54 protein-coding genes and 1 riboswitch (1 of these 55 only partly in view) are annotated in these 55,194 nt (G+C 69.2%); of the genes, 16 read left to right on the top strand and 38 right to left on the bottom strand.

Translation table 11 applies throughout. The annotated features are described in order from the left end of the window. From JX613_RS20375 to JX613_RS07115, 5 genes are all read right to left on the bottom strand, one after another. On the bottom strand, nt 1-360 hold the 5' portion of the coding sequence (locus JX613_RS20375) for an ATP-binding cassette domain-containing protein (protein WP_419538823.1). 48 nt of this gene lie to the left of the window's left edge; only the first 360 of its 408 coding nucleotides appear in the window; the start codon lies at nt 358-360; the stop codon falls past the left edge of the window. Then, complete coding sequence (locus tag JX613_RS20370; RefSeq protein ID WP_419538822.1) at nt 273-545, bottom strand: ATP-binding cassette domain-containing protein; 273 nt, start codon at nt 543-545, stop codon at nt 273-275. Before JX613_RS20370 ends, JX613_RS20375 begins: the two co-directional genes overlap by 88 nt. A 155-nt stretch (nt 546-700) precedes the next feature. Further along, the gene (gene glcF, locus JX613_RS07125) at nt 701-2,011 is read right to left on the bottom strand and encodes a glycolate oxidase subunit GlcF (protein ID WP_207100766.1); all 1,311 of its coding nucleotides are present in this window, start codon (nt 2,009-2,011) and stop codon (nt 701-703) included. A gap of 1 nt (nt 2,012) precedes the next feature. Further along, nucleotides 2,013-3,107: an FAD-binding protein gene (locus JX613_RS07120; RefSeq protein ID WP_207100765.1), complete on the bottom strand. Its 1,095-nt coding sequence runs from the start codon at nt 3,105-3,107 to the stop codon at nt 2,013-2,015. After that, nucleotides 3,104-4,546 carry an FAD-linked oxidase C-terminal domain-containing protein gene (locus JX613_RS07115; RefSeq protein WP_207100841.1) on the bottom strand — a complete coding sequence of 481 codons (1,443 nt, stop codon included), beginning with the start codon at nt 4,544-4,546 and terminating at the stop codon, nt 3,104-3,106. The genes JX613_RS07120 and JX613_RS07115 overlap by 4 nt, the downstream gene beginning before the upstream one ends. A 95-nt stretch (nt 4,547-4,641) precedes the next feature. Between JX613_RS07115 and JX613_RS07110 the strand changes: the two genes are divergently transcribed. From JX613_RS07110 to JX613_RS07100, 3 genes are all read left to right on the top strand, one after another. Then, nucleotides 4,642-5,418 carry an FCD domain-containing protein gene (locus tag JX613_RS07110; protein WP_207100764.1) on the top strand — a complete coding sequence of 259 codons (777 nt, stop codon included), beginning with the start codon at nt 4,642-4,644 and terminating at the stop codon, nt 5,416-5,418. A gap of 5 nt (nt 5,419-5,423) precedes the next feature. After that, a complete protein-coding gene (locus JX613_RS07105; protein ID WP_207100763.1) occupies nt 5,424-6,671 on the top strand; it encodes a glycerate kinase type-2 family protein in 1,248 nt (415 codons plus the stop codon). 267 nt (nt 6,672-6,938) lie between these two features. Continuing rightward, a complete protein-coding gene (locus JX613_RS07100) occupies nt 6,939-7,610 on the top strand; it encodes a Crp/Fnr family transcriptional regulator (protein WP_207100762.1) in 672 nt (223 codons plus the stop codon). On the opposite strand, the gene JX613_RS07095 is transcribed toward JX613_RS07100, so the two are convergent. Genes JX613_RS07095 through JX613_RS07065 form a run of 7 tightly spaced genes read right to left on the bottom strand, consistent with a single transcriptional unit; the run spans nt 7,611 to nt 15,526 of the window. Then, complete coding sequence (locus JX613_RS07095) at nt 7,611-8,777, bottom strand: phenylacetate--CoA ligase family protein (protein ID WP_207100761.1); 1,167 nt, start codon at nt 8,775-8,777, stop codon at nt 7,611-7,613. 10 nt (nt 8,778-8,787) lie between these two features. After that, entirely contained in the window at nt 8,788-9,576 is a 789-nt protein-coding gene (locus JX613_RS07090; protein WP_207100760.1) for an ABC transporter ATP-binding protein, read from the bottom strand. A gap of 4 nt (nt 9,577-9,580) precedes the next feature. Further along, nucleotides 9,581-10,810, bottom strand: a complete 1,230-nt coding sequence (locus JX613_RS07085) for an ABC transporter substrate-binding protein (protein ID WP_207100759.1) — start codon at nt 10,808-10,810, stop codon at nt 9,581-9,583. A 37-nt stretch (nt 10,811-10,847) separates the two neighbouring features. After that, nucleotides 10,848-11,921 (bottom strand): branched-chain amino acid ABC transporter permease, encoded by a 1,074-nt coding sequence (locus JX613_RS07080; RefSeq protein WP_207100758.1) that lies wholly within the window; start codon nt 11,919-11,921, stop codon nt 10,848-10,850. 4 nt (nt 11,922-11,925) lie between these two features. Next, nucleotides 11,926-12,804 carry a branched-chain amino acid ABC transporter permease gene (locus JX613_RS07075; protein ID WP_207100757.1) on the bottom strand — a complete coding sequence of 293 codons (879 nt, stop codon included), beginning with the start codon at nt 12,802-12,804 and terminating at the stop codon, nt 11,926-11,928. After that, nucleotides 12,805-14,754: an AMP-dependent synthetase/ligase gene (locus tag JX613_RS07070; protein WP_237168415.1), complete on the bottom strand. Its 1,950-nt coding sequence runs from the start codon at nt 14,752-14,754 to the stop codon at nt 12,805-12,807. Then, complete coding sequence (locus JX613_RS07065; protein ID WP_207100756.1) at nt 14,744-15,526, bottom strand: ABC transporter ATP-binding protein; 783 nt, start codon at nt 15,524-15,526, stop codon at nt 14,744-14,746. Before JX613_RS07065 ends, JX613_RS07070 begins: the two co-directional genes overlap by 11 nt. 168 nt (nt 15,527-15,694) lie before the next feature. Here JX613_RS07065 and JX613_RS07060 point away from each other — a divergent pair, with 168 nt between their 5' ends. Continuing rightward, nucleotides 15,695-16,591 (top strand): LysR family transcriptional regulator, encoded by an 897-nt coding sequence (locus JX613_RS07060; RefSeq protein ID WP_207100755.1) that lies wholly within the window; start codon nt 15,695-15,697, stop codon nt 16,589-16,591. Here the strand turns inward: JX613_RS07060 and JX613_RS07055 are convergent. From JX613_RS07055 to JX613_RS07015, 9 genes are all read right to left on the bottom strand, one after another. Beyond that, nucleotides 16,588-17,367, bottom strand: a complete 780-nt coding sequence (locus JX613_RS07055; protein WP_207100754.1) for an SDR family NAD(P)-dependent oxidoreductase — start codon at nt 17,365-17,367, stop codon at nt 16,588-16,590. The genes JX613_RS07060 and JX613_RS07055 overlap by 4 nt on opposite strands. Beyond that, on the bottom strand, nt 17,364-18,167 hold the full coding sequence (locus JX613_RS07050; protein ID WP_207100753.1) for a PCC domain-containing protein: 804 nt from the start codon (nt 18,165-18,167) through the stop codon (nt 17,364-17,366). The genes JX613_RS07055 and JX613_RS07050 overlap by 4 nt, the downstream gene beginning before the upstream one ends. Nucleotides 18,168-18,175: 8 nt before the next feature. Next, the gene (locus JX613_RS07045) at nt 18,176-19,753 is read right to left on the bottom strand and encodes an acyl-CoA synthetase (protein ID WP_207100752.1); all 1,578 of its coding nucleotides are present in this window, start codon (nt 19,751-19,753) and stop codon (nt 18,176-18,178) included. After that, nucleotides 19,750-20,919, bottom strand: a complete 1,170-nt coding sequence (locus JX613_RS07040; RefSeq protein ID WP_207100751.1) for an acetyl-CoA acetyltransferase — start codon at nt 20,917-20,919, stop codon at nt 19,750-19,752. The genes JX613_RS07045 and JX613_RS07040 overlap by 4 nt, the downstream gene beginning before the upstream one ends. Next, entirely contained in the window at nt 20,916-21,701 is a 786-nt protein-coding gene (locus JX613_RS07035) for an IclR family transcriptional regulator (protein ID WP_207100750.1), read from the bottom strand. Before JX613_RS07035 ends, JX613_RS07040 begins: the two co-directional genes overlap by 4 nt. Next, nucleotides 21,701-22,717, bottom strand: coding sequence for a TRAP transporter substrate-binding protein (locus JX613_RS07030; protein ID WP_207100749.1), 1,017 nt, complete (start codon nt 22,715-22,717; stop codon nt 21,701-21,703). The genes JX613_RS07035 and JX613_RS07030 overlap by 1 nt, the downstream gene beginning before the upstream one ends. Nucleotides 22,718-22,749: 32 nt before the next feature. Continuing rightward, nucleotides 22,750-24,627 (bottom strand): TRAP transporter large permease, encoded by a 1,878-nt coding sequence (locus JX613_RS07025; RefSeq protein ID WP_207100748.1) that lies wholly within the window; start codon nt 24,625-24,627, stop codon nt 22,750-22,752. A 202-nt stretch (nt 24,628-24,829) separates the two neighbouring features. After that, entirely contained in the window at nt 24,830-26,410 is a 1,581-nt protein-coding gene (locus JX613_RS07020; protein ID WP_207100747.1) for a PAS-domain containing protein, read from the bottom strand. Between the two features lie 62 nt (nt 26,411-26,472). Further along, a complete protein-coding gene (locus JX613_RS07015; protein WP_207100746.1) occupies nt 26,473-27,798 on the bottom strand; it encodes an ActS/PrrB/RegB family redox-sensitive histidine kinase in 1,326 nt (441 codons plus the stop codon). Between the two features lie 90 nt (nt 27,799-27,888). Here JX613_RS07015 and JX613_RS07010 point away from each other — a divergent pair, with 90 nt between their 5' ends. The 3 genes from JX613_RS07010 (at nt 27,889) to JX613_RS07000 (ending at nt 29,527) form a co-directional block, all read left to right on the top strand. After that, entirely contained in the window at nt 27,889-28,515 is a 627-nt protein-coding gene (locus JX613_RS07010; protein WP_207100745.1) for an SCO family protein, read from the top strand. 64 nt (nt 28,516-28,579) lie between these two features. Continuing rightward, complete coding sequence (locus JX613_RS07005; protein ID WP_207100744.1) at nt 28,580-29,140, top strand: ActR/PrrA/RegA family redox response regulator transcription factor; 561 nt, start codon at nt 28,580-28,582, stop codon at nt 29,138-29,140. A 75-nt stretch (nt 29,141-29,215) separates the two neighbouring features. Then, on the top strand, nt 29,216-29,527 hold the full coding sequence (locus tag JX613_RS07000) for an H-NS histone family protein (RefSeq protein ID WP_207100839.1): 312 nt from the start codon (nt 29,216-29,218) through the stop codon (nt 29,525-29,527). A gap of 43 nt (nt 29,528-29,570) precedes the next feature. On the opposite strand, the gene JX613_RS06995 is transcribed toward JX613_RS07000, so the two are convergent. From JX613_RS06995 to JX613_RS06985, 3 genes are read right to left on the bottom strand one after another with little or no spacing between them, the layout of a single operon-like run. Next, a complete protein-coding gene (locus JX613_RS06995; protein ID WP_207100743.1) occupies nt 29,571-30,179 on the bottom strand; it encodes an HD domain-containing protein in 609 nt (202 codons plus the stop codon). A gap of 21 nt (nt 30,180-30,200) precedes the next feature. Beyond that, nucleotides 30,201-30,716 carry a protein-export chaperone SecB gene (gene secB / locus JX613_RS06990; RefSeq protein WP_207100742.1) on the bottom strand — a complete coding sequence of 172 codons (516 nt, stop codon included), beginning with the start codon at nt 30,714-30,716 and terminating at the stop codon, nt 30,201-30,203. A gap of 59 nt (nt 30,717-30,775) precedes the next feature. Then, nucleotides 30,776-31,303: an FxsA family protein gene (locus JX613_RS06985; RefSeq protein WP_207100741.1), complete on the bottom strand. Its 528-nt coding sequence runs from the start codon at nt 31,301-31,303 to the stop codon at nt 30,776-30,778. 104 nt (nt 31,304-31,407) lie between these two features. Here JX613_RS06985 and JX613_RS06980 point away from each other — a divergent pair, with 104 nt between their 5' ends. Continuing rightward, complete coding sequence (locus JX613_RS06980) at nt 31,408-32,064, top strand: Tim44/TimA family putative adaptor protein (RefSeq protein WP_207100740.1); 657 nt, start codon at nt 31,408-31,410, stop codon at nt 32,062-32,064. Then, on the top strand, nt 32,064-32,654 hold the full coding sequence (locus JX613_RS06975; protein ID WP_207100739.1) for a Smr/MutS family protein: 591 nt from the start codon (nt 32,064-32,066) through the stop codon (nt 32,652-32,654). Before JX613_RS06980 ends, JX613_RS06975 begins: the two co-directional genes overlap by 1 nt. Nucleotides 32,655-32,683: 29 nt before the next feature. Here the strand turns inward: JX613_RS06975 and JX613_RS06970 are convergent, their stop codons facing one another. The 5 genes from JX613_RS06970 to hslV form a co-directional block, all read right to left on the bottom strand. Then, nucleotides 32,684-33,751, bottom strand: a complete 1,068-nt coding sequence (locus JX613_RS06970; protein WP_237168414.1) for an alpha/beta hydrolase — start codon at nt 33,749-33,751, stop codon at nt 32,684-32,686. 68 nt (nt 33,752-33,819) lie between these two features. Next, on the bottom strand, nt 33,820-34,005 hold the full coding sequence (locus tag JX613_RS06965; RefSeq protein WP_207100738.1) for a PLD nuclease N-terminal domain-containing protein: 186 nt from the start codon (nt 34,003-34,005) through the stop codon (nt 33,820-33,822). Between the two features lie 52 nt (nt 34,006-34,057). Further along, nucleotides 34,058-35,365: an ATP-dependent protease ATPase subunit HslU gene (gene hslU / locus JX613_RS06960; RefSeq protein ID WP_207100737.1), complete on the bottom strand. Its 1,308-nt coding sequence runs from the start codon at nt 35,363-35,365 to the stop codon at nt 34,058-34,060. Nucleotides 35,366-35,467: 102 nt separating this feature from the next. Further along, nucleotides 35,468-36,007: a GNAT family N-acetyltransferase gene (locus JX613_RS06955; protein WP_237168413.1), complete on the bottom strand. Its 540-nt coding sequence runs from the start codon at nt 36,005-36,007 to the stop codon at nt 35,468-35,470. Next, nucleotides 35,997-36,554 carry an ATP-dependent protease subunit HslV gene (gene hslV, locus JX613_RS06950; protein ID WP_207100736.1) on the bottom strand — a complete coding sequence of 186 codons (558 nt, stop codon included), beginning with the start codon at nt 36,552-36,554 and terminating at the stop codon, nt 35,997-35,999. The genes JX613_RS06955 and hslV overlap by 11 nt, the downstream gene beginning before the upstream one ends. 87 nt (nt 36,555-36,641) lie before the next feature. Here hslV and JX613_RS06945 point away from each other — a divergent pair, with 87 nt between their 5' ends. Continuing rightward, nucleotides 36,642-37,544: a capsular polysaccharide export protein, LipB/KpsS family gene (locus JX613_RS06945; protein ID WP_207100735.1), complete on the top strand. Its 903-nt coding sequence runs from the start codon at nt 36,642-36,644 to the stop codon at nt 37,542-37,544. A 33-nt stretch (nt 37,545-37,577) separates the two neighbouring features. On the opposite strand, the gene trxA is transcribed toward JX613_RS06945, so the two are convergent. From trxA to tsaE, 5 genes are read right to left on the bottom strand one after another with little or no spacing between them, the layout of a single operon-like run. Beyond that, nucleotides 37,578-37,898, bottom strand: a complete 321-nt coding sequence (gene trxA, locus JX613_RS06940; RefSeq protein ID WP_207100734.1) for a thioredoxin — start codon at nt 37,896-37,898, stop codon at nt 37,578-37,580. 58 nt (nt 37,899-37,956) lie between these two features. Beyond that, the gene (gene addA, locus JX613_RS06935) at nt 37,957-41,328 is read right to left on the bottom strand and encodes a double-strand break repair helicase AddA (RefSeq protein WP_237168412.1); all 3,372 of its coding nucleotides are present in this window, start codon (nt 41,326-41,328) and stop codon (nt 37,957-37,959) included. After that, entirely contained in the window at nt 41,321-44,284 is a 2,964-nt protein-coding gene (gene addB / locus JX613_RS06930) for a double-strand break repair protein AddB (RefSeq protein ID WP_207100733.1), read from the bottom strand. The genes addA and addB overlap by 8 nt, the downstream gene beginning before the upstream one ends. Further along, nucleotides 44,277-44,945, bottom strand: coding sequence for a nucleotidyltransferase family protein (locus JX613_RS06925; protein ID WP_237168411.1), 669 nt, complete (start codon nt 44,943-44,945; stop codon nt 44,277-44,279). Before JX613_RS06925 ends, addB begins: the two co-directional genes overlap by 8 nt. Then, on the bottom strand, nt 44,933-46,330 hold the full coding sequence (tsaE, locus tag JX613_RS06920) for a tRNA (adenosine(37)-N6)-threonylcarbamoyltransferase complex ATPase subunit type 1 TsaE (protein WP_207100732.1): 1,398 nt from the start codon (nt 46,328-46,330) through the stop codon (nt 44,933-44,935). Before tsaE ends, JX613_RS06925 begins: the two co-directional genes overlap by 13 nt. Nucleotides 46,331-46,433: 103 nt before the next feature. On the opposite strand from tsaE, the gene JX613_RS06915 reads away from it, so the two are divergent. Further along, nucleotides 46,434-47,036, top strand: a complete 603-nt coding sequence (locus JX613_RS06915) for a COG3650 family protein (protein WP_207100731.1) — start codon at nt 46,434-46,436, stop codon at nt 47,034-47,036. Further along, nucleotides 47,033-47,302 (top strand): N-acetyltransferase, encoded by a 270-nt coding sequence (locus JX613_RS06910; RefSeq protein ID WP_207100730.1) that lies wholly within the window; start codon nt 47,033-47,035, stop codon nt 47,300-47,302. The genes JX613_RS06915 and JX613_RS06910 overlap by 4 nt, the downstream gene beginning before the upstream one ends. A 114-nt stretch (nt 47,303-47,416) precedes the next feature. Here the strand turns inward: JX613_RS06910 and dapB are convergent, their stop codons facing one another. Continuing rightward, the gene (gene dapB, locus JX613_RS06905) at nt 47,417-48,253 is read right to left on the bottom strand and encodes a 4-hydroxy-tetrahydrodipicolinate reductase (RefSeq protein WP_207100729.1); all 837 of its coding nucleotides are present in this window, start codon (nt 48,251-48,253) and stop codon (nt 47,417-47,419) included. Between the two features lie 70 nt (nt 48,254-48,323). Between dapB and rbfA the strand changes: the two genes are divergently transcribed. Genes rbfA through truB form a run of 3 tightly spaced genes read left to right on the top strand, consistent with a single transcriptional unit; the run spans nt 48,324 to nt 50,428 of the window. Next, the gene (gene rbfA / locus JX613_RS06900) at nt 48,324-48,737 is read left to right on the top strand and encodes a 30S ribosome-binding factor RbfA (RefSeq protein WP_207100728.1); all 414 of its coding nucleotides are present in this window, start codon (nt 48,324-48,326) and stop codon (nt 48,735-48,737) included. After that, entirely contained in the window at nt 48,727-49,482 is a 756-nt protein-coding gene (locus JX613_RS06895) for a phosphodiester glycosidase family protein (RefSeq protein WP_207100727.1), read from the top strand. The genes rbfA and JX613_RS06895 overlap by 11 nt, the downstream gene beginning before the upstream one ends. 52 nt (nt 49,483-49,534) lie before the next feature. Next, entirely contained in the window at nt 49,535-50,428 is an 894-nt protein-coding gene (gene truB / locus JX613_RS06890; protein WP_207100726.1) for a tRNA pseudouridine(55) synthase TruB, read from the top strand. 244 nt (nt 50,429-50,672) lie between these two features. Here the strand turns inward: truB and JX613_RS06885 are convergent, their stop codons facing one another. From JX613_RS06885 to JX613_RS06875, 3 genes are read right to left on the bottom strand one after another with little or no spacing between them, the layout of a single operon-like run. Continuing rightward, nucleotides 50,673-51,365, bottom strand: a complete 693-nt coding sequence (locus tag JX613_RS06885; protein ID WP_207100725.1) for a thiamine ABC transporter ATP-binding protein — start codon at nt 51,363-51,365, stop codon at nt 50,673-50,675. Further along, the gene (locus JX613_RS06880) at nt 51,358-52,905 is read right to left on the bottom strand and encodes a thiamine/thiamine pyrophosphate ABC transporter permease ThiP (RefSeq protein ID WP_207100724.1); all 1,548 of its coding nucleotides are present in this window, start codon (nt 52,903-52,905) and stop codon (nt 51,358-51,360) included. Before JX613_RS06880 ends, JX613_RS06885 begins: the two co-directional genes overlap by 8 nt. Further along, the gene (locus tag JX613_RS06875) at nt 52,881-53,861 is read right to left on the bottom strand and encodes a thiamine ABC transporter substrate-binding protein (RefSeq protein ID WP_207100723.1); all 981 of its coding nucleotides are present in this window, start codon (nt 53,859-53,861) and stop codon (nt 52,881-52,883) included. Before JX613_RS06875 ends, JX613_RS06880 begins: the two co-directional genes overlap by 25 nt. Nucleotides 53,862-53,892: 31 nt before the next feature. Next, a riboswitch (TPP riboswitch) is annotated at nt 53,893-53,990 on the bottom strand. Between the two features lie 47 nt (nt 53,991-54,037). On the opposite strand from JX613_RS06875, the gene JX613_RS06870 reads away from it, so the two are divergent. Continuing rightward, a partial coding sequence (locus JX613_RS06870; protein ID WP_473754218.1) for a MutS N-terminal domain-containing protein occupies nt 54,038-55,194 on the top strand: 1,157 nt, incomplete at its 3' end.

The following is a 55,194-nucleotide window of genomic DNA, read 5'->3' as shown; positions in this document are numbered from 1 at the left end:
CACCTGCATCGGCAGGCCATGGATCTGTTCCAGCGCGTGGGGCCGCATCAGGTCGGAAGGCCCGCCCTGCAAGGACAGCCGCCCGCCCTTCAGCGCGACCGCGTGGTCGCAGAATCGGGCGGCCATGTTGACCTCGTGCAACACGATCACGGCGCTGCGGCCCGCCTCATGGCACATGCGGCGGACAAGCGCCAGAACCTCGACCTGGTGGGCGATGCCGAACGCGCTGATCGGTTCGTCCGGCAGCAGGATGCCCGCCTGCCGGGCGACCATCATCGCCAGCCAGGCCCGCTGGCGTTCGCCGCCCGACAGGGTATCGACCAGGCGGTCCGCAAAGGGCGTGACGCCGCATTCCTCCATCGCGCGGGCGACGGTGCCGTGGTCCTGGGGCCTGAAGCGGCCAGGCGGCGGGCATAGTCGCGGGGGCACCAGTCGCCAAGCGCCCGGCCCTCGAAGGCGACGGCGCCGCTGGCCGTGACCTGCCGGGCCAGCACCTTGAGCAGCGTCGATTTGCCCGATCCGTTATGCCCGATCAGCGCGATCATCCGGCCCGGCGGCCGGGCACGTTCACGGTCAGGTCGCGGATGGAAAAGAGGCTCATCGCTGCGGTCTCATCATCAGCCAGATCAGCCAGGGCGCGCCGATCAGGGCCGCGCCGGTGACATGATCGTCGGGACGCGCGAGGCCCAGGCGGCTGCCTTTAACCTTGCTGCGGTATTTTCACGCCCTGCAAGGCGCGGGGGCGGGGACCGCCGGTGGCCCAGTCCAGCAGTTCCGCCGTGTGGACGACCGGCACGCCGGTGCCCGACCCGATCTGCATCATGCAGCCGATGTTTCCGGCGGCGATGACCTGGGGGCGGGTGGCCTCCAGCGTGGCGACCTTGCGAGCCTTCAGTTCGGCGCTGATGGCGGGCTGCATCAGGTTGTAGGTGCCCGCCGATCCGCAGCAGATGTGGCTGTCCTTGGGTTCAAGGACGGTGAAGCCCGCGTCGGTCAGCAGTTCCTTGGGCGTGGCCTTGATCCCCTGCCCGTGTTGCAACGAACAGGCGGCGTGATAGCCGACGCGCAGCGGCGCGGCGTGGGTGGCATCCGTCAGGCCCAGGTCGGCCATGACCTCGGTGATGTCGCGGGCCAGTTTGGCCACGCGGGCGGCGTCGGCCTCCAGCGGGTCGCCCGCGAACATATGGCCGTAATCCTTGACGGTCGTGCCGCAGCCCGAGGTGTTGATGACCACCGCGTCCAGCCCCGCGCCGTCGATTTCCGCCGCCAGCGCGCGGATGTTGGCTGCGGCCATCGCGTGGCTTTCGCCGGTGCGGCCCATGTGGTGGGTCAGCGCGCCGCAGCAGCCGAGGCCCTTCGGGATCACCACCTCGCAGCCGTGGCGGCGCAGCAGGCGGACCGTGGCGTCGTTGATGTCGGTGTTCAGCGCCCGTTGCGCGCAGCCCACCAGCAGCGCCACGCGCTTGCGGCGGGCGCCTTGGGCCGGGAAGACCTGCGGGCGGTCGTTGAGGCTGGGGGGCGCGATGTCCTGCGGGGCCATGTCCAGCATGGCGCGCAACCGGGGGTCGGGCATCAGGCGGCGCAGCGGGCGCGCCAGTTTCGCACCCCGCAGCGCCAGCCGAAAACGGCCGGGATAGGGCAGGATCTTCGCCAGAAGCCAGCGCAGCAGGCGATCAGACAGGGGGCGGCGATAGTGCGCCTCGATATACTCGCGGGCGTGATCGACCAGGTGCATGTAATGCACGCCCGACGGGCAGGTCGTCATGCAGGACAAACAGGACAAACAGCGGTCGATGTGCTGGACGGTCTTCGGATCCGGCACGCGGCTGTTTTCCAGCATGTCCTTGATCAGGTAGATGCGGCCCCGCGGGCTGTCGAGTTCATCGCCCAGAACCTTGTAGGTCGGGCAGGTGGCCGTGCAAAAGCCGCAATGGACGCAGGTGCGCAGGATTTCGTTCGAACGCGCGGTCAGCGGGTCGGCCAGTTGCTGGGCGGTGAAGGTGGTCTGCATCTTACGCGTCCATCAGGCCGGGGTTGAGGATGCCCGCCGGATCAAAGGTCCGCCGCAGTCCGTCCTGCAGCCGGGCAACCGCGCCGGTCAGCGGCGGAAAGGCAGGGCCTGCGGCGCCGTCGCGGCGGACCAGCGTGGCATGGGGGGCAAGGGCGCGCGGGTTTTCAACGCCGCGATACCAGATCAGTCCCCCGCCCCAATCCAGCGAGCAGTCCCCGCCCATCGCCCGCAGGCGGTCGCAGAGGCCCGGCGCGTCGGTCGGCTTGCAGAGGATCCGCCACAGCGGCCCACTGCCCGCGAAATGCGCCGCGTCGCGGATGGCGTTCCAGGGGGCGTCCTCCAGCACCTGCGGGTTCCAGTCGGCCAGCAGCGCCAGCAGCCGGTCGCGGCGATAGGCGAGCTGGCCTTCCAGCCCCTCGACCCGCAGGTAAGCGGTGCCGCCGACATGGGCCGCGCCCGAGACCTCGTAGGGGGTGGAGAGCGCGGCGGTGAAGATGCGCAGCGCCGTGGCTTCATTGATGCCGGGAAAGGCCAGCGTCGTGCGGGCGGGCAGCAGCGGCAGGGTCTTCAGCACCACCTCGGTCAGCACGGCCAGCGTGCCATGCGATCCGGCCAGCAGCTTGGACAGGTCAAGCCCGGTGACGTTCTTCATCACCCGCCCGCCGTTCTTCAGCACGCGCCCCCGGCCATCGACAAAGCGCACCCCCAGCAGGTGATCGCGGCAGGCCCCCGCCAGCACCCGGCGCGGGCCGGAGGCATTGGCGGCAACCACGCCCCCCAGGGTGGGCGTGCCGTTCCCGCCCAGGACGGCGCGCAGGTCGGGCGGCTCGAAGGCCAAGGCCTGGCCTTCGGCGTCCAGCATCTGCTGGATCTCGGGCAGGGGCGTGCCGGGGCGGGCGATCAGGGTCATCTCGCCCGGGGAATAGGTGACGACGCCGGACAGGCGCGACAGGGACAGGGTTTCGCCGGGGCCACGGTTTTCCACCCGTGTGCCGCCGCCTTTGATGCGCAGGGAGGTGCGGCGGGCGTGGCAGTCGGCGATGATCTCGCCGACCTCGGCCTCGGTCGTGGGGACCAGATCCAATGCCACGCTCATTCCGCCGCCCTCGCCCGGTGGGCGGCGCTGGCTTCCAGCGGAAAGACCTTGGCGGGGTTCAGCAGCCAGCCGGGGTCGAAGACATCCTTCACCTGCATCTGGATCGCCAGATCGTCGGGGCCATACTGGTCCCCCATCAGGTCGCGCTTTTCCACGCCCACGCCATGTTCGCCGGTCAGGCAGCCGCCGACCTCGACGCACAGGCGCAGGATGTCGGCCCCGAAAGCCTCGGCGCGGGCCAGGTCGCCGGGGGTGTTGGCGTCGAACAGGATCAGGGGGTGCATGTTGCCGTCGCCCGCATGAAAGACATTGGCGACCTCCAGCCCGTGCTGGCGCGACAGCTCGCCGATCCGGCGCAGGGTATAGGGCAGTTGCCCCACGGGCACGGTGCCGTCCAGGCAGATGTAGTCGCCCAGCCGGCCCATGGCGCCGAAGGCCGACTTGCGGCCCTTCCAGATCGCCAGCGCCTCGTCGGCGTTGCGGCTTTCGCGGAACTCGACCGGGTTCAGGGCACCCGCGATGGCGCGGATGCGGGCGATCTGGTCGTCGATCTCGGCGCGCGAACCCTCGACCTCGACGATCAGCACGGCGGGGCAGTCGGGATAGCCTGCCTTGGCGAAGGCCTCGACCGCGCGCAGGCAGGGTTCGTCCATGTATTCGATGGCGACCGGCAGGACGCCGGACCGGATGATCCGGGCCACGCATTCGCCCGCCGTTTCCGCCGAATCGAATCCGATCAGCACGGGCCGCGCGCCTTCGGGGCGGGGCAGGATGCGCAGGGTGGCCTCGGTCACGACGCCAAGCTGGCCTTCCGATCCGCAGAGGATGCCCAGCAGGTCCAGCCCCATCGGCCCCATCTCGGGTCCGCCCAGGTCCACGACCTCTCCGGTCGTCAGGACCACCGTCGCGCCCAGCAGGTTGTTGGTCGTCACCCCGTATTTCAGGCAATGCGCCCCGCCCGAGTTCATGGCGATATTGCCCGCGATGGTGCAGGCCAGTTGAGAGGACGGGTCGGGGGCATAGAAGAACCCGTAAGGTTCCAGTTCCGCGCTGACCGACAGGTTCGTCACGCCGGTCTGCACGCGGACGTATCGGTTGTCGGTGTCCACCTCCAGCACCTCGCGCAGGCGCATGGTGCCCAGGATCACGCAATCGGCGGTGGGCAGCGCGCCCCCGGCCAGCGATGTCCCCGCACCGCGCGGCACCACCGGCACGCCCATGCCGTCGCAGACGCGCATCACCGCCGCGACCTCTGCCGTCGTGCGCGGCAGCACGACGGCCAGCGGCGGACAGCGATAGGCGGTCAGCGCGTCGCATTCATAGGCGCGGGTTTCCTGCGGGTCGTCGATCACCGCATCCGGGGGCAGCACCGCGCGCAGGGCCGCGACGATCTGCGGCACGCGGGCGATGACGCCCGCATCGGGCGCGGGCATGGCGATGGACATGGCTCTGCCTCCCTGTTCGGGGTTTGGTAAAATAAATTGACCAAGCCTGTCAATTGCGATGAGATGGGCGCAAGCACAAGGGCCTTGCCATGACCGACTTTTCCATCCGCCCCGAACGCGCGGCCGAGGCCGTGGCCCGCCATGTCGAGACGCTGATCCTGGAAGGCGCGCTGGCCCCCGGCGAAGGGCTGCTGCCCGAACGGGATCTCGCGGCGCGGCTGAACGTTTCGCGCCCCACGCTGCGCGACGGCTTGAGGCTGTTGCAGGATCGCGGGCTGCTGGTGGGAGAAAAGGGGCGGGGCTTGCGCGTGGCGGCCCTGGGCCGGGCGGCGATCACCGATCCGCTGCTGGCGCTGCTGGCTGAACGCCCCGAGGTCGAGGACGATTACCTGGATTTCCGCGACGTGGTGGAAAGCCATGCCGCCGCCCTGGCCGCCGCCCGCGCCACGTCCCTGGACCGCGACCGCATCCGCGCCGCCCTGGACGCGATCGAGGCCGCGCACGCCGCCGCCAACCCCGATGACGAAGCCCTGGCCGACGCCGCCCTGCACCAGGCCATCTACGAGGCCAGCCACAACCTTGTGCTGTTGCAGATCATGCGCGCGCTGTCGGCCAACCTGCGCAGCAACGTGGCGGCCAATCGGGGGCGCATGTTCACGCGGCCCCAGGTCCGCGACCGTCTGCGCGACCAGCACCGGGCCATCGGGGGGGCGATCCTGTCCGGCGATGCGGATGCTGCCCGGACTGCGGCCCATGCGCATCTGGCCTATGTCCGCCAAGCCGCGCAGGATCTGGCCCGGGCCGAGGCCCATCACGAGACCGCCCGCCGCCGCCAGTCGGGCGGCGGCCTGGGGCAGCGGCGGTGAACCCCGTGACCGATCCCGCCGCCTTCCTGCGCGCCCTGTTCGACCGCGCGGTCGGGGCCGCCGACCCGATGCGGATGCTGGCCGCGCATCTGCCGCCAAAGCCTTCGGGCCGGGTGCTGGTGATCGGCGCGGGCAAGGCCAGCGCGCGGATGGCCGAGGCGGCCGAGGCCGCCTGGGACCCCTGCGACGGGCTGGTCATCACCCGCTATGGCCATGCCCGCCCCTGCCGGGGGGTTCAGATCGTCGAGGCCGCCCATCCCGTGCCCGACACCGCAGGCGCCGAGGCGACAGGGCGGATGCTGTCCCTGCTGGAGGGCCTGACGGATAAGGATTTCGTGCTGGCGCTGATCTCGGGCGGGGCATCGGCGCTTCTCTGCGCGCCGGTGCCGGGGGTGACGCTGGCGGAAAAGCAGGCGGTGAATGCGGCGCTTTTGGCCTCGGGCGCGCCGATCGGACAGATGAACACGGTGCGCAAGCACCTGTCCCGCGTGAAGGGCGGGCAACTGGCGGCGGCGGCCTGGCCCGCGCGGATGCTGTCCCTGATGATTTCCGACGTGCCGGGGGACGATCCGGCCTTTATCGGATCCGGGCCGACGGTGGGCGACGCCTCCACCCCCGCCGACGCGCTGGCGGTTCTGGACCGCTGGTCAATCCCGGTTCCCGCCAGCGTGACCCGCGCCCTGCAAGGGGCAAGCCGCGTGGTCCCGCCCAGCGATCCGCGCCTACTGCGGGTCGGGAACCGCGTCATCGCCGCCCCCGCGCAATCGCTGGCCGCCGCCGCCGAACTGGCCCGCGCGGCGGGCTGCACCGTCGAGACCCTGGGCGATTCCCTGGAAGGCGAGGCGCGCGAGGTCGCAGCCGACCACGCCCGGCTGGCCCTGGCGCGGCAGGCCGCCCGCCGCCCCGGCGATCCGCCGCTGCTGATTCTTTCGGGGGGCGAGCTGACCGTGACGCGCCGGGGGAACGGGATCGGCGGGCCGAATGCGGAATACTGCCTGGCGCTGGCCCTGGCGCTGAATGGCGCTGCGGGCATCCACGCGCTGGCCTGCGACACCGACGGCATCGACGGGGCGGCCCCTGTCGCGGGGGCGATGATCGGTCCCGGCACGCTGGCCCGCGCCACCCCCACGGATGCCGCCCGGGCCCTGGCCTGCAACGACGCCCATGCCCTGTTTGGGCGGATTTCCGCCCAGGTGGTCACAGGGCCCACGTTGACGAATGTGAATGATTTCAGAGCGATCCTGGTTCTTTAATTGCCGTTTGACCGTTCAATGAAAAACTTCCGGGTTTTTCCGCGGCGAAATGTCGCCTGCTTGACACTTCCGCTGCCATGAAGGGTCTATCAGCAAGGGGCGCAGTCGTGGTGCGTAAAAAACCTGGGTTAGGTACGAGTTCAGGCTATCCCGATGCATCCTCGATGCAGGCCCTTGCCGGGCCCGGGATAGCCATTTTGCCTGTTTATTCCATGTCATTTCCTGGTTTACTGCGGTCATGCTGGCTGTGGATGGACCGATTCCACGATGATCGACCCTTCGGATTACGCCCCGCTGTTCGACTCGCCGATCATGTCGGGCTTGTCGCGGGATCAGAAACACGCGCTGCTGGCATCCTGCACGCTGCGCAGCCTGAAGGCCCCCACCTATATCCTGCGCCAGGGCGAGCCCACGACCGGCAGCTATTTCATCGCCTCGGGCCGGGTCGAGGTGGGCTATGTCGACGCGTCCGGCAACCAGGTGATCGTCCACATGGCCCGCCCCGGCGAGATGCTGGGCGAGGTCGAGGCCCTGTCTGGACGCCCCTGCGCCTGCAGTTGCCTGACGCTGCCCGACACGACCGTGCTGTTCTGCCCGGCCAAGGCGCTTTACGCCCATGTGCCGTCGCATATCCTGATCCCGAACCTGTGCACGATCCTGCATGACCGGCTGATGCGGGAAAACCGCAACCGCACGGCGGATCATTACTACAGCGCCGACCAGCGGATCCGGCTGTATCTGCGCCAGCTGACCAGCGACACGGACAATGCCGTGCGCATCAGCCAGTCGCAGCTGGGCGTGGTGATCGGCTGTTCGCGCCAGACGGTGAACAGGATGCTGGGCGAATTGCGCGACAAGGGCATCATCGAACTGGGGCGCAACGCCGTGCGCGTGCTGGACCGGGCGCGGCTGTCCGACGGCGCCCCGGCGGTGGAATGATCAGCGCAGGTCCGCGATGACGCGGCCGTCGTTGGGCAGGCTGCCCGGGGCCACCACCTCGACCGAGCCTTTCAGGCGGGTGATTTCCGCCAGCTTGTCGGCCAGGGCGGCGGCGGCATTGCTGTCGGGGTGTTCGGCCAGCAGGTGCATCCGGTCCTGTTCGCCCGCCCGGCTGATTTCCAGCCGCAGGCGGCGGCAGCCGGGAACCGCGCGGCCCAGGGCGGCGATCTGCTCGGGGCGCACGAACATGCCCTTGACCTTGGCGGCCTGGTCCGCGCGGCCCATCCAGCCCTTGATGCGGCGCGCGCCGGTGGCGCCGGGAATGACCGCCGACATGTCGCCCGTGGCGAAGCGCAGCAGGGGATAGTCGGCGTCCAGCCGGGTGACCACGATCTCGCCCACCTCGCCGTCGGGGACGGGATCGCCGGTGCCGGGGCGCACGATTTCGACGATCGCGCCGCCGTTCAGCACCATGCCAGGCCCGCCATCCTCGTATGCCACGATCCCCAGGTCGGCGGTGCCGTAGCATTGGCTGACCGCGACCCCGCGCCCCGACAGTTCCGCCCGCAAGCTGTCGGGCAGGGCCGCGCCCGTGACCATGCCGATTTCCAGGCAGGAACGGTCCACGCCCGCCTCGTCGGCCTTGTCCAGGATGATCTTGAGGAAATCCGGCACGCCCACATAGACGCGCGGGCGATACTGCCGGATCGCCACAAGCTGGTCGGCGGTGTTGCCGGGACCGGCGGGAATGACGGGGCAGCGAAGCGCCTCGGCCCCCGCCTCGAAGATGAAGGCGGCTGGGGTCAGGTGATAGGAAAAGGTGTTCAGGATCACGTCCCCCGCCTGCACCCCCGCCGCCGACAGGGCCGCGGCCGATCCCCACCAGTTCGGCCCGCGCCCCTCGGGGTCGAAGATCGGGCCGGGCGACACGAACAGGCGGCGCAGCCCCGCGACCGGCCCGCCCGTCAGCCCGCCGAAGGGCGGCTGCGCGGCCTGCAGGTCCACCAGATCCGACTTGCGCAGCACCGGCAGGCGCGCCAGGTCGGCCAGGCTGTCCAGCGGTGTCGCGGGCAGGTCGGCCCAGCGGCCTTGCGTTTCGCGCATCCGCGCCAGTTGCGCGTTCAGGCGGGCCAGCGGGCCGCCCGCGTCGGGAAGATCGGCAATCATCGGGCTTTCCTCAGGCCAGCCAGCGCTTGCGCCGGCGATAGTGTTTGACGTTGCGGTAATCGGTGTGTTCCGCCCCGCCCAGATAGAAGTCCTGCACGTCGGGATTCGACTTCAGCACCTCGGCCGCGCCCGACATGACGACCTGTCCCTGTTCGATCAGATAGGCGCGGCTGACGATGTCCAGCGTGGCCGCCGCGTTCTGTTCGACCAGCAGCACCGACAGCCCTTCGCGGGCGTTGATCTCGCCGATGATGCCGAAGATTTCCTGCACCAGCAGCGGCGACAGGCCCAGCGAGGGTTCGTCCAGCATGATCAGCTTGGGTTCGGTCATCAGCGCCCGGCCGATGGCCAGCATCTGCTGTTCGCCCCCCGACAGGTATCCAGCCTTGGACTTGATGCGTTCCTTGAGGCGCGGGAAATAGGCATAGACCTGGTCGCGGAGTTCGTTGAACCGGCTGACGCTGCGCCCGCGATAGGCGGCCACAAGGTTTTCGTCCGGCGTCAGGTGGCCGAAGATGCGCCGGCCTTCCAGCACATGCACCAGGCCCCCCGCCACCCGTTCGGGCGCCCCCAGGTTCAGGATGGATCGGTCGCCAAAGCGGATTTCCCCGCGCGTGACCAGCCCGCGCTCGGGGCCCAGAAGCCCCGAGATGGATTTCAGCGTCGTGGATTTGCCCGCGCCGTTCGATCCCAGCAGGGCGACCATCTCGCCCTCCCCCACCTCAAGCGAGACGCCCTTGATGGCCAGGAAGACCTTGTCATAGATGACCTCGACGTTTTCCAGAACAAGCGCGGGCATGGCGTCAATGCTCGGCTGCGTATTTGGCGGCCGATTCCTCGATCACCTGGCGGATCAGGTCGGGATAGGCGGCGTGCCAGTCGGAAACCGGCACCCACTTTTCGCCGTCCCATTCCGACACCCGGCCCGCGCCGCCGCCCTGGTGGTCCTCGGCGGTATAGGTGACGGCGGGCATCAGCCCCTCGGCATCAAAGCCCGCGATCTTCTCGAAGCCTGCCTTCAGGCCTTCGCCGGTCAGCGGCTGGCCGCCTTCCAGGCCAAGGCGCGCGGCCTCGACCGCGACGGCCATGGTCGCCACGCCCAGGTTGTAATAGCTGGTGCCGACATTGGCCGCCTCGCCCGAGCCCTTGCCCGCGTCGATCACCTTTTCCTGGATGCGCTGGATGATCGGATGGTCGGTGCCCGATGCCGTCGCCTCGAAGCGTTTGACACCCTTCATGGCGGGGCCGACGTTCGCGGCGTCGGTTTCGGCCAGCCAGATCACCGAATGGATCTGTTCGGGGCGGATGCCGTTCTGGATGGCGGTCTTGACCGACACGGCCTGCCCGCCGCCCGCGCCCCAGATCAGGACGTAGTCGGGGCGGTAACGCCGCACCTCGGACCAGGCGGCGGACTGTTCGTTGCCGGGGCTGGCATAGGGGAAGGCCTGGAACTCGAACTTCTCCTGTTCGGACAGGGCTTCAAGGATCGGGCCGGGTTCGCGGCCGAAGGGGCTGTCGATATGGACGATGGCGATCTTCTTGCCTTCCAGCCCGCCGTTGTTCTTCATGTGCTCGATCAGGGCGGCGGCCTGCGCCCAATAGGTCGGCATCATCGGGAAGACATAGGGAAAGACCGTTCCGTCGGAGGCGTCGCCGCGCCCGTGGGCGGGGGTGATGACCACGTTCTTGTCGGCCTGCGCCTGGTCCAGGATCGCGGCGGAAACCGGCGTGGACAGGAAGTCGAACAGAACCGCACCTTCCTCCTTGGCGCGGTTATAAGCCTCGATCCCCCGCTGGGGCTGGTTGCCGGTGTCGCGAACGATGGCGGTGACGGAATTGCCCTGGCCCAGGACGCCTTCGGCATTCGCCAGCGCCAGATAGTCCTGCTGGCCCTGGTTATACTGCCCGGTCACGAAGGTATAAACCGCCGTGAAGTCCTGAAGCAGCCCGAACTTGACATCCTCGGCCGCGACGGGCGCGGACAGCCCGGCCACCAGGGCGGTCGTCAGCGCCAGCTTGCGCAGAAAGGTCATGTGTTTTCCTCCCATCATTTCCCCCTCCCCAGGGGTTTCAGCTTCTGGCGTGGCGGAACGGCCAGACCAGGAAATACTTGCGGATGTTGTCGTAAATCTTGGCCAGGCCCAGCGGCTCCAGCAGCAGAAAGCCGATGATCATCGCGCCGTAGATCATCAAGGGCAGGTGCGAGAGAAAATTCTGGCTGACCGGCACCCAGCCGGATGCGGCCAGGCTGGACACGAGGTTCGTCAGGAAAATCGGCGCCAGCAGCACGAAGCCCGCGCCCAGCCAGGATCCGATCACCGATCCAAGGCCCCCCACCAGCACCATGGCGACAAGCTGGATGGACACGTTGAAGCCGAACTGTTCCGGCGTCACCGCGCGATAAAAGCAGAAGGCCAGGATCGCGCCCGTCACCCCGCCCATGAACGATGACGTGAAGAAGGCCATCAGCTTGGTCTTGAACGGGTCCACCCCGATCACGGCGGCGGCGAAGTCCTTGTCGCGGATCGCCACCAGGGCGCGCCCGAACGAGGTGCGCTTGACGTTCATGAAGAACACCGTCAGCAGCACCGCCCAGGCCAGCGCCAGCCAGTAGCGCGCGGCGAGGCTTTCGACCGGCAGGAACAGGAAGCTGACCGCAGGGGTGCGCAGCGTGGCGTGCGCGCCGCCGGAAATGGCGGGGACGTTCACCACCACCCAATCGACCAGATACTGCATCGCCAGCGTGGCCATGACCAGGTAAAGCCCCTTCACCCGCAGCGCCGCGCCCCCGAAGACCGCGCCGATCACCGCCGAGATCAGGCCGGACAGCAGCAGCGACAGTTCAAAGGGCACGCCCGCCCGGACCAGGTGGATGGACGCATAGGCCCCGATCGCCATCACGGCGGCAAAGCCGAAATGCAGCTGTCCCGCCAGTCCCATCAGCAGCGTCAGCGACAGCGCCGCCGCCGACCAGATCACCCAGGGCAGGACATAGCTGCCCAGATACAGCGGCGAGACATAGAGCGGCGCCAGCAGCGCAAGGACCAGCAGGGCGATAACCAGCCAGCGGTCCGTGGGGATCTTCCACAGCTTGCGGTCGGCCGCGTAGCTGGTGTGATAGGTGCCCGAGAGGCGATAGAACATGGCGTCAGATCCTCTCGATGTCTTCGCGGCCGAATATGCCGAAGGGGCGGACCATGATGGTCAGCAGGATGATCAGGGACGTGACCACGTCGCGCGTCGATCCGCCCGCGATGCTGTCCAGGTATCCGGGGATCACCGTGCCCAGGACGCCCACCAGGATGCCGCCCACCAGGACGCCCGGCACGGAATCGACGCCGCCCAGGATCACCACGGCGACCGCCGGGAACAGCAGCGCGGACAGCGTCCAGTCCACGCCCTGCGACGATCCCCACAGCGCCCCCGCCACCACGGCGGCGATGCCCGCGAGGCCCCAGGAAATCCCGATGGCGCGTTCCACGGAAATGCCCACCGCCCAGCTTGACACATGGTCGTCTGATACCGCGCGCAGCTTGGTTCCCAGCCTTGTGCGGAAGAACAGCAGCGATGCGCCGACCAGAGCCAGCGCGACGATGCCGCCGTAAAGCGCCGTGCGGTTGATGAACACGTCGCCGATGATGATGGGCGCGAAGTCGATCCCCAGGTCGATGGGCTTCGGCGTCGATCCCAGCACGCCCGGGACAAGCCCGCGCAGCAGGATCTCCAGCCCCAGGGTCAGCATGACGACCATGATCACCGGCTGGCCGACCATGCGGCGCAGCAGCAGCCGTTCCACGACCAGGCCGAAGCCGAACATGATCGCGGCGGCGATGGGAATGGCGATCCAGACATTGAGGCCCCAGGCCATGACCATCCAGACGGCGTAACCGGCGGTCATCACCAGCGCGCCCTGCGCCAGGTTCGGCACGCCCGCCGACTTGTAGATCAGCACGAAGCCCAGGGCCACCAGCGAATACATCAGCCCGGTCAGCGCGCCCGAAATCAGCAGTTCGATGAAATACGCCATTCAGCCGGCCCCCTTCACGTCGGACAGCCGCAGAACCCGGTCCAGCGACCCGGTCTGGCCGTTTTCATAGGTGATCCGCGCCTTGAAGTCGATCTGGCCCGCGCCCGCGTTCAGCGCCTCGATGATGGGGCCGTATCGGTCGTCGATCACGTTGCGCTTGAGCTTGCGGGTGCGCGTGACCTCCCCGTCGTCGGGGTCGAATTCCTTGTGCAGGTTCACGAAGCGGTCGATGGACAGCCCATGCGGCAGATGCGCGTTCACCGCCGCGATTTCGCCGGAAATCAGGTCATAGATGCGGCTGGCCTGCGAGAGTTCCGCATAGGACGTATAGGGCACCCCATGTTCCTGCGCCCATTGGCCGACCGCCTGGAAGTCGATGCAGACGATCGCCACCAGCATGTCGCGGCCCTGGCCGATCACGGCGGCGTCCTTGATGTAGGGGCTGAACTTCAGCCGGTTCTCGATATAGGTGGCGATGAAGCGGGTGCCGTCGCGCTTTTCCACCACCTCGGACACGCGGCCCAGCACGACCAACTGCCCGTCGGGTTCGATCTGGCCCGCGTCGCCCGTGTGCAGCCAGCCGTCCTGCAAGGCCTCGGCGCTGGCCTTGGGGTTCTGGAAATAACCGTCGAAGATATTGTCGCCGCGCAGCAGGATCTCGCCCCCCTCGTCGATCTTCATTTCCACGCCGGGGAAGGGGCGGCCCACGGTGGTCAGCGAGATGTCCTCGGGCTTCTGGGCCACGGCCAGGGCGCAGTTTTCCGTCTGGCCATAGAACTGGCGCAGGTTCAACCCGATGGCGCGGAACCACAGGAACACATCCTCGCCGATGGCCTCTCCGGCGGTATAGGCGCGCTTCACGCGGGCCAGGCCAAGCTGGTCGCGGATCGGGCCATAGATCAGCCATTCGCCCAGGAACCGCGTCAACCCGCCGCCCACGGGCTTGCCGTCCAGGCGCGCGCGTTCGGCCGCCATCGCGCGGGGCATGAAGTAATCGTAAAGCCGCCGCTTGATCCCGGTGGTTTCCGCGATGCCCACCTGCACGCGGGTCAGCATGGCCGACCAGGCGCGGGGGGATGCGAAATAGAGCGTCGGCGCCATTTCCCGCAGGTCGTGCAGCGCGGTCTCGCTCGCCTCGGGGATGTTGACGGTGAAGCGCAGCTCCATCGCCGCGCCGACCGAGAAGATGAAATCGCCCACCCAAGCCATCGGCAGATAGGCCATGTGGACCTCTCCCGCCTGGAAATATCCGGCGGCGGCGGCGTTCCTGACGCCCGACAGGACATGGCCGTGCTTCAGGGGGATACCCTTGGGCGCGCCGGTCGTGCCCGAGGAATGCATCAGCACCACGATGTCGTGAATGGTGGACCGCTGGATCAGCGCCTGCGCCAGACCGGGTTCGGCCTTCAGCCGCGCCGCACCTTCGGCCCGGATCGCGTCAAAGCCCGCCACGCCCGGCGGTTCGCGCCCCGCCAGCCCGCGCGGGTCGTCATAGATCACCAGGCTCAGATGCTGCCAGCGGCCCCGGGCCTCCAGCATCTTGTCCACCTGTTCCTGGTCCTCGGCCACGGCGACGCGGATATCCTCGCGCTCCATCTGCGCGGCCAGTTCCTCGGTCGGGGCATCGGCATAGGCGGGGGACGGGATCGCGCGCAGGCAGGCCGCGCCCAGCATGGCGAAATACAGGTTCGGGCGGTTGTCGCCGATCACCATGACCACATCGCCGGGCTTCACGCCGCGCGCTTCAAGGCCCGCCGCGAATTCCACCACGGCGCGCAGGTAATCGGCCCAGGTGTATTCCTGCCAGATGCCGTGGTCGCGTTCGCGCAGGGCGACCTGGTTCGGAACCTCGGCCGCGTTCTGCGCCAGGCGGGCCAGGATGGTGTCCTCGTCGCGCCAGTTCGGGTGCAGGGCCCTGGCCTGGGCCATCATCGCGGGGTCATGCTGCATGGCGGGGCTTCCCGATATAGGCCTCGACCACGCGCGGATCGGCGATGGCCTCGCGCGCGGGGCCCTGGGCGATTTCCTGGCCGTTGTTCAGGACCAGCACCCGGTCGCACAGCGCGGTCACGACATCCATGTGATGTTCGATGATCAGGACCGTCAGGCCCAACGCCTCCTGCGCGTCCAGGATGAAGCGGACCATGTATTCCTTTTCCTCCTGGTTCATGCCCGCCATCGGCTCGTCCAGGACCAGCAGCTTGGGTTCGGCGCACAGCGCGCGGGCCAGTTCGACCCGCTTTTGCAGGCCAAGCGGGATCACGTCGACATGTTCGTCGCGCGCGGGGGCCAGTTGCAGAAGGTCGATCACCTCCTCGACATGGCGGCGATGGGCGACTTCCTCCTTTTGCGCCCACCAGGGATAGAAGAAGGACGCCAAGGGGTTCGGCTTCATGAAGATGTGCCGGCCCATCAGGATATTGTCCAGCACGCTCATGCCGTGGAACAGCGCGACGTTCTGGAAGGTGCGCGCCACGCCCATGGACGCGATGCGGAAGGGCTTCAGCCCGCTGATCTGCCGCCCGTCCAGCGTGATGCGGCCGATCTGCGGGGGGTAAAATCCGGTGATGGCGTTGACCAGCGTGGTCTTGCCCGACCCGTTCGGCCCGACCAGCCCGAAAATCTCGCCCCGCCCGACGGCCATGGACACGTTCTTCAGCGCGACCACGCCCCCGAAGCGGCGGGTGATGTCGTCGCAGACCAGCATGGGATCGCCGCTCATGCGGGGAAAGACCCGTTCAGTCCGTGCATGACCTGTCCTCCCAAACAGTCTTGCCGAAACGCTGCCCCGGACCGGCTCCTCCTCCGGTCCTGGACAAGGAAAGGCTAGCATCGGTTGCGTTTTTCGGTAAACCGAAAAGAATGGCAAAACCCTTTCGGGATTCCTGAAATGCACCCGAACCTGGTCGATCACCTGCGCGCCTTTTGCGCCATCGCCGACACGGGCAGCCTGACGGCTGCGGCCAGGGAACTGCGGCGGCCCATTTCATCCGTCAGCTATTCGCTGGCGCAGCTGGAGCAACAATGCGGCTTCCCCCTGCTGGGACGCGGCCCCAACCGGGCCGAACTGACCGAGCGCGGCCGCGTCCTTCTGGCCGAGGCGCGCAGCGTCGTGGACCGCGCCCGCAGCTTCGCCACCCACGCCGCCTCGCTGGAAAAGGGCGAGGAAACGCGCCTGCGCGTGCTGGTGGACGTGCTGTTCCCGCGCGCCGACCTGAATGCCGCGCTGCGGGCCTTTGCCGCCGATCACCCGCACGCGCGGTTCCAGTTCTTCAACTCGTCCCTGGCGACGCTGTGGGACGACCTGCGGGACGGCAACTTCGACTTCGCCCTGACGCTGGCCGCCGCGATCCCGTCCGACATTTCCGCCCGCCACCTGGGGACCGAGACGCTGGGTCCGGTCTGCGCCGCAGGGCACCGGCTGGCCCGCCTGCCGCAGCCGCTGGCGATGCGGGCCTTTGATCGGGAACGGCAGATCTATTACGTCGGATCGCCGCAGATCGACATGGAGCGGGTGGGGCGGCTGTTTTCCACCGATGTCTGGACGGTGAACGACGTGGAGTCGATCAAGTCCATGGTCGCGGCAGGCCTTGGCTGGTGCTTTTCCGCCAGCCGCACGTTTGAAGCGGAAATCGCCCGGGGCGAGGTCGTGCCGCTTGTCTGCGAGGACATGCAGTTCCACCCGGTCCGCACCGTGGTCGTGGCCTGGCCCGCGCATCGCAGGCCCGGCCCCCTGGGCCAGGCCATGATCGAGGCCATGGCCGGGACGACGCGGCCTGCGCCCTAGGCGTTGCGCGCGGTCCCGTCCTCGCGCCGCAGGGCGGGCAGGCCCACGCCCGTCGCGTCGAAACCCCCGTCCACGGCCAGCGTCTGGCCGCTGATGAAGCTGGCCTTGTCGGAACACAAAAAGACGATGGCCTCGGCGATCTCGCGCGCCTCGCCGTAACGGTTCAGCGGGATCGCGTCGTAATAGGCGCTGATGATGTCCGGGGCGTGGACGGCCATCGCCAGCTTGGTCCTGACCGGGCCGGGGGCCACGCAGTTGACGCGGATGCCCTGTTCGCCCAGTTCCGCGGCGAATTGCTTGGTCAGGTGGATCACGGCGGCCTTCGAGGTGCCATAGGCCACCCGCAGCGTGGACGCCCTGAGCCCCGAGATCGAGGCGATGTTGACGATGGCGCCCCGGGTCTTGGCCAGTTCCGGGATCGCCGCCTGGGTGCACAGGAACACGCCGTCCAGGTTGGTGGCCATCACCTCGCGCCATTGCTCGAAATTGGTCTGGCGGGCGCGGGAAAACAGCGCCACGCCCGCGTTGTTGACCAGGGCATCGACGCGGCCCCACTGACCGACGACCTGCCGGATCACGCCATCGACGGCCTGGGGGTCGGAGATGTCGGCCTCGACGGGCAGGACGTTTTCCATGGCGTCGCAGGCGCGGTGCAGTTCTTCCGTGTCGCGGTCCACCACGGCCACGCGCCAGCCCTGTTCCAGGAAGATCCCGGTCGCGGCAAGGCCGATGCCCCGCGCGCCCCCGGTCACGATGGCGACTTTGGCGTCTGTCATGGGTCTGTCCTTTCGATCAGCAGTTCCAGCGTCACGCCGACCGGGTTTGCCCCGCGGTCCAGCGTGCCGCGCATGATGGTGCCCTGGGTGTCCACGACCTCGATCGGGACCTGGGCGCGGCCCTGGGCCAGCATGGCCCCGTCCAGCCGCAATTCGGTGGCGTGGCAGTCCATGTGGGTGCCGTCGGTGAAACGCACATGGTCGATGCTGCCCAGGCCATGCAGGCGAGCGTTGGCGATGCCGTGGCGGGCGGCCAGCGTTTCGATGGCCGTGACCACATCCTCGCCGGGCCGGATGCGGGCCAGCAGGCCGCTGCCCGAGCCGGTGCCCTGCGGGGTGAACAGGGTGAAGGCGGTCTCTGTATCGGGCAGCGCCTCGAACCAGGCGTCCGGCGCGCCCAGGCCGTGGACGGGGGCGTCCGCCGCCAGCACGGAATCCAGCGGCAGCAGATGGCCCATGGTCCCGCCCCAGGTGCCGTGGCAATGCAGGAAAGGCGCGCCGTCCTTCCAGCCGACCGTGGCGGTCGCGCGCTGGATCGTGACCGCCCCGTCCGGCGCATGGGTTTCGGAATACCAGGCCGCATGGATGCCGTCGGTCGAGGGCGCGGGCAGGACATAGCGCAGGGGATCGCAGGTCACGCCGTCCAGCCAGACCACGCCGCCCTTGCAGCCCGCATCCGCGAACAGCCGCGCCACCGCCGTCATCACCGTCCGCCCGGCGGGCAGCACGCCCGAGATCCGCCGCAAGGACGCAGGCACCGCCACCGCGCGTTCCGCCGCGCGCGGGCCGGGATGGATCATCCGCTGCCTCATGCGATCATGCCGCGGGCTTCCAGTTCGGCGCGGATCATCTTCTTGGTGATCTTGCCATAGGCCGATTTGGGCAAGGCGTCCCAGAACAGGAAGCGTTTCGGCATCTTGTAGCGCGACAGCTTCCCGTCCAGGAAAGCGGCCAGCTCTTCCTCGGCCACCGGCGCATTCGCCACGCAGACCGCCCAGCCGATCTCTCCCCACAGGGGGTCGGGGACGCCCAGGACCGCGACCTCGGAAATGGCGGGGTGGGTGAGGATCTTCTCCTCGATCTCTCGCGGATAGACGTTGGACCCGCCCGAAATGAACATGTCCGACTGCCGCCCGGTGATATAGACGAAGCCCCCGTCGTCCATGTGGCCCAGGTCGCCCGTGCGGAACCAGCCGTCGCGGAAGGATTTCGCGTTGGCCTCGGGGTTTCGGTAATAGCCCGCGAAGACGGCGGGGCCGATGCAGCAGATCTCGCCCGTCTCGCCCGGCGCGACTTCGCGGCCCTGGTCGTCCTGGATCTGGATCTCGATCCCCGTGCGGGCATGGCCGCAGGTGCCGATGCGGGCCGTGGGGCCGTCCTCGGCCTGGTGCAGATGGGCGGGCAGGACGGTGATGTTGCCGGTCACCTCGCCCAGGCCGAAGTATTGCACCAGCACGGGGCCAAGCGTGTTCAGCGCCTTCTGCTGGTCCACCCGGTACATCGGCGCGCCTGCATAGATGACATAGCGCAGCGAGGACGTATCGGCCGTGGCGGTCGAGGGATGTTCCACCAGCAGCTTCAGGATCGTCGGCACGGTGAACATGGTCGAGACGCGCCAGTCCCGCACCAGATCCCAGACCTGCGCGGGATCGAAGCGTTCCGTGGGCAGCAGGACCGTCTTCACCCCCCGCGCCACCTGGGTCAGTTGATGGACGCCCGCGCCATGCGAGAGCGGCGCCACCACCAGCGAGGCATCATTGCCGGTCAGCCCCGGCATCAGGTCGGCCAGGTGGTTCGTCACCACGAAGGCCATCTGCCCGTGCGTCAGGACGGAGGCCTTGGGCCGCCCCGTGGTGCCCGAGGTGAAGAAGAACCAGCAGGGATCGTCGCGGTCCACCGGGGCCACCTGCGGGCGTTGCCCCCTGTGGTCGGCGGTGATGGCGGCCACGTCCGGCCCGAAATCCGCCGCGCCGAAGGCCAGCGTCGGCACGCCGCAAGCCGCCGCGTGGTCGGGGAAGCTGGCGTTGCAGACCATCAGCGTCGCACCCGAGGCTTCGGTCAGATAAGCCACCTCCTCGGGCGTCTGGCGGAAGTTGGCGGGCACCCAGACCCCGCCCGCGCGCCAGACGGCGAACATCGCCTGCATCATCTCCATGCAGTTCTGCGACTGGCACATCACCCGGTCGCCCTTCTGCAACCCGAACCGGGTTTGCAGCGCATGGGCCAGGGCATCGGTGCGGGCGTTCCATTCCGCCCAGGTCCAGCGGGCATCGCCCATGACCAGGGCCACGCCATCCGGGTCGCGCCGCGCCGCCTGGGCCAGGAAGGTCGCAAGGTTCATCACGCGGGTGGACACCGGGGCCAGCCCGCCAACGGGATCGGTCATTTCTCTCGTTCCAGGATCGAGCAGTAGTTGGCGACCGCCGTGCCGCCCATGTTGAAGACGCCCGCCAGGGTCGCGCCCGGCACCTGCATCGCGCCCGCATCCCCGGTCAACTGCATCGCCGCCATGACGTGCTGCGACACGCCGGTCGCGCCGATGGGATGGCCGCGCGACTTCAACCCGCCCGAGGGGTTCACGGGCAGCGCGCCGTCCCTGCGCGTCACCCCGTCGCGGATCACGCGCCAGCCCTGGCCGCGCGGGGCAAGGCCCATGGCCTCGTATTCGATCATCTCGGCGGTGGTGAAGCAGTCGTGGGTTTCCACCAGCGACAGGTCGGTGATCGCCAGCCCCGCCTGGTCCAGCGCCTTGCGCCAGACGCGGTGCGCGCCCGCGAATTCGGTGGGGTCGCGGCGCGACAGGGCCAGCATGTCGCCCACCTGCGCGCGGGCGCGGAAGCGGATGGCGCGGGCCAGGGTTTCCGCCACCTCGGGCGCGGCCAGCACGATGGCGGCGGCGCCGTCCGACACCAGCGAGCAATCGGTGCGCCGCAGCGGCCCCGCGACCAGCGGGTTCTTGTCGGACGGCGTGTTGCAGAAGGCCAGATCGAACGCCTTCTGCATGTGGGCATAGGGGTTGCGCGTGCCGTTATCGTGGTTCTTGGCGGCGATCATCGCCAGTTCCTCGGACCTGTCGCCGTTTTGCTGGAAATAGCTGTCGGTGATCCGGCCAAAGACGCCCGCGAAACCGCCGGGGGTGTCGCCCTCCTCGGCCACGTAGCTTGCCGACAGCAGCACGCCGCCCACATCGGCGATGGGGATCGCGGTCATCTTCTCGGCCCCGATCACCAGGGCCACCTTGCCGCGCCCGGATGCGATGAAATCCGCCGCCGCATAAAGCGCCGCCGATCCGGTGGCGCAGGCATTTTCCGTGCGCATGAAGGGCACGCCCGCCAGTTCGGGGCTGCCCATGGCGACCAGCGCGCCCTGGAAATCCTGGCGCTGGAAGCCGTTGTTGTAGACGCCGGTGAAGATGCCGTCCACGGCATCGGGCGTCAGGCCCGCGTGTTCCAGGGCGGGCAGGGCGACCTCGGCCATCAGGGCCATGGTGTCGGGCGAATCGGACTTGCCGAATTTCGTATGCGCCCAGCCGACGATCAGGGGGTCAGTCATCCGGTGTTCCTTTCAAGGCTGGCAAGGCTGGCGGCGATCGCCTGCGCCTCGCGATGCAGCGCGGCGGCCAGATCGGCCTGCCGCGCGGGGGTCATGCGGTTCTCGATGGCGGCGATGGAGAGTGCCCCCGCAGGCCGCCCGTCGGGCCAGAGTATCGCAACCCCAAGGCCCCAGGAACCCGCCACGACGCGGCCAGGGTTCAGGGCATGGCCTTGCGCGCGGGCCTGCGCCAGATCCTCCAGCAGGCCAGGCATCAGATCGCCCACCAGGGGCGCGACCCTTGCCAGCAGCGCGTTAGCCTCGGTTTCGGGCAGGGCGGCCAGGATCGCCAGCGCCCCCGCGCCGACGCCCGCGGGCTTGCGGTCGCCGCGCATCAGGGCGTGGGTGCGGACCGGGAAATCGCCCTCGATCCGGTCCAGGCACAGGCTATGGTCGTCCTGCGGCACGGTCAGCAGCACCGTGTCGCCGGTGTCCCGCGCCAGCCGGACCATGCCGTCGCGCGCGTGGTGAAGGATGCCGTGGCGTTCCGCCGCAAAACCCGCCAGCAGATAGGTTTCCGGCCCCAGGTGATAGCGCCGCGTCTGCCGGTCCTGTTCCACCATCCGCGCCGCGCTAAGCGCCAGCAGCAGCCGCCGCGCCGTGGGCCGCGCCAGCCCTGAGGCGGCGGCAAGCTGCGCCAGCCCCATGCCGTGCGCGCCGCCCCGCCCGACCAGCGACAACAGCGACAGCGCACGCGCCACCGCCTGCGTGCCGCCGGTGTCCAGGGGGGCGGCGTCACGCATCAGGCAAGCTGCCTGCCGATGGCGGCTTCCAGGATGGCCCAGGCCTCGTCGCCATAGGTCTTTTTCCATTCGGCATAGAAACCGGCCTCGCGCAGCTTGTCCTCGAACGCCTTTGGATCGGCGTCGTTGAAGACAAAGCCGTTCGCTTCCAGTTCGCCGCGCAGGGTCGCGTTCATCGCGGCGATGTCCTCGCGCTGCTTCAGGGCGGCGGCGTTGAAGTTGTCGGCCACGGCCTGCTGCACATCCTCGGGCAGGGCGGCCCAGGCACGGCGGTTGCCCAGCATCCAGAAGCCGTCCCACATGTGGTTGGTCATGGAACAGTACTTCTGCACCTCCCACAGCTTGGCCACCTTCATGATCGCCAGCGGGTTTTCCTGCCCGTCCACGATGCCGGTCTGAAGGGCGGTATAGACCTCGGCAAAGTTGATCGACGCGGGGGCGGACCCGAAGGCGGTGAACAGCGAAGTCCAGAGCGGCGACACGGGGACGCGGATCTTGAAGCCTTCCAGGTCGGCGGGCGTCGTGATCGGCTTGGTGGAGGAGGTGATCTGGCGGAAGCCGTTGTCCCAGATCTTCTCCATCACCACCAGGCCCGCGCCTTCGATCTGCCCGCGCTCATAGGCGCCCAGTTCGCCATCCATGGCCTTCCAGACGGTGTCGTAATCGGGGAAGGCGAAGCCCACGCCGTTGATCGAGGCGTTCGGGACCAGCGTGGACAGGATGATCGGCGAAAGCTGGAAGAATTCCACCCCGCCCGAGCGCAACTGCCCCAGCACGTCGGTATCCGCGCCCAGCTGGTTCGAGGGAAAGATCTGCAGGTCGAAGCGCCCGCCGGTGGCTTCCAGGATGGCCTTCTGCGCCTCGGCCAGGCGGACGTTGCTGGGATGGTCCAGCGGCTGGTTGTTCGCCACCTTGTAGCTGAATTCGGCGGCCATGGCCGGGCGGACCCGGATGAAGGGCGTGGCCAGGGCGCCGGCGGCGGCGCCCAGCAGGATGGTGCGGCGGGTGATCGTCATGAAACTCCTCCTCCCCGAGGTGTTGGAAACGGTTACAGCAATGCGGTCGAGAACCAGGGCACGGCGGCGATGGCCAGCAGGCCCACCATCAGCGCGGCGAGATAAGGCCAGATCTTCGCCATGACCTGTTCGGCGGGCACATTGGCGATCTTGCAGGCGATATAGAAGCCGATGCCGATGGGCGGGGCCATCAGCCCGATGTTCATGGCCGTGACGATGACCATGGCGTAATGGATGTCGTGGATCCCCAGGCCGCGCGCGATGGGAAACATGATCGGCGCCAGCAGCACGATGGCGGGCAGGCCTTCCAGCACGCAGCCGAGGATCAGGAAGATCGCGACCGATGCCAGCATGAAGACGATCCAGCCGCCGGGCAGGCCGGTCACAAGCACCATCAGGTCGCGCGCGAAGCCCGACTGCGTCAGCGCCCAGGCCATCGCGGATGCCGCGCCCAGGATCAGCAGGATCGCCCCCGACATGGCGGCGGTTTCCACCAGCATCCCGCCCACCCGGCGCAGGGGGATGCCGCCATAGAGGACCGCGCCGATGACAAAGGCGTAAAGCGTGGCGATGGTGCTGACCTCGGTCGCGGTGGCGACGCCGCCGCCGACCAGGCTGCGGATCATGAAGGGCAGCACCAGGGCAGGCGCGGCGATCAGGGCGGTGCGGCCGATGACAGACAGGGACGCGCGGCGCACGCCCTCCATCCGCTCGCCCCGGGCCTTCCAGCGGGCGAGGATGGCGAGGACCACCAGCAGCACCATGGCGATGGCAAAGCCGCTGGTGAAGAGGCCCGCGATCGACACGCCCGCGACCGATCCCAGCACGATCAGCACGATGGAGGGCGGCACGGTGTCGGCCATGGCCGCGCCCGTCGCCAGCAGCGCGGTCATTTCGGGCGCGGAATGGCCGCGGCGGCGCATCTCGGGGAACAGCGCGGGCGCGACCGTCGCCATGTCCGAGACCTTGGAGCCCGAGATGCCGGATACCAGGAACATGGACCCCAGCAGCACATAGCTCATCCCCGCCTTCACATGGCCGAAGAGCGAGGCGAGGAAGCCCACGATGGCCCGCCCCATGCCGGTCGCGTCCAGGATGCAGCCCAAGAGCACGAAGACCGGCACCGAGAGCAGGATCAGCGAGGACATCCCCTCGTCGATGCGGCCCATCATCACGAAGACGGGCGCGTTGGTGGCAAAGGTCAGGTAGCCCAGCGTGGCAAGGGCAAAGCAGAAGGCGATGGGGACGCCCACGATCAGCAGCAGGCCGGCGAAGAGGCCCAGGAACAGCGGCAGGTTCCAGTTGCCAAGCGCCAGCACGGCGGGCTTGGAAAACCACAAGGCGGCGGCAATCATGCCCGCCAGAACCAGCGTCCCCCCGATCGTTGCCCATTCGCGGGTGCGCAGCACCGACAGCACCATCAGCAGCGCCATCAGCCCGATGCCGGCGGGCAGGGCCGATGCGCGCCAGGACATCGGCAGCTGCAGCGCGGGCGAGGTGACAAAGGATTCCTCATAGGCGTATTCGACGGCCACCGGGAACAGCCGGACCAGCAGGACGCAGACCAGCACACTGCCCCCGATCTCCAGCACGCGGGCCAGCCGGTCGGGCAGCAGCGGCAGGAAGACCGTCAGTTTCATGTGCTCGTGCCGGTCCACGGCCAGGGCCGCGCCCAGCATCGCCATCCAGATGAAGCTGATCGAGGCGACCTCGTCCCCCCAGATTAGGGGTTTCGCCAGGACATAGCGGAAGAAGACATTGGCCAGCACGGTGACGATCATCACCACCAGCAGGCCAGCGGCGGCGATTTCCACCGGACGCATCCAGCGTTCGGCGCGCTTCGGCTCGGCCAGCGCCTCGATCCCGCCCAATGCCAATTCGGCACCGGCATGTGCATCCGTCTGGTGCATCCTGTCCCCCGTCGGGCAGCGGCGGCCTCCTCTTGCCGCGTCCTGGTCCACATGGTGGATTCGGAACTGCCCTCTCCGTTGTCAGGGATAGGCGGTGAAATGACAGCTTGGCAACTGAAAATTAGAGGATCGTGCGATCCAGCAGGCAGGTGCGGCCGGTTCGTGTTCCATATCGTAGAACAGGGGCCGAAGGGCTTTGCCCCTAGACCGCCGTTCCCGCCGCCAGCAGGCGTTGCCCGGCAGGTTCAGGCTGCGTCGCGGGATCGGGCAGGCGGAAGCGGACCATCTGCCGCCCGCCGGGAAGCCGGGTCACCGACCAGCCCAGCAATTGCCCCCCGGGGCCCTTGATCAGCCCGCTGTCGCGCGAGGCGCCCTCGGATCCGGACAGCCGCGCGTTCAGAGCCTCAAGGCCCGGGCCCGCCTCGGCCTGGGCCTGCCAGCAGGCCAGCGCGCCGCTCAGGCTGTCGGGGGCGGCTGTCCAGAGGTCGCGGTAAACCTGGTTCGTCATCGCCACCTTGCCCTCGGCGGAAAAGACCGCCACCGCCTCGCCGATATTGTCCAGGATGTTGTGGCCCAAGGCCAGTTGCGCGCGGAACTTGCGGGTCAGGCTCATCTCGGACGTGATGTCCTCGAACAGGAAGGCCACGGCGCCGTCGGGATGGGGGCGGCCGGTGACGCGATAGGTCTGGCCGCCGGGCAGGGACCATTCCTCGACATGGTGGCCGGTCGCGGCGGCGCTTTCCAGGTTGCTCATCTGCTGGCGCCAGCTGCGGAAATCCTTGGGCTCGGGGACCATGCGCAATTCGCGCAGCTTGTCCAGCAGGTCGAACAGCGTGGGCCGCGCGGTCAGGAAGCCGGTGGGCAGGTTGGTCAGGTCGATCAGCGCCGGGTTGAACAGCTGCAACTGCCGCTGGCGGTCGAAGATCGCAAGGCCGATGGGCAGGTCGGCGAAGGTCTTGGTCAGGGTTTGCACGAATTCGCGCAAGGACCGTTCGGCGCTGACCGCCGCATCGGCGGGCAGGGCGAACATCATCACCTGGTCGCCGACGGGGTGGCTGTGGCAATCATACCAGGACACCGCGCCGTTCTGGTTCAGGGACGCCCGCCGTGTCCGCGTTCCCGCGCCGGGCACCGGCCGGGGCGAATCCAGCAGGCGCGGCAGCGGCCAGCCGATGGGTTCGTCCCCCTGCGCCTCGGCCCGGCGCAGATAGGCGGCATTGGCCCAGGTCACCCGGTCCTCGGCGTCCTGGCGCCAGACCAGCATCGGCGTCTGGTCCAGCGAGCGGCGCAGCAGGTCCAGTTCCTCCTCCATCGCCTGCTGGGACATGGAATCGACCACGATGCCCGCGTATTCCGCCTGGGGGTCGGTGATGGTGATGCGCAGAAGACCCGCGTCGAGCCCCTCGGCCACCAGCCGCAGCGCCGCGCTGCCCGAGCCCGCCTGGCCCAGGAACTCCACCCGTCCGGCGCGGTCGATGCGGCCCAGGGCTTCGATCGCGTCGGGAAAGCGCGGGCCGATCCATTGCAGAAGGCGCGTCCAGTCCCCTTCGGGCGCGGAAAAGCGGTCCAGAAGCGCCCGGGCGGGCGGCGTCGCGTCGATCAGAAGCCCGTTGCGGAACAGCATCACCATGGGCTTGAGGCTGCTTTCCAGCCCCTGCGGCAGGCGCGGCCGGTCCCGGCCCGGGCCCCTGTCCCACCACCGGACCACAAGGATCGCCAGCAGGACCGAGGCGGCCCCCGTCAGGACCACCATCAGGATCAGCGCGGCGCCATGCAGGGACATTCCTTGCTCCTTCACGTTTGGCGCAACCATAGGAGGAGGGGACTTAAGGAACAGTTAAAATGTCAGGCTTCCTGCGCGGGATTGTCGCCCAGTGGCGCGCGCGCATCGGCCAGGATCCGGTCCAGCGGCCAGCGCACCGTCACCACCGCGCCCGGGCCCCCGTTGGCAAAGCCAAGCCGCGCGCCGGATCGTTCCAGAAGGGTCTTGGCGATGAACAGGCCAAGGCCCATGCCGTCATACCCGTCGCGCTGCGCGCCGCCGCGCCGGCTGGTCAGGTAGGGATCGCCGATCCGCGACAAAAGCGCGGCGGGATAGCCCGGGCCGTCGTCGCGGATCGTCACGCAAAGCCAGCCATTGCCGATCTGCGATTCGACCGCCACCTCGCTTGCCGCGAAATCGACGGCGTTCTGGATCAGGTTGCGCAAGCCGTGGATGATGGCGGGATCGCGGCGGATGTCAAAGCTGTCGGCCTTGATCCGGACGGCGGGGCCACGCCCGGCATGGGGTTCGGCCGCATCCTCCAGCACGGCGCGCAGGGGGGCCGCGCGCAGGTGCAGGTCGTCCTTGCCCGCCCGGCCCATCGACCGCAGGATCTGGGCGCAGCGCACCGCCGAATCGCGCAGGGCCATGGCGTCGGCCTGCAGGTCGGGGCGGTCGTCCAGTTCGTCCGCAAGTTCGGCCGCGATCAGCTTGATGGTGGCCAGGGGCGTGCCCATCTCGTGCGCGGCGGCGGCCACGACGCCGCCCAGGTGCTGCAGCCGCTGTTCGCGCGCCAGGGCCATCTGGGTCGCGAACAGCGCGTTCGAGGTCGCCTGCAGTTCCGCCGTCACCCGATGGGCATAGCCCGCGAAGAACACCACCCCGATCAGCAGCGCCGTCCAGTGCCCAAGCGCCAGCGTGGGGGCCAGCGCCAGTTCCTGCCCGTCCGCGCCATGCAGCGGCATCGCGATCAGCGCCGCGATCGAGACCAGCGCCACCGTCGCCACCCCCAGGGCCACCGTTTCCCGTGCGTCCAGCGAGGTCGCGGCCACCGTCACCGGCGCCAGGACCAGCAGCGCGAAGGGATTGGCCAGCCCCCCGGTCAGCGCCATCAGCGCCGAAATCTGGATCACGTCAAAGGTCAGCTGCACCACCGCCCCCCGGGTCGAAGTCCGGCGCGGGGGCGACAGCACCTGCCACAGGTTCATGGCGATGGCCGCCGCGATCAGCGCCAGCACGGGTTCCAGCGCAAAGCCGATGCCCATGATGCGCGCCACGACCACCGCCGCAAGCTGGCCCGCGATGGCGAACCAGCGCAGCAGCACCAGGGTGCGCATCCGGATCGGCTCGGCCTCGGGCGGGGCCAGGGGGTCGATGGGGGGATCGGAGGGAGGAAAGGCTGGGGCCATGCGCGTTCCGGTGCGACGATGCGGACCTTGATACGCGGGCCGGGATGGGCGATCAATGTGCCGCTTGCGCCCGCCCTGAGGAGAAAAACCATGGCCGACCGGAAAATCCTGCTGATCGGATGCGTCGCCGCCGCGGCCCTGCTGGCGTCGGGCGGGCTTTACCTGGCGGGGCGCGGGGGCGACCAGTTCGCCGGATGCGGCGGCAGCGCGGTGGCGGGCGGCATGGACGCCTTTGGCACCGACTTCACCCTGACACGGCAGGACGGGCAGCGCGTCACGGCCGAGCAGGTCTTCGACAAGCCCTCGCTTCTTTATTTCGGCTATACGTCCTGCCCGGATGTCTGCCCGATGGACAGCGCCCGCAACGCCGAGGCCGCCGCCCTGCTGGCCGAACAGGGCAAGGACGTGCAGACCGTTTTCGTCACCGTCGATCCCAAGCGCGACACGCCCGAGGTCGTGGCCGATTTCACCAGCCTCTTTCCCGGCGACATGATCGGCCTGACCGGCACGGACGAGGAGATCGCCGCCGTCAACAAGGGCTGGCGCAACTATTACAAGGCCAATGACGCCGAGGACGGGGAATACTATCTGGTCGATCACATGACCAACACCTATCTGGTGCTGCCCGGCAACAGGACGGTCGATTTCTTCAACCGCGACACCCCGCCCGAGGTCATGGCCGAGCGCGTCGGCTGCTTCGTCGATGCCCTTGGCTGAGAAGTGATTGCCCCTGTCCCGGCGTTGCGGCAATGTTACCGTTCACGCAAGCTGGGACTGCGCCATGGAAGTCGAAACACCCGCCCGGACGGCCCCGGGCCCCGATCCCTCGTTGATCCTGGTCGATGACGACGAAACCTTCGTGACGCGGCTGGCGCGGGCCATGGAAAAGCGCGGCTTCGTCCCGCGCACCGCCACCAGCGTCGCCGATGCCCTGGCCGTGATCCGCGAGGCGCCCCCCGCCTATGCCGTGATCGACCTGCGGCTGGAGGACGGCAACGGCCTCGACGTGGTCGAGGCGCTGCGCGAGTTGCGCCAGGACGCCCGCATCATCGTGCTGACGGGATACGGCGCCATCGCCACCGCCGTGGCGGCGGTGAAGATGGGCGCGACCGATTACCTGGCAAAGCCTGCGGATGCGAATGACGTAACGTCCGCATTGCTGTCGAACGGCGAGCCGCTGCCCCCCCCGCCCGAGAACCCGATGTCGGCGGACCGCGTCAGGTGGGAACATATTCAACGGGTTTACGAACAATGCGATCGCAATGTCAGCGAAACCGCACGCCGGTTGCATATGCACCGCCGCACGCTGCAGCGAATCCTGGCCAAGCGCGGGCCACGGTGAATTAATGACATGTCTTGTAATTTTCATCGCATTATATAATCTAGGTTTAATCAATTCATGATGGATGCAGATGAAATGAACCTCGACCTGGACAAGATGACGCTTAAAGACCTGCGTGATCTTCGGGCAAGACTGGACCGCGCGATCAATTCCTATGAAGATCGTAAACGCCGCGAAGCCCTGGCGGCGATCGAGGAAGCCGCACGAGAGCATGGTTTCAACCTTGCCGACCTGACGGGCGCGAAACCGCGCCGGTCGGGAACCGTCGCGCCCAAATACGCAAATCCCGCGGATCCGACGATGACCTGGACCGGCCGCGGCCGCAAGCCCCGCTGGGTTCAGGACAGCCTTGAAGGCGGCAAGCAGCTGGACGACCTGCTGATCTGACAGGGTTTTTTGCGCAAGGCTGCCCCATCGGGGCAGCCTTTTCCTATGCGGCCCCGCCTTGGGCCTCGTTCAACATCCTGAACCGTTCCAGAAACGCCTCGCGCACCTCGGCAGGGGGGCGTAATTGAATATGCAATACGGACAAAATAGTTTCGTTTTGCAAGGGAAACAGGCGTTTTGCCTCGGCCAGGCTGAAACCGGCGATTTGAACGGCCTCCAGCCGCGCTGAAATCCGGTCGGCCGCCTTGATTTTAACCTTTATTGACGATGGTATTGTCGCGGGCAAACCAAAGCGGCGGTGGATGGCCGCCGTCAGCCGTTCGTCCATGCGGCCATATTCCGCCCCGAGCGCCGCCTTGACGGGGGAAATCATGTCGCCGATCACATATTCCGGCGCATCGTGCAAAAGCGCGGCCAATCGCCAGCGCGTCTCGATCCCGGGATAAAGGCGGACCAGGATATCCTCGACCAGCAGGGAATGTTCGGCGACCGAATAGGGCCAGTCGCCAATGGTCTGGCCGTTCCAGCGGGCCACGAAGGCCAGGCCATGGGCGATGTCGGTGATCTCGATGTCGACAGGCGTCGGATCCAGCAGATCCAGACGCCGGCCCGACAGCATCCGCTGCCAGGCCCGGCGCGGGCGCGGGGCCATGGGTCAGGCCGCCATGGCGCGTCAGGACAGCCGCTGGTCGGCGGGCGCGCCCTGCTGCTGCGCCTGCGCGCGGCGCGCGAGTTCCTGGCGGTACAGCGCCACGAAATCGACCGGGTCCATGTTGAAGGGCGGAAAGCCCCCGTCGCGCGTCACGTCGGAAATGATGCGGCGCACGAAGGGAAACAGCATCCGCGGGCATTCGATCATCAGGAAGGGGTGCAACTGGTCCTCGGGCACGCCCTCGATCAGGAAGACGCCGCCGTAATCCAGCTCGGCCAGGAACAGGGTCGCGTTGTCGCCCTTGTTGGTCGAGGTGACGCGGAACTTGGAAATCACCTCGTACTGGTTGTCGCCGGCGCGCTTGCGGGCGTCCAGGCTGACCTGGACGGTGATCTCGGGCTGGACCTCGCCCTGGGGGGCGCCCTTGGTGGCGACGGCGTTTTCAAACGACAGGTCGCGGATATATTGCGCCAGGATCTGCATCCGCACGGGCGGGGCTGCGGGCGCGGTTCCGTTGGCGGTGGTTTCGTCGGCCATGGGTTTTCCCTTGAAAGGATGACACTTGGCCCCGGTTCTATCAGGCGCGGGTCACGGCCTCAATGGCGTGTCCAGCCCGAGCCGCCGGGACGCGCGGGCCGGTCGTCCGGCCCCTCCTCGGGCAGGTCGAGCGGCGGGCGCTGACGCGGGGGCGTGTCCTCGACCACGAAATCCGCGTCGATCACGTCGGCGTAAGGCGGGCGATGGGCCTCGCGCCGCGCCCTCATGTGGACCGACCGGACCCGCATCCGCCGTCCGGCCTGGCGCATCACAAGATCGCGCACCGGCCGGATCAGCAGCAGAAGGCCCACCGCATCGGTGAAAAAGCCCGGCACGATCAGCAGCGCGCCCGCGACCATCAGCATCATGCCATGGGCCAGGGGCCGCGACGGATCGCGCAGCTGCGCCAGGCTGCGCTGCGCCTCGATCCAGGCATGGGCGCCTTGGCTGCGGATCACGGCCATGCCCAGAAGGGCGGCCAGCACCACCAGCGCCAGGGTGGCCCAGACCCCGATCAGCCCGCCCACCTGGATGAACAGCGCGATCTCGACAATGGGCAGCGCCACGAAGATCCACAACAGCCACATTCCGATTCCTTCCCGGCCAGGGGATAACTGGACTTGCCCCGGCCCAATCCCTACATAATGACGCAGATCAACGATACCAGCCAAGACCACATGAGGCCAATCGCATGAACAACCCGTTGCTGCAGTTGCTTGTCCTGGCCGGGATCGCGATTTTCCTCATCCTGCGGCTGCGCAACGTGCTGGGCACCCGCGACGGGTACGAGCCCCCGCAGGTCGAGGCCCCCGACCGCCCCCGCCCGCGCTTCGACGTGATCGAGGGCACGGCCGAGGAGCCCGACCACGACATCCTGGACCATGCCGAGGCGGGCAGCCCCGCCGCCCGCGCCCTGGCCGCGATGAAGGCGGCCGAGCCGTCATTCGGCTTGATGGATTTCCTGGGCGGCGCGAAAGGCGCCTATGAGATGATCCTGATGGCCTTTGAACGCGGCGACCTGTCCGAGGTGCGGCCCTTCCTGGCCGAGCCCGTGGCCGCCGCCTTGCAGGGGGTGATCGACGACCGCGCGGCCAAGGGCCAGACGGTGACGGCGCAGTATATCGGCACGCGCGAAACCGCGCTGGCCGGGGCAGAATTCGACCCCGCCACGGGCATGGCCGAGATTTCTGTCCGCTTCGTGGGCGAACTGATCGCGGCCACGCGCGACGCGCAGGGCAACGTGGTCGAGGGCGATCCCAAGGCCCCGCGCAAGCAGCGCGACACCTGGACCTTTGCCCGCCGCATGGGCCAGGACGATCCGAACTGGCAGCTTGTCGCGACCGGCTGATGGCCCGCCGGCAAAGTCGGTGGGGCGGCCTGACCCCCGAGGACAGGGATCTGTGGGCGCGCGTCGCCCGCACGGCGGTGCCGATGCACCCCGAACGCCCGAAGCCCGCCGAACCTGACGCGCGCCCGGCCCCCAAGCCGGTGGTGCCGCGCCCTCGCATCCCCGAATTCAGCATCGGCCAGGCGGCGGCTGCCCGGCCCGCCGCGCCGCCCGCGCCCGCCAGCCCCGCGCAACGCCTGGCGCAGCAGGCCCTGCGCATGGACCACAAGATCCACCGCCGGATGTCGCAGGGCAAGCTGCCGCCCGAGGCGCGGCTGGACCTGCATGGCATGACGCTGGCCGCGGCCCATCCCGAACTGATCGGCTTTGTCCTGTCCTGCCATGCCCGGGGGCACCGGCTGGTGCTGGTCATCACCGGCAAGGGCAAGGGCGATCACGGTCCCCTGCCGACGCGCCCCGGCGCCCTGCGCCACCAGGTGCCCCACTGGCTGCACATGCCGCCGCTGTCGGCGGTCGTCCAGCAGGTCACCGCCGCCCATTACCGCCATGGGGGCGAGGGGGCCTATTACGTCTATCTGCGCCGGACCTGAGGCATGGGGTTCCCCCACCACGCCGCCCCCTAGAAGGCCGGCGCCAGCACCACCTGCACCGCCTGTTCGACCCGGCTGACCGCGCCGCCGATCAGGCCGGGGCCGGTGCCGCCCTCGTCAGGCAGGATCCGGTCCAGGTCGCGCATCCGCGCCAGGATCCGTTGCAGGGCGGGAGAATCGGCCAGGTTGAAATGCCCGTAGCCGGTGCTGAAGGCCCCGGTATCGACCACCACCACATCCAGATCCGCGACGGGGCGCGCATCGGGGATGTTGCCCAGCCTCAGCGGCTCGTCCGAGATCAGCGCCGACAGTTGCAGCGCCCGGTCGCGGGGCGAGGTCATGATGACGAAGGGCTGCGGCAGCGGCCCGATGGCGCGGACCTGCGACCGGAACAGCCGCAGATCCAGGTCGGGCGAGATCAGGACCACGCCGTCGATCTGCCCGATCAGGTCGCGCCGCCCGGTCAGGGCCATCTGGCGCAAGGCCTCCATCAGCAACTGGCCGCCCATGGAATGGGCCATCAGCACGATCCGGCCCCGGCCGCGCGCCTGCGCCAGCAGCTCAATCGTCTGCACCAGCCCGTCGCGGGAATAAAGCGCGCCGTCCCGGTCGCCCGAATAGGCATAGGGCTTCATCCGCGAAGGCCACGAGAAATGCGCGTGGATGCCCGGCAGTTGCAGGTCATGGGCCAGTTGCGCGGTGCGGTAAACGCCCTCGGCGAAGCTGTAGTTGTAGCCATGCACGAACAGCATGATGTCGCGGTTGCCTGGGCCCCGGCCCGCCAGATCCCGCTCGATGGCGCGGCGGAAGGCGCCCGCATCGGCAAGCCGACCGCCGCCCGTGACCAGGAACTCCCGGTCGGGATCGCCGCCGGGCCGGGGATAGGCCAGATCGCCCGGCGCGCGGTCGGGCGGGACCGACACGTCGATGCGCGAAAACCAGGGCTGCGGGACATGGTGGCCCGACAGGTCGCGTTGCGCGGCGACCCAGATCGGCTCGGCGATGCGGGGCTGGTATCCGGCGGGGGCCATCACCAGGGCGCCGCGCGGCCCGCAGGCCGCAAGTGCCAGAACAAGGCAGAAAAGGAAATGCCGCAAGCGTCACCTTACAGGGAAACGGTCGCGGCAAGCCTGTCAGAGAAATGCGCCCCAGGCCAGTCCCGGCGTCAGATCCGCCCGCCGTAATTGGCCTTGGGGCCCATGAAATACCACAGGATCAGCCCGACCACCGGCAGGATCGCGATCAGCGCGATCCACAGGATCTTGGTGCCCGTGCTGACATTCGTGTTGATGACCGAGGCGATGGCCCAGACATCCAGCACGAAGATGATGATTCCGAAGACGTAACCCATGACCAGTCCCCTTTTCCTGCCGGGCCAACCCGGATCCATGCCGGGCGGTTCCTTATAGCACGTAACGCGACAGATCGGTGGACCGCGCCAGATCGCCCAGGTGGCGTTCGACATAGGCCGCATCGACCTGGACCGTCTCGCCGTCCTTGTCGGGGGCGCTGAAGGACAGTTCCTCGAAGACGCGCTCGATCACGGTGTAAAGGCGGCGCGCGCCGATGTTTTCCACCGCCGCGTTCACCTCGGCCGCGATCCGGGCCAGCGCGGCGATGCCGTCGGGGGAAAAGCCCACGGTGACGTTCTCGGTCGCCATCAGCGCGGTGTATTGGCGCGTGAGCGCGTTGTCGGTTTCGGTCAGGATGCGGATGAAGTCGTCTTCCGTCAGCGCGCGCAGTTCCACGCGGATCGGCAGGCGGCCCTGAAGTTCGGGCAGAAGGTCGCTGGGCTTGGCGACATGGAACGCACCGGATGCGATGAACAGGATGTGGTCGGTCTTGACGGGGCCGTATTTGGTGCTGACGGTCGTGCCCTCGATCAAGGGCAGCAGGTCGCGCTGCACGCCCTCGCGGCTGACATCGCCGCCGCGCGCATCGGACCGGGCGCAGACCTTGTCGATCTCGTCGATGAAGACGATGCCGTTCTGCTGCACGGCTTCCAGGGCTGCGGCCTTGACGGCCTCGTCGTCCAGCAGCTTGTCGGCTTCCTCGGCGATCAGCAGGTCATAGCTTTCGGCGACCGTCATCTTGCGCCGGACACGCCGCCCGCCAAAGGCCTTCATCAGCCCCGACAGGTCCATCATGCCGCCCAGGGACTGGCCCGGCTGGCCGGGGATCTCCATCGCGCCGAAGGGATTGGACGTGTCCTGCACCTCAAGCTCGATCACGGTGTCGTCCAGTTCGCCCCGCTTCAGCTTGTCGCGGAACATCTGGCGGGTGCCGTCGCGGGCGTCCTTGCCGGCCAGCGCCTCGATCACGCGGTCCTCGGCCGACTTGTGGGCGCGGGCCTTGACCTCCTCGCGCATCCGTTCGCGGGTGTCGATCATGGCGGCGTCGGTCAGGTCGCGGATGATCTGCTCCACGTCGCGGCCGACATAGCCGACTTCGGTGAACTTGGTCGCCTCGACCTTGATGAAGGGGGCGTTGGCCAGCTTGGCCAACCTGCGGCTGATCTCGGTCTTGCCGACGCCGGTGGGGCCGATCATCAGGATGTTCTTGGGATAGACCTCGTCGCGCAGGTCGTCGCCCAGCTGCTTGCGGCGCCAGCGGTTGCGCAGGGCCACCGCCACGGCGCGCTTGGCGTCCTTCTGGCCGATGATGAAGCGATCCAGTTCGGATACGATCTCGCGCGGGGTCAGGTCGGTCATGGGTCTGCCTTTGAAGGGTTTAGGCGCAGATAAACAGTCGGGGCGGCAATTTGAAGGGTTGCGCTTTTGGGTTGCGGATCGTGGACAGGGTCCACCGCGCGCCTATAGAAAAGCGAAGGCCTGCTGATCCGGCTCGTGCCGCATCAGCAGGCAGTCGCCCGTCCGGCCCAGAAACCCGGGGATCGCCCGGAACCCGGCCTTTTCATAGGCGCGGACCGCGCGCAGGTTGGCGGGGTCCGGATCGATGATGAGGGTCCGCTGCCCCTCGGCCCGCAGAAGGGCCACGAAAGCCGCCAGCGCGCGCGAGCCGATGCCTTTCGACAGCAGGGCGGCGGGGCCGATGGACAGATCGACGCCCAGCGTGTCGTCTGGCAGGTCCATGACCCAGGGGGCCTCCGACAGCCAGGGTTCCACCCGCGCATCCGCGATGCGCCAGGCCTGGATATAGCCGACGGGGCGGTCCTGGTGGTGAAACAGAAAGGGCTGCGTGCTGTCGCGGCCCCGGATCATGTCGCGGATATGGCCGATCTCGGTCTCCGTATCCCCGGACCACCAGTCCCGCCAATGGGGCAGGGCCATCCAGCCCGCGATCAGGGGCAGGTCGGCCGCCGTCACCGGCGTGAAGGCGATGTCAGGTTCCAATGACCTCGACCGTCAGGTTGCCGTTGGTATAGACGCAGATGTCGGCTGCGATCGCCATGGCCTTGCGGGCCACCGTTTCGGCGTCGCCCTCGCCTTCCAGCAGGCCCCGCGCGGCGGCCAGCGCGAAGTTCCCGCCCGACCCGATGGCGGCCACGTCGTGTTCGGGTTCCAGCACGTCGCCCGCGCCGGTGACGACGTAAAGCCCCTGCCCGTCGGTGACGATCAGCATGGCTTCCAGGTTGCGCAGGTATTTGTCCATGCGCCAGTCCTTGGCCAGGTCCACGCAGGCGCGCTGCAACTGGCCGGGGGCGGATTCCAGCTTCTTTTCAAGCCGTTCCAGCAGGGTGAAGGCGTCGGCGGTCGATCCGGCAAAGCCCACCACCACGTCGCGCCCGCCGGGGGTCAGGCGGCGCACCTTGCGGGCGGTGCCCTTCATCACGGTGGGGCCGACGCTGACCTGCCCGTCGCCCGCGACCACCACCTTGCCGCCGCGCCGCACCGCCAGGATCGTGGTGCCGTGCCAGCCGGGAAATCTGTCATCCGCCATGAGGGTTTTCCTTCCGTTTTCCGGGTTGCAGATATGGGCACGGCCCTGGCCTTGCAACCCGTCGGCCCTTTGTGCAGCGTGGCGCGCATGGACCAGCCTCCCATCCTGCGCGTTTATCTGCATCCGCCCATGCTGCAAACGGCGCAGGCGGGCAAGCTGGGCTTTCTGAACCGCATGTCCCGCCTGCTGGGCGAACGCGGCTGGCAGGTGATCATCCAGCGGTCGGGCGAAACCGCGCGCCAGGCCGCCCCTGGCCTGCCGGGCCATGCGCTCTATCACATGGAACAGCCCACCCATGACCGCGCCCTGACCTTCCGGCGGGCCTATCATTACCCCTTCTGGCGGTTGGAGCGGCACGCCGAACGGTGGTCCTGGCCCATCGCCCGGGCGCGCTTCGATCCCCGGTCGGTCGATGCGCAAGCCGCGCGCGATTTCGCGGGCAGGCTGCGCCAGCGCGTGCTGCCGGGGCCGGACCCGGTGCGGGGCGACCACGTCCTGATCCCGCTGCAAGGGCGGTTGCGCGCCTGCCGGTCGTTCCAGACCATGAGTCCGGTCGCCATGGTCGAAACCGTCGCCCGCACCGGCCGCCCGGCCATCGCCACCTTCCACCCCAAGGAACCCCCTGACACTGAGGACCGCCGCGCCCTGGACGCACTGGCCCGGCGATACCCGAACCTGACGCTTGGCGGTGACACGGCGCAACTGCTGCGCGGCTGCGCCTTTGTCGCCACGCAGAACAGCGCGGTGGGTTTCGACGGGCTGATCCTGGAAAAGCCGCTGGTGCTGTTCGGGATGGCGGATTTCCACCACATCGCGCTGAACGTGGCCGAACGGGGGGCGGAGGAAGCCCTGGCCCGCGCGGACGGCCACCGCCCCGACTTCGCGGGTTACCTGGACTGGTTCCTGCGCCGGACGAGCCTGGACATGATGGCGCCGGATGCCGACGACCGGATGCTGGCGGCCATGAAAAAGGGCGGCTGGCCCGTCTGAACCCGCCGCCCTTCGACCGTCACGAAGGACAGGTCAGATCGATTCCTCGATCCAGTTCTTCAGCGCGGCCTTGGGGGCGGCGCCCATGCGGTTCGACACGACCTCGCCGCCCTTGAACATGAACAGCGCCGGGATGCCGCGCACGCCAAGGGCGGCGGCCTGTTCCTGGTTCTCGTCGATGTTGACCTTCACGATCTTGACCTTGCCGGCATATTCCTCCGACAGCTCCTCCAACGCGGGGCCGATCTGCTTGCAGGGGCCGCACCATTCGGCCCAGAAATCCACGATCACGGGGGTGTCGGACTGGCGGACCTCGGTGTCGAACTGGCTGTCGGTGACGGGCAGGGTGGCCATTCTATCGCTCCTTGCAAGGGACATGCCGGCGGGATGCGGCAAGGCTTCGTTTCAACAGCTATGAAGCCAGCGCCTTGGGGTCAAGGGCGGCCATGACGCGGTCCAGGACCTTGTCGGGGATCACCATCAGGCTGCGCGTGGCGGTCCACAGGACGCGGACCTCGACCGCGCGGGCGGGCCAGATCATCCGCAGCGCCGCGCGATAGGCGGCCATCTGGCGCAGGATCCCCTCGGGCGTGTCCTCGGGGCGGTCGGGCACCACCGCGTTCGACTTGTAGTCCACGGCGATGATCCGCGCATCCGTGACGATCAGCCGGTCGATGGCGCCATGCACCGGGCCAAGGCCCGGCAGGGGGGCAGTCAGCGCGACCTCGGTCAGGACCTGGGCAAAAGGGTCGGGCGTCATCACCTCGGCCAAGGCGGGCGCGTTGATCACCGCAGCGGCCTCGGCCAGCAGGTCGGCCAGCTCGTCGGCCCCGGGCAGGCCGCCCTCGGCCCCGGCCAGCAGGCCGCGGGCGATGCGCGGCCAGTCGGTCGCGGGCTGGTGGGGCAGGTGTTCCAGCAGCAGGTGCAGCCGCGTGCCGCGCAGCATGGCGGCGGCGGGATCGGCGTCCTCGGTCCCCTCGCCGATGACCTTGGCCCCGCCAAGCGCGGTGGCGGCGATGGCCAGCATCCGGGGCGGGGGCGCGGGGGCGCGGCGATGGGCCCATTCGGGCGCGCGGGCCGGGGGGGCGAAGGTCGCGTCCAGCGCCACGGCCTCGTCCGGCCAGGCGCCGAAGAACAGCCGCTCGGCGGCGCCGATGCCGTCGATCTCGACCCGGGTGCGTTCCAGGCTGCACCGCACCGCGCCGACCGAGACCATGGAATGCCAGGACTCGAGCCCCACGCCGCAATCGCCCGCCGCCGCCACGATCAGCCAGCTTTCGGCCCGCGTCATCGCGACATACAAGAGGCGGCGGCGTTCCTCCTCCTGCCGCTGCTCGAGGTCGGCCACGGCCCGGGCCACGGGATCGGGGCGTTCGGCGGCAAGGCCCCGCCAGGCGGGCCGGTCGTCCAGCCGGATCAGCGGCTGGCCGCGCCCCGGCTTGCGCTTCTTCGTTTCGGGCAGGATCACCACGGGGCTTTCCAGCCCCTTGGATCCATGCACCGTCATCACCCGGATCAGCCCGCCCGCCCCGCCGGGCAATTGCCGCTTGATCTGCACGTCGTCGCTGCCCAGCCAGACCAGGAAGCCCGTCAAGGACGGCGTTTCCACCGTGTCATAGGCCAGGGCCTGCGACAGCAGTTCGTCGATGCCGTCCTCGGCCTCGGGGCCGAGGCGGGACAACAGCGCGGCGCGTCCCCCGTGGCGGACCAGAAGGCGCGAGATCAGGTCGTAGGGGCGCAGGTAATCGGCCTGGTCCATCAGGTCATAGAGAACCTCGAAGGCCCCGCGATAGGGCGATTCGCGCAGGCGTTCCCACAGGAACTGCCGCCCGCGCCCGGCGGCCAGGCGATAAAGGTCGTCCTCGGTCAGGCCGAACAGGGGCGATTTCAGGACGGCGGCCAGGCACAGGTCGTCCTCGGGGGTGGAGACGACCGACAGCGTTGCGGTGATGTCGCGCACGGCCAGTTCGGCGGCCAGCTTCAGCCGGTCCGCCCCGGCCACGGGCAGGCCCGCGGCCTTCAGCTCTCGGATCAGGTCGTCGAAGAGCCCCGCCCGGCGCTGGACCAGGATCTGGATGTCGCCCGGCCCGATGGCGCGGACCTGGCCGGTCTTGCCGTCGCGGATGGGCGTGCCGATGATCTGGCGCACCTGCCGGGCCACGGCGCGGGCCAGCTGCGTGTCGGCGGCGTTTTCCGCCGGCGCATCGACGGGGCGCGTCCAGTCGCCCTCCTCGGGCTTTTCGGGTTCGGGCAGGGGCGGCCAGATGTCGATGCGGCCCGGCATGGTGTCGCGAAAGGCGATGTGGCGGGGCGGATCGCCCAGGCCTTCGGCCGCGTCGCCCGAAAAGACCGTATCGACCAGCGACAGGATCGCGGGCGAGGATCGGAACGAATGGGCCAGCCCGCGCTGCTGCATGGGCTGGCGCACGGCCTCGAAATCCTGGCGGAAGCGGTCGCGCATCGCCTCGAAGACGGCGATGTCGGCGCCCTGGAAGGAATAGATCGACTGCTTGGGATCGCCCACCACGAACAGCGTGCGGGGCCGGTCATGGGCGCCCTGGCCGCTGGTGAATTCGTCCGTCAGCCGCCGGATCACGCGCCATTGGTCCGGGCTGGTGTCCTGGGCCTCGTCGACCAGGATATGGTCGATGCCGCCGTCCAGCCGCCACAACACCCATTGCGCCATGGAGGATTCCTCCAAGAGCTCGGCGGTGCGGCGGATCAGGTCGTCGAAATCCAGCCAGCCATGGGTGGCCTTCTGGATGGCCAGGCGGCGGGTGAATTCATGGCCGAAGCGGTGCAAGGCCAGCGTCTTTTGCGCCAGCGCCAGCCCCATGCACAGGGGCCTGGCATCGGCCACGCGCCCCATCAGGTCGTTGAGATCCGCCATGAAGGGGGCGCAGCGGCCTTCCCGCAGGGCCTTGGTGGGGATGTCGCCGATCTTGGGGCCGAAGGGCACGCGGGCATCCTTGCCGAACAGCAGGCATTTGCACAAGAGATGCAGTTCCGCCAGGCCGGGATCGGCCCAATTGCCCGCCGAAAGCTGGTCGGCCAGCTTGCAGTCCTTGGGGCCGCTGGCCCGCAGGATCGGCACCAGGGCCGCGAACAGGTCGCCCTCGGCCCCGTCGAAGACCCGGGCCAGCAGCGCGGGTTCGTCCAGTCCCGGCGGCAGGCCCATGGAGCGCCAGATCGGCGCGGGATCGGGTTCGCGGGGATAATCCGATTCGGACAGGCCCGCCAGGAAGGCGTCCAGATTGTCGCCCGTCACCAGCGCCGTCAGGTCGCGGATCGCCGGGATGCCTTCTTCGGCCATGTCCTCGACGATCTGGGCGCGCAGCGCGCGGGCGGAACGGTCGTCCAGTTCCATGAAGCCCATCGGCACCCCGGCTTCCAGCGGGAAGCGGCGCAGCAGGGCCGCGCAGAAGCTGTGGATGGTCTGGACCTTCAGCCCGCCCGGGGTCTCGATGGCGCGGGCGAACAGGCGGCGGGCCTGCGCCAGATCCGGGTCGCCCCCTTCGCCCAGTTCGGCCAGTTCGCGCCGCAGATCGGGTTCGGGCAGCATCGCCCATTGGCCAAGACGTTTCAGCAGGCGGTTCTGCATCTCGGTCGCGGCGGCCTTGGTATAGGTCAGGCACAGGATGCGTTCGGGCGCGGTCCCGGCCAGCAGCAGGCGCGCCACGCGGTCGGTCAGCACGCGGGTCTTGCCCGACCCCGCATTGGCCGTCAGCCAGGTGGACCGGGCGGGATCGGCCGCCGCGATCTGGTTGAGGCTGGCTTCATCCATCCCCATTGCCCTTTTCATCGCCCACCCTTTCCGCACGGGGCGCATCGGCCAGCGACCATTCGCCGTAGCGCGCCAGATGATCGTAGTCGCCCGCATAGCTGGTCTGTTCGGGCGCGCGCATCGCGGTGAACCCGATCTCGCCCCCCAGATAGGCCGCGACCAGGCGGACGAAGCCTTCCCAGTTCTCGGCCTCCAGTTGCGGGGAATAGCTGCGGGGATGGGTCTCGCCCTCGCCGCCCAGCTGGATATAGCTGATGCCCGCGACATCGGCGGGGCCGATCGCGTCGAAGCCGCCGCGCCGGACCATCGCGGCTTCCAGGATCAGCTGCTTGTCGAAGGTGGCGATCTGCCGGTCGGTCGGCGGCTTGCCGGACTTGTAGTCATAGATCATGACCTGCCCGTCGTGCAGAAGGTCGATCCGGTCGGGCCGGGCGGTCAGCACGAAGTCCATCCCGGGCAGCGCCACGCGGCCGCGCTTTTCCACCACCACCGGGCGGCCCTGGGCCAGCCGGGCCAGCTCGTCCGCGACGATCTGGTCGGCGATCCGTTCCATCCGCGCGGCCCAGAAGGCGCGGGTGGCGGGCCAGGGCACGTCGCGCAGCAGGATCTCGGCCGTCAGCCGCAGGAACCGGGCCTTCAGCACCGCAGGCGGCGTGTCGGGCGCGGGTTTCGAGGCCACCAGCGCCTCGACGATGGCGTGCAGCGTCTGGCCGCGCAGGCTGGCATCGGGTTCCGGCCGCAGCGGGGGCAGGGGGCGCAGGCCCAGCACGCGCTTGGCATAGACCGCGTAAGGGTCGCGGATCAGCAGGGACACATCCGTGACCGGCAGTTCCTTGAACGGCGGCGCGGGCGGGATGGGCGAAGGGCGGGCGGCGGGCCCGACCGTCACCGGGGGCCGCGACAGGGCGGCGGCCTTGGCCAGCCAGGCATTGCCCCGCGCGCGCATCGCGGCCAGGGCCTGCGGGCCGTTCCTTTCGGGCAGGCCGGTCATCAGGTTGGTCAGCCGGTTCAGCCAGCGCGAGGGGATGGTTTCCGCCTCGGCATCGCGGCGGGCGCGGGTCAGGACCACCTGGTCCAGTCCCATCACCTGCTGGAAGTCGTGCGCCGCAAGCCCGATCAGGGTTTCCGGCAGCGGCAGGCCCGCCGCCGCCCGCATCTGCCGCGACAGCCAGGGATCGGGCGCCAGGGGCTGCGGCCAGCCCCCCTCGTTCAGGCCCGACAGGATCACGGTCCCCTCGCCCACGATGCGGGCTTCCCGGGTTCCGCGGATATGGATCAGGTGATGGGCGCCGCCGGCGATCCGCACGGATTGCTGGCGCATCTCATCGAGCAGCAGCGAACAGAACTCGGTCGGGCTGAGGCTTGGCCCCTGGGCCGCGTGTTCGGCCAGATGGTCGATCGTGCTGCGCAGAAGCGTCCCCGCGCTGTCCTGCCACAGCTTCGACGCCGCAGGACTGCCCCCGGGGCCCGCCGCCCAGGACTCGGCCAGCGCGATCAGGTCGTGAAGCCGGTCGGACAAGGGGCGCGGGGCGCGGTCGCGGGCCAGGGGGGTGATGCGGTCCAGAAGGTCGGCCAGCCATTCGGCCCAGATCTTGCGGGCCTCGTCGCCGCGCGTGGCCCAATCGCGCAAACAATCGCCGTCGGGAAAGGCCGGGCCGTTGCGGCGCAGGTGCAGTTCCAGGTCGCGCGCCAGCCTGCGCGCGTCGTTGAGGTGCAGCACCGCCGATCCCGTGACCGTCATCGGATGCTTGAGCAGGATCAGCAGCCGGTCGATGGTCAGCGCCTGGCCGAACAGCGCGGCGATCTGGCGCAGGAACAGGCCATTCGCGGTCAGCGACAGGGGCTGGCCCGCGCTTTCGTCGGGCCGCAGGTGCCAGCGGTCCAGCGCGGCGGTCACGCGCCGGATCAGGTTGCCGTCCGCCCCGATCAGCGTGGCGCGCGCCTCGCGTTCGGCGGCGTCGCGCAGCAGAAGGGCGATCACCTCGGCCTCCTGGCCGGGCTGGTCGGCCTCGATCAGGGTCAGGCCCTGCGTGGGCGCGATCAGGTCGGGCAGGCGCGGGCCTTCGGCGATCCACTGGTCGGTGACGGGCGCGGGCCGCAGCGCCAGAGAGATCAGGCGGTTGCGGTCCGGCATCGGCGGCGGCGTGTTTGTCCAGCGCGCGGGGCGGCCAAAGGCGCGGACCAGGGGCGCAAAGCGCGATTGCGGGTGATCCTCGGCCCCCGCCTGAAGGCTGTCCCAGACCGCCGGGGGCTGGTCGAAGTCGAAGCCCGGCAGCACCACCGCGCCTTCGGGCAACGCCGCCACCGCCTCCATGAACAGGCGCGTCGCGCCATGCGATCCGGTGGAGCCCGCGACGATCACCGGCCCGGGGGGCAGGCCCACGCCCTGCGCCCAGTCCGCCACCACGGTTTCGGCGGCAAGCCGCTGGCGCGCGGGGCGGTCCATCGGCGGGCCGTCCAGGTGAAACCGCGCGGCGATGCGCAGGAAGGCCAGGGCGTTCTGCCAGTGGCGGGCGTGATCGCCGGTGTCGATGCCTTCCAGCGCCTCGGGGGTCAGGCCCTCGGTCTGCATCTCGTGCATCAGGCTGGCCAGCGACCGCGCCAGGAAGGCGATGGAATGGCCCGCCGCCAGGTCGCGCCGCGCGTCCAGCAGGCCCGCCACCAGCCGGGCCAGTTGCAGCCGCCGCGCCAGCGGGGCCGATGTTGGCTGGCCCATCAGGGCGGGCGTGTCCAGGTTCGTGACCGGCAGAAGGCGCGGCAGCAGCAGCGGGCCGCGCTTGTCGAAGGCGCATTTCATCTCGGCCAGGGTGCGCGAGGCATTGGCATAGATGGTGACGCGGGCCATCGCCTCGGGCGGCTGGCCCGCCATGCGGTCCAGGAACCCCGCCACGAATTCATGGGCAAAATCGACGCCGGGCGGCAGGGCGTAAAGGCCGCGGAACACAGGCTCAGCCATGCAGCATCCTTTCCGCCAGGGGGATCGCCTGCGGATAGCCCACGTCGCACCAGCCGCCGGGATGGACGACGCCATGGGCGCGCCCCTCGGCGATCAGCAGATCCCACAGGCGGTTGAGCGAAAACACCCGGTCGGGGATCCCGGCCAGCCGGTCGGGGCGGATGATCTGCGCGCCGCCATAGACGAAATCGCCCCGGCGGCTGATGCGGCCCGTGGGGTCCAGCGCGAAGTCGCCCGCCCCTTGCCGTCCGGTGGCCCGGGCCAGCGGCACCAGCATCAGCAGCGCGTCCATGTCGTCGCGCCAGGCGGCCTCCAGCGCCATCAGCGGGTTCGGGCCGGTCCAGACCACATCCGGGTTCAGGGTCGTCACCGGCCCTTCCCCCAGCAGCGGCAGCGCCTGGCGCAACCCGCCGCCGGTGTCCAGGATCGTGCCGGGCTCATGGCTGATCGCCACCTCCTGCCCGGCAAGGTGGGAGGCGATCTGGGGGCCCAGGTAATGCGTGTTGACCACGACCGGCCCCGCGCCTGCGTCCCGGCCCAGGTCCAGCGCGCGGTCCAGCAGCGTCCGGCCTGCGACCGGGATCAGGGGCTTCGGCAGCCGGTCGGTCAGGGGCCGCATCCGCGTGCCAAGCCCTGCGGCAAAGATCATCAGCGGGCGCATCGGGCGCGGATCCTTTCGATGACGGCATTGTCGGGGGCGGGCAGGGCAGCGACCGCTTGGGCCAGCGGGGCCAGCGCCGGATGGGCCAGGTTGCGCCGGACATGACCCCAGACGCGCGGCATGAAGTCCAGGTATCGCCCCTTGCCGTCGCGCAGGCACAGCCGCGTGAAGATGCCCAGGATCCGCAGGTTCCGCTGCGCCCCCAGCAGCGCATAGGCCGCGCGGAAGCGGTCCGGGTCCATCCCGGTCGCGGCCAGATAGCGACTGATGCAGGCGGCTTCGATCCCCGGATCCACGTCGCGGCGCGCGTCCTGCAGGGCCGACACCAGGTCATAGGCCGGATGGCAGGCCACCGCGTCCTGATAGTCGATGAGGCCCAGGGGCGCATCCCCCTGCCAGAGGAGGTTCTCGGCATGGAAATCGCGCAGGGCCAGCACGGGCGGGACATCGGCGGCCAGGTCCGCGTGCAGCGCCGCGACCAGGGGGGCGATGTCCTGGCCGCCCGCCGCGCCTGCGGCCTGCGGATACCAGTCCGCGAACAGCCCCACCTGTTCGGCAAGCACCGGCCCGTCTAGGGCCGCCACGAAGCCGGGAACCGGATGGCGGTGCAGATCGACCAGCAGATCCGTGATCCGGTCATAGACCGGGGGCGCCATGGCCGGATCGCGTTCCAGCACGCGGGCGACCAGATCGTCGCCCAGATCCTCGACCAGCAGCAGCCCCGCCGGATCCTGCGCCAGGATCGCAGGCGCGCCGAAGCCATGGCCGCGCAGCCACTCGGTCATGGCCACGAAAGGCGCGCAGCCGCCCGAGGGATCGTCCATCAGCACCGCGCTGCCCTGCGCGCCGGTCAACCGGAAGAACCGCCGGGCCGAGGCATCGCCTGCCAGCGGCAACACCCGCGCATCCCCCCAGCCTGCCCCCGCCACGAAAGCGGCGCGCGCCGCAATGCGGGCGGCGTCCGGCGCGATCAGGGTGATCTCGCGCAGATCGGGGTCGGCATGGGCGGCGATGCCGATGGTGATCGCGCCGTCCGGCAGCTGTTCCAGCCGGTCGGGCCATTCGATCAGGCAGATGGCGTCCGCCAGCGCCTCGTCCAGGCCCAGTTCGGCCAGTTCGGACGGATCGGTCAGGCGATAAAGATCCGCGTGCCAGATTTCCGTTCCAAGCGGGTCGTCATAGGTCTGGACCAGGGTGAAGGTCGGGCTTGGCACATCCTCGGCCCCCTCGCCCTGGCGGGCGCGGATGAAGGCGCGGGCGAAATGGGTCTTGCCCGCCCCCACCGGCCCCTCCAGCAGGATCGTGTCGCCGGGCCGCAGGGTGGCGGCCAGCATCCGCGCCAAGGCGGCGGTCAGGGTTTCGTCAGCGGTCAGGCGCGTCGTCATGGGGCGTTTCTAGCGGCTTCGGCGCGCCGGGGGAACCATCCGTGAACGAAGCCTGATGCGTTGTGATGCCGATGCCGCTAGACTGCCCGCAAAGGAGGCCCCCATGTTCCGCACCGTTCTTGCCCTGACGCTTGCCCTTGCCAGCCCCGCCCTGGCCACGCAGGAATACATCCTGCCCACCCTGTTCGATGTCAGCGGCGTTGCCGCCGACGATGTCCTGAACATCCGGGCCGAACCCGAGGCCAAGGCCGCCATCGTCGGCACCCTGGCCCCCGACGCCAAGGCGATCGAGGTGGTCGAGGAACGCCAAGGCTGGGCGCGGGTCAATGCGGGTGAAAGTACGGGTTGGGTGTCGATGCGTTACCTCGCCTATCGCACCGATGTTTGGCAGCCGGGCGCGCTGCCTGCCGGGTTCCGCTGCCTGGGGACCGAGCCGTTCTGGGACGCAAGGCGCGAAGGCGGCGACCTGGTCCTGCGCACGCCCGAAAATCAGACGGGCGACCGCCGCCCCGTGCAGGCGGTGCTGGACAGGGGCGTCTTCCGCGATCCGGCGCGGGTGGTGGTGGCGCGGGACATGACGCTGTTTTCGCAGCCGCAGATCTGTTCGGACGGCATGTCGGACCGGATCTTCGGGCTGTCGGCGACGCTGGTGATCCATGGCGACAGCCCGAGGATGCTGTCGGGGTGTTGTTCGATCCAGCCGTGAGGGAGCTATGGTGGGGTGAAACCCCACCCTACGCCAACTTCACGCGCCGCGCGCCCGACCGGATCAGCGCCGACCACACCGGCGCGCCCGAGGCGCTGAGCGGCACCGCGGCCGCCGCGGCCTTGGTCGAGGCCATGGTGGCTGACGCACGGAAGGGAGGTTTTCGGATCGTGCCGCTGTATTCCTATGTCACGGCGCGCCATGCCAGGAACCCCGGTTGGGCGGATGCCTTTGTCCCCGCACCGGGAGAACGGGCCGATCCGTAGGGTGCGTGCTTGCACGCACCTTTATCGGGCGCATCGGTGCGTGCAAGCACGCACCCTACGGATTTTTCCGGGGAAATGCGCAAGGTGAGGTTCCACCCCACCGTCACCGCGCCCTCAGTTCAACCCCAGCACATCCTGCATGTCGTATTCGCCCGGCCCCTTGTCCTGGCCCCAGATCGCCGCGCGGATGGCGCCGCGCGCGAAGATCGCCCGGTCCGTCGCCAGGTGCCGCAGCACGATCCGTTCGCCCTCGCCCGCGAAGATCACGTCATGCTCGCCCACCACGTCGCCGCCCCGGATGGCGGCAAAGCCGATGGACCCCGGCACCCGCGCGCCGGTGATCCCCTCGCGCGCGGGCGTGCGCAGATCCGCCAGCGTCCGGCCCCGCCCTTCGGCGGCGGCCTCGCCCAGCATCAGCGCGGTGCCGGACGGCGCATCGACCTTCATGCGGTGATGGGCCTCGACCACCTCGATGTCCCAGTCGGTCCCCAGGGCGGCGGCGACCTTGCGGGTCAGGCCCAGAAGCAGGTTCACCCCCAGGCTCATGTTGCCCGCCCGGATGATCGGCGCGTGCCGGGCGGCGGCTTTCAGATAGTCCAGGTGCGAGGGCTCAAGCCCCGTGGTGCCGATCACATGCACGGCGCGGGCCTGCGCGGTCAGTTCGGCGAACGCCACTGTGGCTGCGGGCGCGGTGAAGTCGATCACCGCCTGCGCCTGCGCGATCACCGCCACCGCGTCGTCGCTGACCGTCACGCCCAGGGGCGCCCCGCCCATGCATTCGCCCAGGTCGCGGCCGATCCAAGGGTGGCCCGGCCGCTCCAAGGCGCCCGCCAGCCGCACGGCGGGGTTCTCGGCGATCAGCCGCACCAGCATCCGCCCCATCCGCCCGGATGCGCCGGTGACGACGATCCCCGGCCGGGCGGGCGCGTCCGTGTTCTGCAAATCGCTCATGCGGGCCTCCACTCTTTGCCCGCGTCATATCCCGTTGCGGCGCGGCCCGCGACCCCCTACATCGGGACACATGGCACAGAACCGTTATTCCCATGGCTCCGGCCCCTCGCAGCGCCAGCTTCGCGTGGGCGAGCTGATCCGCCGCACCCTGTCCGACGTGCTGGCGCGCGCCGATGTCCACGACCCGGACCTCAACCGCCATTCGATCACCGTGGGCGAGGTCCGCATGTCCACGGATCTCAAGGTCGCCACCGCCTATGTCCTGCCCCTGGGCGGGCAGGGGGCCGAGGACGCCCTGGCCGCCCTGCGCCGCAACACGCCCGAACTGCGCCATCTGGTCGCAAAGGCCATGACTCTGAAATACGCCCCCCAGCTGCGGTTCCAGCTGGACGAGACCTTCGACCGCATGGACGACACCCGCCGCCTGTTCGCCGACGAACGCGTCCGCCGCGACGTGGAAGGCGCCGACGACGATGAAGATTGACTGGCGCCCGCTGGGCGTGGCGGTGGGCATGCTGCTGGCCTGGGCGATCCCGGCTGCGGCGGACGGTTGCGGGCGCATGACCCATGACGGGCAGGGTTATGTCGTCTGCGAGGTGTCCGCCGCGCAGGAACCCGCGCTGCGCCTGTGGCAGGACGGGGCGGACGGCCAGCCCCTGCGCAATTTCGCCAATGTCCGCGCGACGCTGGCGCAGGGCGAAAGCCTGGCCTTCGCCATGAACGCGGGCATGTATCACGCGGATTACCGCCCCGTGGGCCTGCTGGTCATCGACGGGGTGGAACTGCAGCCCATCGTCACCGGGGCCAGCCGCGACAATTTCGGGATGCTGCCCAACGGCGTCTTCTGCACCGGCGGGGCGCGGCCCTTCCAGGTGATCGAAAGCCGCGCCTTTGCGCAAGCCCGCCCCGACTGCCGCCTTGCCACGCAATCGGGGCCGATGCTGGTGATCGACGGCGACCTGCACCCCCGCTTTCTGGTCAATTCGGACAGCCGCTATGTGCGCAACGGCGTGGGCGTCTCGCCCGACGGGCAGACGGCGTGGTTCGCCATTTCCGACCGGGCGGTGACGTTTCACGAATTCGGGCGGCTGTTCCGCGACGGGCTTGGGGTGCGGGATGCGCTTTATTTCGACGGATCGATCAGCAGGCTTTACGCGCCGGGGGTGAACCGGGCGGATTTCGGGCGGTCGCTGGGGCCGATCATCGGGCTGGTCGAAAGCGCCGGTTGACCTTGCGCGGGCGGCTGGCTATGCCGCCGCCTTCGATTTCACGGGGGATCCGATGGCACGCAAGAAGGGCCGCGACATCAATGGCTGGCTGATCGTGGACAAGCCCGCGGGCGTCGGCTCGACCGCGGTGGTGGCCAAGGTCCGTTGGGCGCTGGACGCGAAAAAGGCGGGCCATGCGGGCACGCTGGACCCCGACGCGACCGGCGTTCTGGCCGTGGCCCTGGGCGAGGCCACCAAGACCGTCGCCACCGTCACCGATGCGCTCAAATGCTATGACTTCACGGTCACCTGGGGGGCCGAGACGGCGACCGACGATGCCTCGGGTGCGGTGGTGCGCACGTCCGACGCCCGCCCCGACCGCGCCGCCATCGAATCCGCGCTGCCCGCCTTTACCGGCGACATCATGCAGGTGCCCCCGGCCTTTTCCGCCGTCAAGGTCGATGGCGAACGCGCCTATGACCTCGCGCGCGAGGGCGAGGACCTGGACCTTGCCGCCCGCCCCCTGTGGGTGGAAAGCCTGACCCTGCTGGATTGCGACCGCGACACCGCGCGGCTGGAGATGGTCTGCGGCAAGGGCGGCTATGTCCGATCCATTGCCCGCGACCTGGGCCGCGCGCTTGGCTGCCTGGGCCATGTCGCCCATCTGCGCCGCACCTGGTCCGGGCCCTTCGAGGCCGAGGATGCCGTGCCCTTCGACCGAATCGACCGCGAGGCGCAGGACTGGCTGGACACCCGGCTTCTGCCGCTGGAGGTCGCGCTGGCCGACCTGCCCATGCTGCGCGCCACGTCCGAGGGCGCGGTCCGCATCCGCAACGGCAATCCGGGCCAGGTGACGGGAACGGCGGAATGGGGCGATCTGGTCTGGGTATCGGACGCCAGGGGGCCGGTCTGCATCGGGCGCTATCAGGGCGGGCTGGTCCAGCCGGAACGGGTGTTCAACCTGTAGGGCCGAGGTTTGACTGGCGACGGCCATCGCCGTCGCCACGCGATGCCCTATCCACCTGAACCGGACGGGCCTCAAAGGCCCGGCCAGCGCCCGACCCGCCCCCGGCGGGCGCTTCTCGCCCACCGGGTCGGGCGCCGGCCTTTTGTGGTCACAGGCTCGATCCGTTTCTGGTGGCGATGTCGGGAAGCGGGCGGGGGAAACGCCATGCGTTTCCTGATCCCGCCCGGGCAGCGCTGGTGCCATGTCACCCCAGATAGGCCCGCAATCCCGGCGGCGGGTTGTCCAGCAGCGGCCCGGTCGGCACCGGGGGATGGGCCATGCCTCCCTCGACCAGGATCGTCTGCGGCGCGAAGCTGCGCGCATCATCCGGGTCATGGGTGACCATCAGCACCGTGGCCCCGGTCTGGTCGGCGATGCGGCCCAGCAGGGCCAGCATCTCGGCCTTCAAGGCCGGGCCAAGCGCCGCGAAGGCCTCGTCCAGCAGCAGCAGGGGACGGGCGCGCAGCAGGACGCGGGCCAGCGCCACGCGGCCTTGCTGGCCGCCCGACAGATTGGCGGGGCGGCGCGTTTCCATCCCCTCCAGGCCCACCTCCTCCAGCACCTGCGCCACGCGGGCGCGCTGCGGATCGGACAGGCGCCCATCGGGGCGCAGGCCAAGGCCCACGTTCTGCGCCACCGTCAGGTGCGGAAACAGGTTCTGGTCCTGGAACAGCATGGACACCGGCCGCCGCCCCGGCGGCAGGGCGGTGATGTCCCGCCCGTCCACGCGGATGCGGCCCCGGTCGGGCGCCAGGAACCCCCCCACCAGCGACAGCAGCGTGGATTTCCCCGACCCGGACGGGCCGATGACCGCCACCCGCGCGCCGGTCGGGACGGTCAGATCCGCCGACAGGGTGAAGGGGCCGCGCGTCACGCGGACGGCGTCGAACTCAAGCAAGGCGGCCTCCACGGTCGAACATCCAGAACAGGCCAAAGCTGATCGCCATCAGCAGCACCGCGCAGCCCGAGGCATCGTCCATGCGATAGGCGTTCATCAACTGGTAAAGCTGCAAGGGCAGCGTCGGGCGGTCGCTGGCAAAAAGCGTGATCACACCCAGATCCCCCATGGCCAGCGCCGCCGCCAGCCCGCCCGCAAAGCCCAGGGGCCGGGCCAGGCGCGGCAGGGTCAAGAGCCGCAGCCGCGCCCATCCGCGCAGGTCCAGCGAATCGGCCAGCCTTCCATAGTCCCCATGCAGCGTCCGCGCCGCCGGGATCAGCGCGCGCAACCCGAAAGGCAGGGCCATCACCGCATTGATCGCCACCGTCACCGGCAAGGCCAGCGCCTGCGGTGCAAACCAGCCGCGCAACAGGATGAACAGCCCCGTCCCCAGCACCAGGGGCGAGGCGATCAGCGGCAGCATCCCCGCCGTTTCCACCCAACCCATCCGCCCGCGCGCCAGCGACAGGGCCAGCACCAGCGACAGCGCCATCGCCAGCAGGGCCGAGATCAGGGCCATCACCACCGATCGCAGCGCGGCCTCCCAGACCTCCGGCGGCAGGGCGGGAATGCGGGGCAAGCCACGCGCGATGACGGCAGCCATGGGCCAGATCAGGAAGCCCGCTGCGGCTGTGATCACAAGGGTGTCGCTGATCCGGTGCCAGCCGCCCGGCGCCATGGGCCTGTGGTCCGCGTCTAGTCCCGCCCCGAAACCCGCCGGAATGGCGATCCAGCGCGCCAAGGCCATCGCCGCCACGCAGATCCCGATCTGGACCAGCCCCAGGCTTGCCGCGCGCCCCAGGTCGAAATCGAACCGGAAGGCCTGATAGATCGCCAGTTCCACCGTGGTCGCGCGCGGCCCCCCGCCAAGCGCCAGGGCCACGGTGAAGCTGGTCAGGCAGACCAGGAACACCGCCAGCCAGACGCCGGGCAGCACCCCCCGCAGCATCGGGCGTTCCAGATGGCGGGCCACGTCGCGGGGGGCAAAGCCAAGGGATGCCGCCAGCCGGAAGCGTTCGGCGGGGATCGCCTGCCAGCCCTGCAGGACCAGCCGCACCGACAAGGGCAGGTTGAAGAACACATGGGCCAGGATCACGCCCTGCCAGCCATAGATGCTGACCTCGGGCAGGCCCAGGGCGCGCAGGGCTGCGTTGATCGCGCCGTTGCGGCCAAGGACCGCGATCAGTCCCATGATCGCCACGATCACCGGCAGGATGAAGGGCGCGCCCAGCAGCGTCACCAGCGCCGCCCGCCCCGGAAAGCGCCGCCGCGCCAGGGCGCGCGCGACCGGCACAGCCAGCCCCGCCGATAGCGTGGCCGACACCGCCGCCTGCCACAGCGTGAACCAGACCGCGCGCCAGTCCCAGGGTCCAAGCCCCGACAGCCCCTGCGCGGCCCAGGCCACGGCCAACAGCGTGCCGCCGATCAGCAGGGCCAGCGCGGCTGCGGCCGCAGCACCCCCGCCTTCGGCCCGGGTCAGCCGGAAAATGCCCGCAGCCATTCGTCAAGCGCGGGTTGGCGCAGCGCCTCGGCCTCGGTTTCGGAATAGAACAGGGTCTTTTCGGGGCGCGGCAGATTGCGCATCACCTGCGGCCATTCGGATTCAGGCAGCTTGGCGGGCAGGGACCAGTTGGCCAGCGAGATCATCTTCTGGAACTCGGGCGTCAGGATCCAGTCCATGAAGGCTTGCGCCAGGTCCGGCTGGTCGGTGGTGCGGACCTGCGCCGCGACCTCGGCCATGAAGTAATGGCCTTCGGGAAAGATCGCGGCCTTTTTCGTGCGGTCGCCCTCGGCCTCGATGTGATAGGCGGGCGAGGTGGTGTAGGAGAGCACCATGTCCGCCTCTCCTTCCGTGAACATGCCGTAGGATTCGGACCAGCCCTTGGTCACGGTCAGCACCTTGGGGGCAAGCTTGGCCCAGGCCTCGGGCGCGTCGTCGCCATAGACCGACTTGACCCACAGCAGCAGCGCCAGGCCCGACACGGACGACCGCGGATCCTGGATCACGATCTTCAGGTCGTCGGGCGCGTCCAGCAGTTCGGCGAAACTGCGCGGCGGGTTCTTCAGCCGGGTTTCGTCATACATGAACGCCGTCTCGCCCCAGTTGTAGGGCAGGAAGATGTCGTCGCTCCATGCGATGGGCAGCGACAGCCCGGTCGTGTCCTGCCCATGCGGCGCGAACAGGCCCGAGGCGCGGGCGTGGGCGGTCACGTCGGTGTTCAGGCCGAAGACGATATCGGCCTCGGTCCGCTCGCCCTCCATCAGGATGCGCGACAGCTCGTCCCCGGTGACAAAGCGCAGGTCGCAGGCGCAGAAGGATTCGAAGCCTTCCTCGATCTTCGGGCCTGGACCCCATTCGCTGGCGATGGATTCGCCCGCATAGACGGTCAGGACGGGCTTGTCCTGGGCCATGGCGGGGCTGGCGGCCAGCAGGGCAAGCATCAGGGGCAGTTTCATCGCTGTCTCCTTTCACATGGGATACCGAAAGAAAGGACAGCGTCACCTTCCCTCCGCCGGTGTTAGCCGGATCAGGTTCAACGGGTCCGCTTGCGCGTCTCAGCCAGGATGGCCCCCCGAGGTGCGCCCGAATGTAGGGATTTCGCAGGCGCGCGCAAGCGGCTAGAAACGCGGCCATGACGAAGGACGTGACCGACCAGCCCACCCCGATGATGGCGCAATACCTGGCGATCCGCGAGGCGAACCCCGGCGCGCTGCTGTTCTATCGCATGGGCGATTTCTACGAGATGTTCTTTGACGACGCGGTGGCCGCCGCGAGCGCCCTGGACATCGCGCTGACGAAACGCGGCACCCATGGGGGAGAGCCGATCCCGATGTGCGGCGTGCCGGTCCATGCGGCCGAAAGCTATCTTCTGACGCTGATCCGCAAGGGGTTCCGCGTGGCCATCGCCGAGCAGATGGAGGATCCGGCCGAGGCGAAGAAGCGCGGGTCGAAGTCGGTCGTCGCCCGCGACGTGGTGCGGCTGGTGACGCCCGGCACCCTGACCGAGGAATCGCTGCTGGAGGCGCGGCGGCACAACTATCTGGCGGCATGGGCGCAGGTGCGGGACGATTGCGCGCTGGCCTGGGTGGACATTTCCACGGGCGCCTTTCAGGTGATGGACTGCGCCTTGGCGCGCCTTGCCCCGGAACTGGCGCGCCTGGCCCCGCGCGAGGTGCTGGCGGCGGGCCATGACCTGCGCGAGTTGGTCGAGGATGCCGGGGCGGCGCTGACCGACCTGCACGCCAGCGCCTTTGACAGCGCGGCGGGGCAGCGGCGGCTTTGTGCGCTGTATGGCGTGGAAACGCTGGACGGCTTTGGCAGCTTCACCCGCGCCGAATTGGCGGCCATGGGGGCCATCGTCGATTATCTGGACCTGACGCAGAAGGGCAAGCTGCCCTTGCTGCGCCCGCCGGTGCGCGAACGGGCGGGCGGGGCGATGGGGATCGACGCGGCCACCCGGCGCAACCTGGAACTGACGCAGGCGCTGTCGGGCGGGCGCGAAGGATCGCTGCTGGCCTCCATCGACCGGACGGTGACGGCGGCGGGCGCGCGGCTTCTGGAACGCCGCATCAGCGCGCCAAGCCGCGACCTGGCGCTGATCCATGCGCGGCAGGACGCGGTGGCGATGCTGGCCGATGATCCGCGCCTGATGGCCGATCTGCGGACCGCGCTGGCCCGCGTGCCCGACATGGACCGGGCGCTGTCGCGGCTGGCGCTGGACCGGGGCGGGCCGCGCGATCTGGCCGCGATCCGGGCGGGGCTGGCGCAGGGCGCGGCCATCGCGGCGCG

Origin of the sequence: Paracoccus shandongensis (assembly GCF_017315735.1) — a bacterium.
GTDB lineage: Bacteria > Pseudomonadota > Alphaproteobacteria > Rhodobacterales > Rhodobacteraceae > Paracoccus > Paracoccus shandongensis.
The sequence above is the reverse complement of the archived record's forward strand: the minus strand, read 5'-3'. Positions and strand labels throughout refer to the sequence as shown.

Bases quoted from the DNA above. Each gene is read 5' to 3' on its own strand.
- addA (WP_237168412.1), bottom strand. From the start codon at position 41,328: ATGGATGAAGCCAGCCTCAACCAGATCGCGGCGGCCGATCCCGCCCGG.
- JX613_RS06915 (WP_207100731.1), top strand. From the start codon at position 46,434: ATGTTCCGCACCGTTCTTGCCCTGACGCTTGCCCTTGCCAGCCCCGCC.
- JX613_RS07015 (WP_207100746.1), bottom strand. From the start codon at position 27,798: ATGGCCCCAGCCTTTCCTCCCTCCGATCCCCCCATCGACCCCCTGGCC.
- JX613_RS07005 (WP_207100744.1), top strand. From the start codon at position 28,580: ATGGAAGTCGAAACACCCGCCCGGACGGCCCCGGGCCCCGATCCCTCG.
- JX613_RS06880 (WP_207100724.1), bottom strand. From the start codon at position 52,905: ATGGCTGCGGGCATTTTCCGGCTGACCCGGGCCGAAGGCGGGGGTGCT.
- JX613_RS07000 (WP_207100839.1), top strand. From the start codon at position 29,216: ATGAACCTCGACCTGGACAAGATGACGCTTAAAGACCTGCGTGATCTT.
- hslV (WP_207100736.1), bottom strand. From the start codon at position 36,554: ATGGCGGATGACAGATTTCCCGGCTGGCACGGCACCACGATCCTGGCG.
- JX613_RS07025 (WP_207100748.1), bottom strand. From the start codon at position 24,627: ATGCACCAGACGGATGCACATGCCGGTGCCGAATTGGCATTGGGCGGG.
- trxA (WP_207100734.1), bottom strand. From the start codon at position 37,898: ATGGCCACCCTGCCCGTCACCGACAGCCAGTTCGACACCGAGGTCCGC.
- JX613_RS07095 (WP_207100761.1), bottom strand. From the start codon at position 8,777: ATGATTGCCGATCTTCCCGACGCGGGCGGCCCGCTGGCCCGCCTGAAC.
- JX613_RS07080 (WP_207100758.1), bottom strand. From the start codon at position 11,921: ATGTTCTATCGCCTCTCGGGCACCTATCACACCAGCTACGCGGCCGAC.
- JX613_RS07085 (WP_207100759.1), bottom strand. From the start codon at position 10,810: ATGACCTTTCTGCGCAAGCTGGCGCTGACGACCGCCCTGGTGGCCGGG.
- JX613_RS07110 (WP_207100764.1), top strand. From the start codon at position 4,642: ATGACCGACTTTTCCATCCGCCCCGAACGCGCGGCCGAGGCCGTGGCC.
- truB (WP_207100726.1), top strand. From the start codon at position 49,535: ATGGCACGCAAGAAGGGCCGCGACATCAATGGCTGGCTGATCGTGGAC.
- glcF (WP_207100766.1), bottom strand. From the start codon at position 2,011: ATGCAGACCACCTTCACCGCCCAGCAACTGGCCGACCCGCTGACCGCG.
- JX613_RS06985 (WP_207100741.1), bottom strand. From the start codon at position 31,303: ATGTGGCTGTTGTGGATCTTCGTGGCGCTGCCCATTGTCGAGATCGCG.
- JX613_RS07090 (WP_207100760.1), bottom strand. From the start codon at position 9,576: ATGCCCGCGCTTGTTCTGGAAAACGTCGAGGTCATCTATGACAAGGTC.
- JX613_RS07055 (WP_207100754.1), bottom strand. From the start codon at position 17,367: ATGACAGACGCCAAAGTCGCCATCGTGACCGGGGGCGCGCGGGGCATC.
- JX613_RS07040 (WP_207100751.1), bottom strand. From the start codon at position 20,919: ATGACTGACCCCCTGATCGTCGGCTGGGCGCATACGAAATTCGGCAAG.
- JX613_RS07100 (WP_207100762.1), top strand. From the start codon at position 6,939: ATGATCGACCCTTCGGATTACGCCCCGCTGTTCGACTCGCCGATCATG.
- JX613_RS07075 (WP_207100757.1), bottom strand. From the start codon at position 12,804: ATGGCGTATTTCATCGAACTGCTGATTTCGGGCGCGCTGACCGGGCTG.
- JX613_RS07120 (WP_207100765.1), bottom strand. From the start codon at position 3,107: ATGAGCGTGGCATTGGATCTGGTCCCCACGACCGAGGCCGAGGTCGGC.
- JX613_RS06875 (WP_207100723.1), bottom strand. From the start codon at position 53,861: ATGAAACTGCCCCTGATGCTTGCCCTGCTGGCCGCCAGCCCCGCCATG.
- JX613_RS06945 (WP_207100735.1), top strand. From the start codon at position 36,642: ATGGACCAGCCTCCCATCCTGCGCGTTTATCTGCATCCGCCCATGCTG.
- dapB (WP_207100729.1), bottom strand. From the start codon at position 48,253: ATGAGCGATTTGCAGAACACGGACGCGCCCGCCCGGCCGGGGATCGTC.
- JX613_RS06895 (WP_207100727.1), top strand. From the start codon at position 48,727: ATGAAGATTGACTGGCGCCCGCTGGGCGTGGCGGTGGGCATGCTGCTG.
- JX613_RS07020 (WP_207100747.1), bottom strand. From the start codon at position 26,410: ATGTCCCTGCATGGCGCCGCGCTGATCCTGATGGTGGTCCTGACGGGG.
- JX613_RS06995 (WP_207100743.1), bottom strand. From the start codon at position 30,179: ATGGCCCCGCGCCCGCGCCGGGCCTGGCAGCGGATGCTGTCGGGCCGG.
- JX613_RS07050 (WP_207100753.1), bottom strand. From the start codon at position 18,167: ATGATCCATCCCGGCCCGCGCGCGGCGGAACGCGCGGTGGCGGTGCCT.
- JX613_RS07035 (WP_207100750.1), bottom strand. From the start codon at position 21,701: ATGCGTGACGCCGCCCCCCTGGACACCGGCGGCACGCAGGCGGTGGCG.
- JX613_RS07030 (WP_207100749.1), bottom strand. From the start codon at position 22,717: ATGACGATCACCCGCCGCACCATCCTGCTGGGCGCCGCCGCCGGCGCC.
- hslU (WP_207100737.1), bottom strand. From the start codon at position 35,365: ATGACCGACCTGACCCCGCGCGAGATCGTATCCGAACTGGATCGCTTC.
- JX613_RS07010 (WP_207100745.1), top strand. From the start codon at position 27,889: ATGGCCGACCGGAAAATCCTGCTGATCGGATGCGTCGCCGCCGCGGCC.
- addB (WP_207100733.1), bottom strand. From the start codon at position 44,284: ATGGCTGAGCCTGTGTTCCGCGGCCTTTACGCCCTGCCGCCCGGCGTC.
- JX613_RS06965 (WP_207100738.1), bottom strand. From the start codon at position 34,005: ATGGGTTACGTCTTCGGAATCATCATCTTCGTGCTGGATGTCTGGGCC.
- tsaE (WP_207100732.1), bottom strand. From the start codon at position 46,330: ATGACGACGCGCCTGACCGCTGACGAAACCCTGACCGCCGCCTTGGCG.
- JX613_RS06975 (WP_207100739.1), top strand. From the start codon at position 32,064: ATGGCCCGCCGGCAAAGTCGGTGGGGCGGCCTGACCCCCGAGGACAGG.
- secB (WP_207100742.1), bottom strand. From the start codon at position 30,716: ATGGCCGACGAAACCACCGCCAACGGAACCGCGCCCGCAGCCCCGCCC.
- JX613_RS07060 (WP_207100755.1), top strand. From the start codon at position 15,695: ATGCACCCGAACCTGGTCGATCACCTGCGCGCCTTTTGCGCCATCGCC.
- JX613_RS07070 (WP_237168415.1), bottom strand. From the start codon at position 14,754: ATGCAGCATGACCCCGCGATGATGGCCCAGGCCAGGGCCCTGCACCCG.
- JX613_RS07045 (WP_207100752.1), bottom strand. From the start codon at position 19,753: ATGACCGATCCCGTTGGCGGGCTGGCCCCGGTGTCCACCCGCGTGATG.
- rbfA (WP_207100728.1), top strand. From the start codon at position 48,324: ATGGCACAGAACCGTTATTCCCATGGCTCCGGCCCCTCGCAGCGCCAG.
- JX613_RS07065 (WP_207100756.1), bottom strand. From the start codon at position 15,526: ATGAGCGGCGATCCCATGCTGGTCTGCGACGACATCACCCGCCGCTTC.
- JX613_RS20370 (WP_419538822.1), bottom strand. From the start codon at position 545: ATGATCGCGCTGATCGGGCATAACGGATCGGGCAAATCGACGCTGCTC.
- JX613_RS06980 (WP_207100740.1), top strand. From the start codon at position 31,408: ATGAACAACCCGTTGCTGCAGTTGCTTGTCCTGGCCGGGATCGCGATT.
- JX613_RS06925 (WP_237168411.1), bottom strand. From the start codon at position 44,945: ATGCGCCCGCTGATGATCTTTGCCGCAGGGCTTGGCACGCGGATGCGG.